This is a genomic window from Microbacterium sp. CFSPD4_SD4 (genome assembly GCF_057364585.1).
This window is the reverse complement of record NZ_JBNFOC010000004.1, coordinates 1-54,937: the sequence shown is the minus strand read 5'-3', so window position 1 is coordinate 54,937 and position 54,937 is coordinate 1. Positions and strand designations below refer to the sequence as shown.

At 70.8% G+C, this 54,937-nt stretch carries 54 protein-coding genes, 1 rRNA gene and 1 pseudogene (1 of these 56 cut by a window edge); 31 read left to right on the top strand and 25 right to left on the bottom strand.

The genetic code is table 11. From position 1 onward, the window contains the following. On the bottom strand, positions 1-1,074 hold the 5' portion of the coding sequence (locus AC2W7E_RS08150; RefSeq protein WP_485988899.1) for a flavin monoamine oxidase family protein. The gene continues 252 nt to the left of window position 1, outside the view; the window shows 1,074 of its 1,326 coding nt (coding positions 1-1,074); the start codon lies at positions 1,072-1,074; its stop codon lies off the left edge, out of view. 107 nt (positions 1,075-1,181) lie between these two features. Continuing rightward, the gene (locus AC2W7E_RS08145; RefSeq protein WP_085605767.1) at positions 1,182-1,433 is read right to left on the bottom strand and encodes a VOC family protein; all 252 of its coding nucleotides are present in this window, start codon (positions 1,431-1,433) and stop codon (positions 1,182-1,184) included. Positions 1,434-1,529: 96 nt separating this feature from the next. On the opposite strand from AC2W7E_RS08145, the gene AC2W7E_RS08140 reads away from it, so the two are divergent. The 3 genes from AC2W7E_RS08140 (at position 1,530) to AC2W7E_RS08130 (ending at position 2,711) form a co-directional block, all read left to right on the top strand. After that, positions 1,530-1,736 (top strand): hypothetical protein, encoded by a 207-nt coding sequence (locus tag AC2W7E_RS08140; RefSeq protein ID WP_025102541.1) that lies wholly within the window; start codon positions 1,530-1,532, stop codon positions 1,734-1,736. A gap of 50 nt (positions 1,737-1,786) precedes the next feature. After that, the gene (soxR, locus tag AC2W7E_RS08135) at positions 1,787-2,221 is read left to right on the top strand and encodes a redox-sensitive transcriptional activator SoxR (protein ID WP_025102542.1); all 435 of its coding nucleotides are present in this window, start codon (positions 1,787-1,789) and stop codon (positions 2,219-2,221) included. 151 nt (positions 2,222-2,372) lie between these two features. Further along, a complete protein-coding gene (locus tag AC2W7E_RS08130; protein ID WP_025102543.1) occupies positions 2,373-2,711 on the top strand; it encodes a DUF7882 family protein in 339 nt (112 codons plus the stop codon). A gap of 39 nt (positions 2,712-2,750) precedes the next feature. On the opposite strand, the gene AC2W7E_RS08125 is transcribed toward AC2W7E_RS08130, so the two are convergent. Then, entirely contained in the window at positions 2,751-4,181 is a 1,431-nt protein-coding gene (locus tag AC2W7E_RS08125; RefSeq protein ID WP_485988898.1) for a serine/threonine-protein kinase, read from the bottom strand. A 135-nt stretch (positions 4,182-4,316) separates the two neighbouring features. On the opposite strand from AC2W7E_RS08125, the gene AC2W7E_RS08120 reads away from it, so the two are divergent. After that, positions 4,317-5,717, top strand: a complete 1,401-nt coding sequence (locus AC2W7E_RS08120) for a threonine/serine exporter family protein (protein ID WP_366215421.1) — start codon at positions 4,317-4,319, stop codon at positions 5,715-5,717. Between the two features lie 10 nt (positions 5,718-5,727). On the opposite strand, the gene AC2W7E_RS08115 is transcribed toward AC2W7E_RS08120, so the two are convergent. Beyond that, entirely contained in the window at positions 5,728-6,243 is a 516-nt protein-coding gene (locus AC2W7E_RS08115; RefSeq protein WP_485988897.1) for a GNAT family N-acetyltransferase, read from the bottom strand. An 85-nt stretch (positions 6,244-6,328) separates the two neighbouring features. Next, positions 6,329-6,820, bottom strand: coding sequence for a DUF1269 domain-containing protein (locus tag AC2W7E_RS08110; RefSeq protein WP_025102547.1), 492 nt, complete (start codon positions 6,818-6,820; stop codon positions 6,329-6,331). Between the two features lie 168 nt (positions 6,821-6,988). Between AC2W7E_RS08110 and AC2W7E_RS08105 the strand changes: the two genes are divergently transcribed. Together AC2W7E_RS08105 and AC2W7E_RS08100 are read left to right on the top strand one after the other, a co-directional pair. Beyond that, positions 6,989-7,819 (top strand): PDDEXK family nuclease, encoded by an 831-nt coding sequence (locus tag AC2W7E_RS08105; protein ID WP_085605829.1) that lies wholly within the window; start codon positions 6,989-6,991, stop codon positions 7,817-7,819. A gap of 109 nt (positions 7,820-7,928) precedes the next feature. Next, positions 7,929-8,273 (top strand): hypothetical protein, encoded by a 345-nt coding sequence (locus tag AC2W7E_RS08100; protein WP_025102549.1) that lies wholly within the window; start codon positions 7,929-7,931, stop codon positions 8,271-8,273. A 27-nt stretch (positions 8,274-8,300) separates the two neighbouring features. Here the strand turns inward: AC2W7E_RS08100 and AC2W7E_RS08095 are convergent, their stop codons facing one another. After that, positions 8,301-8,957 carry a metal ABC transporter ATP-binding protein gene (locus AC2W7E_RS08095; RefSeq protein ID WP_085605757.1) on the bottom strand — a complete coding sequence of 219 codons (657 nt, stop codon included), beginning with the start codon at positions 8,955-8,957 and terminating at the stop codon, positions 8,301-8,303. Between the two features lie 55 nt (positions 8,958-9,012). On the opposite strand from AC2W7E_RS08095, the gene aztB reads away from it, so the two are divergent. The 4 genes from aztB to aztD are packed head-to-tail and all read left to right on the top strand — an operon-like array spanning position 9,013 to position 13,268. Beyond that, positions 9,013-9,879, top strand: a complete 867-nt coding sequence (aztB, locus tag AC2W7E_RS08090) for a zinc ABC transporter permease AztB (protein WP_485988896.1) — start codon at positions 9,013-9,015, stop codon at positions 9,877-9,879. A gap of 20 nt (positions 9,880-9,899) precedes the next feature. Continuing rightward, positions 9,900-11,126, top strand: coding sequence for a hypothetical protein (locus AC2W7E_RS08085; protein WP_025102552.1), 1,227 nt, complete (start codon positions 9,900-9,902; stop codon positions 11,124-11,126). 1 nt (position 11,127) lies between these two features. Next, complete coding sequence (gene aztC / locus AC2W7E_RS08080) at positions 11,128-12,042, top strand: zinc ABC transporter substrate-binding protein AztC (protein ID WP_025102553.1); 915 nt, start codon at positions 11,128-11,130, stop codon at positions 12,040-12,042. Positions 12,043-12,071: 29 nt separating this feature from the next. Next, positions 12,072-13,268, top strand: a complete 1,197-nt coding sequence (aztD, locus tag AC2W7E_RS08075; protein WP_485988895.1) for a zinc metallochaperone AztD — start codon at positions 12,072-12,074, stop codon at positions 13,266-13,268. Positions 13,269-13,332: 64 nt separating this feature from the next. On the opposite strand, the gene AC2W7E_RS08070 is transcribed toward aztD, so the two are convergent. Further along, entirely contained in the window at positions 13,333-16,122 is a 2,790-nt protein-coding gene (locus AC2W7E_RS08070) for a hypothetical protein (RefSeq protein WP_485988894.1), read from the bottom strand. A 114-nt stretch (positions 16,123-16,236) separates the two neighbouring features. Here AC2W7E_RS08070 and AC2W7E_RS08065 point away from each other — a divergent pair, with 114 nt between their 5' ends. Both AC2W7E_RS08065 and AC2W7E_RS08060 read left to right on the top strand, forming a co-directional pair. Further along, positions 16,237-16,770, top strand: a complete 534-nt coding sequence (locus AC2W7E_RS08065) for a DUF488 domain-containing protein (protein ID WP_485988893.1) — start codon at positions 16,237-16,239, stop codon at positions 16,768-16,770. Between the two features lie 120 nt (positions 16,771-16,890). Beyond that, positions 16,891-17,982 carry a YihY/virulence factor BrkB family protein gene (locus AC2W7E_RS08060; RefSeq protein WP_485988892.1) on the top strand — a complete coding sequence of 364 codons (1,092 nt, stop codon included), beginning with the start codon at positions 16,891-16,893 and terminating at the stop codon, positions 17,980-17,982. A gap of 40 nt (positions 17,983-18,022) precedes the next feature. Here AC2W7E_RS08060 and AC2W7E_RS08055 read toward each other — a convergent pair whose 3' ends face one another. The 4 genes from AC2W7E_RS08055 to AC2W7E_RS08040 form a co-directional block, all read right to left on the bottom strand. Continuing rightward, entirely contained in the window at positions 18,023-19,522 is a 1,500-nt protein-coding gene (locus AC2W7E_RS08055; protein ID WP_485988891.1) for a DUF5979 domain-containing protein, read from the bottom strand. A gap of 304 nt (positions 19,523-19,826) precedes the next feature. Beyond that, positions 19,827-20,342: a hypothetical protein gene (locus AC2W7E_RS08050; protein ID WP_485988890.1), complete on the bottom strand. Its 516-nt coding sequence runs from the start codon at positions 20,340-20,342 to the stop codon at positions 19,827-19,829. A 54-nt stretch (positions 20,343-20,396) separates the two neighbouring features. Beyond that, positions 20,397-21,017 carry a cyclodeaminase/cyclohydrolase family protein gene (locus AC2W7E_RS08045; protein ID WP_485988889.1) on the bottom strand — a complete coding sequence of 207 codons (621 nt, stop codon included), beginning with the start codon at positions 21,015-21,017 and terminating at the stop codon, positions 20,397-20,399. Positions 21,018-21,027: 10 nt separating this feature from the next. Next, positions 21,028-21,534: an MmyB family transcriptional regulator gene (locus AC2W7E_RS08040; protein ID WP_485988888.1), complete on the bottom strand. Its 507-nt coding sequence runs from the start codon at positions 21,532-21,534 to the stop codon at positions 21,028-21,030. A gap of 95 nt (positions 21,535-21,629) precedes the next feature. Here AC2W7E_RS08040 and AC2W7E_RS08035 point away from each other — a divergent pair, with 95 nt between their 5' ends. Together AC2W7E_RS08035 and AC2W7E_RS08030 are read left to right on the top strand one after the other, a co-directional pair. Beyond that, the gene (locus AC2W7E_RS08035) at positions 21,630-21,974 is read left to right on the top strand and encodes a hypothetical protein (protein ID WP_485988887.1); all 345 of its coding nucleotides are present in this window, start codon (positions 21,630-21,632) and stop codon (positions 21,972-21,974) included. A gap of 34 nt (positions 21,975-22,008) precedes the next feature. Next, positions 22,009-22,398, top strand: a complete 390-nt coding sequence (locus AC2W7E_RS08030) for a hypothetical protein (protein WP_366215441.1) — start codon at positions 22,009-22,011, stop codon at positions 22,396-22,398. A 16-nt stretch (positions 22,399-22,414) separates the two neighbouring features. Here the strand turns inward: AC2W7E_RS08030 and AC2W7E_RS08025 are convergent, their stop codons facing one another. Both AC2W7E_RS08025 and AC2W7E_RS08020 read right to left on the bottom strand, forming a co-directional pair. After that, positions 22,415-23,068, bottom strand: a complete 654-nt coding sequence (locus AC2W7E_RS08025; protein ID WP_485988886.1) for a hypothetical protein — start codon at positions 23,066-23,068, stop codon at positions 22,415-22,417. Positions 23,069-23,088: 20 nt separating this feature from the next. After that, positions 23,089-24,897, bottom strand: coding sequence for an oleate hydratase (locus tag AC2W7E_RS08020; RefSeq protein ID WP_485988885.1), 1,809 nt, complete (start codon positions 24,895-24,897; stop codon positions 23,089-23,091). Positions 24,898-25,028: 131 nt separating this feature from the next. Here AC2W7E_RS08020 and AC2W7E_RS08015 point away from each other — a divergent pair, with 131 nt between their 5' ends. Continuing rightward, entirely contained in the window at positions 25,029-25,343 is a 315-nt protein-coding gene (locus tag AC2W7E_RS08015; RefSeq protein WP_249521662.1) for a hypothetical protein, read from the top strand. 34 nt (positions 25,344-25,377) lie between these two features. Continuing rightward, positions 25,378-25,989, top strand: coding sequence for a hypothetical protein (locus AC2W7E_RS08010; protein ID WP_249521663.1), 612 nt, complete (start codon positions 25,378-25,380; stop codon positions 25,987-25,989). A 190-nt stretch (positions 25,990-26,179) separates the two neighbouring features. Here the strand turns inward: AC2W7E_RS08010 and AC2W7E_RS08005 are convergent, their stop codons facing one another. Continuing rightward, positions 26,180-26,665: a hypothetical protein gene (locus AC2W7E_RS08005; RefSeq protein WP_485988884.1), complete on the bottom strand. Its 486-nt coding sequence runs from the start codon at positions 26,663-26,665 to the stop codon at positions 26,180-26,182. A 187-nt stretch (positions 26,666-26,852) separates the two neighbouring features. On the opposite strand from AC2W7E_RS08005, the gene AC2W7E_RS08000 reads away from it, so the two are divergent. Continuing rightward, complete coding sequence (locus AC2W7E_RS08000; RefSeq protein ID WP_485988883.1) at positions 26,853-27,281, top strand: hypothetical protein; 429 nt, start codon at positions 26,853-26,855, stop codon at positions 27,279-27,281. A 151-nt stretch (positions 27,282-27,432) separates the two neighbouring features. Here the strand turns inward: AC2W7E_RS08000 and nrdF are convergent, their stop codons facing one another. Genes nrdF through nrdH form a run of 4 tightly spaced genes read right to left on the bottom strand, consistent with a single transcriptional unit; the run spans position 27,433 to position 31,318 of the window. Continuing rightward, complete coding sequence (gene nrdF, locus AC2W7E_RS07995) at positions 27,433-28,413, bottom strand: class 1b ribonucleoside-diphosphate reductase subunit beta (RefSeq protein ID WP_025102609.1); 981 nt, start codon at positions 28,411-28,413, stop codon at positions 27,433-27,435. Between the two features lie 39 nt (positions 28,414-28,452). After that, on the bottom strand, positions 28,453-30,597 hold the full coding sequence (gene nrdE, locus AC2W7E_RS07990; RefSeq protein WP_029989124.1) for a class 1b ribonucleoside-diphosphate reductase subunit alpha: 2,145 nt from the start codon (positions 30,595-30,597) through the stop codon (positions 28,453-28,455). Beyond that, positions 30,594-31,028: a class Ib ribonucleoside-diphosphate reductase assembly flavoprotein NrdI gene (nrdI, locus tag AC2W7E_RS07985; RefSeq protein WP_071329095.1), complete on the bottom strand. Its 435-nt coding sequence runs from the start codon at positions 31,026-31,028 to the stop codon at positions 30,594-30,596. Before nrdI ends, nrdE begins: the two co-directional genes overlap by 4 nt. A 56-nt stretch (positions 31,029-31,084) precedes the next feature. Beyond that, on the bottom strand, positions 31,085-31,318 hold the full coding sequence (gene nrdH, locus AC2W7E_RS07980) for a glutaredoxin-like protein NrdH (protein ID WP_017202656.1): 234 nt from the start codon (positions 31,316-31,318) through the stop codon (positions 31,085-31,087). A gap of 422 nt (positions 31,319-31,740) precedes the next feature. Here nrdH and AC2W7E_RS07975 point away from each other — a divergent pair, with 422 nt between their 5' ends. The 5 genes and pseudogenes from AC2W7E_RS07975 (at position 31,741) to AC2W7E_RS07955 (ending at position 36,298) form a co-directional block, all read left to right on the top strand. Then, positions 31,741-32,904, top strand: a complete 1,164-nt coding sequence (locus AC2W7E_RS07975; RefSeq protein ID WP_485988882.1) for an MFS transporter — start codon at positions 31,741-31,743, stop codon at positions 32,902-32,904. Then, on the top strand, positions 32,901-33,818 hold the full coding sequence (locus AC2W7E_RS07970) for a sugar kinase (RefSeq protein ID WP_303708739.1): 918 nt from the start codon (positions 32,901-32,903) through the stop codon (positions 33,816-33,818). The genes AC2W7E_RS07975 and AC2W7E_RS07970 overlap by 4 nt, the downstream gene beginning before the upstream one ends. Positions 33,819-33,858: 40 nt before the next feature. Then, positions 33,859-34,293: pseudogene (locus AC2W7E_RS07965) on the top strand (alpha/beta hydrolase); the annotation flags it as partial. A gap of 321 nt (positions 34,294-34,614) precedes the next feature. Beyond that, positions 34,615-35,775 (top strand): acyl-CoA dehydrogenase family protein, encoded by a 1,161-nt coding sequence (locus AC2W7E_RS07960; protein WP_303708737.1) that lies wholly within the window; start codon positions 34,615-34,617, stop codon positions 35,773-35,775. A gap of 55 nt (positions 35,776-35,830) precedes the next feature. Beyond that, positions 35,831-36,298, top strand: coding sequence for an Lrp/AsnC family transcriptional regulator (locus AC2W7E_RS07955; RefSeq protein WP_025102615.1), 468 nt, complete (start codon positions 35,831-35,833; stop codon positions 36,296-36,298). A gap of 9 nt (positions 36,299-36,307) precedes the next feature. Here AC2W7E_RS07955 and AC2W7E_RS07950 read toward each other — a convergent pair whose 3' ends face one another. Beyond that, a complete protein-coding gene (locus AC2W7E_RS07950; RefSeq protein WP_485988881.1) occupies positions 36,308-37,768 on the bottom strand; it encodes a PucR family transcriptional regulator in 1,461 nt (486 codons plus the stop codon). 178 nt (positions 37,769-37,946) lie between these two features. On the opposite strand from AC2W7E_RS07950, the gene AC2W7E_RS07945 reads away from it, so the two are divergent. Then, positions 37,947-39,431 (top strand): CoA-acylating methylmalonate-semialdehyde dehydrogenase, encoded by a 1,485-nt coding sequence (locus AC2W7E_RS07945; RefSeq protein ID WP_485988880.1) that lies wholly within the window; start codon positions 37,947-37,949, stop codon positions 39,429-39,431. A 15-nt stretch (positions 39,432-39,446) separates the two neighbouring features. Beyond that, on the top strand, positions 39,447-40,835 hold the full coding sequence (locus AC2W7E_RS07940) for an aspartate aminotransferase family protein (RefSeq protein WP_315108685.1): 1,389 nt from the start codon (positions 39,447-39,449) through the stop codon (positions 40,833-40,835). A 20-nt stretch (positions 40,836-40,855) separates the two neighbouring features. On the opposite strand, the gene AC2W7E_RS07935 is transcribed toward AC2W7E_RS07940, so the two are convergent. After that, the gene (locus tag AC2W7E_RS07935) at positions 40,856-41,128 is read right to left on the bottom strand and encodes a metal-sensitive transcriptional regulator (RefSeq protein ID WP_025102619.1); all 273 of its coding nucleotides are present in this window, start codon (positions 41,126-41,128) and stop codon (positions 40,856-40,858) included. Positions 41,129-41,164: 36 nt separating this feature from the next. Here AC2W7E_RS07935 and AC2W7E_RS07930 point away from each other — a divergent pair, with 36 nt between their 5' ends. After that, entirely contained in the window at positions 41,165-42,442 is a 1,278-nt protein-coding gene (locus AC2W7E_RS07930; RefSeq protein ID WP_485988879.1) for a DUF445 domain-containing protein, read from the top strand. 1 nt (position 42,443) lies between these two features. After that, positions 42,444-43,358, top strand: coding sequence for an agmatinase family protein (locus tag AC2W7E_RS07925; RefSeq protein ID WP_315108680.1), 915 nt, complete (start codon positions 42,444-42,446; stop codon positions 43,356-43,358). 30 nt (positions 43,359-43,388) lie between these two features. Here AC2W7E_RS07925 and AC2W7E_RS07920 read toward each other — a convergent pair whose 3' ends face one another. Next, a complete protein-coding gene (locus tag AC2W7E_RS07920; RefSeq protein WP_485988878.1) occupies positions 43,389-44,393 on the bottom strand; it encodes a LacI family DNA-binding transcriptional regulator in 1,005 nt (334 codons plus the stop codon). 116 nt (positions 44,394-44,509) lie between these two features. On the opposite strand from AC2W7E_RS07920, the gene AC2W7E_RS07915 reads away from it, so the two are divergent. Genes AC2W7E_RS07915 through AC2W7E_RS07900 form a run of 4 tightly spaced genes read left to right on the top strand, consistent with a single transcriptional unit; the run spans position 44,510 to position 49,561 of the window. Further along, a complete protein-coding gene (locus tag AC2W7E_RS07915) occupies positions 44,510-45,760 on the top strand; it encodes a sugar ABC transporter substrate-binding protein (RefSeq protein ID WP_485988877.1) in 1,251 nt (416 codons plus the stop codon). A gap of 2 nt (positions 45,761-45,762) precedes the next feature. After that, entirely contained in the window at positions 45,763-46,860 is a 1,098-nt protein-coding gene (locus AC2W7E_RS07910) for a carbohydrate ABC transporter permease (protein WP_485988876.1), read from the top strand. After that, the gene (locus AC2W7E_RS07905; RefSeq protein WP_485988875.1) at positions 46,857-47,696 is read left to right on the top strand and encodes a carbohydrate ABC transporter permease; all 840 of its coding nucleotides are present in this window, start codon (positions 46,857-46,859) and stop codon (positions 47,694-47,696) included. The genes AC2W7E_RS07910 and AC2W7E_RS07905 overlap by 4 nt, the downstream gene beginning before the upstream one ends. Then, positions 47,693-49,561, top strand: coding sequence for a glycogen debranching N-terminal domain-containing protein (locus AC2W7E_RS07900; protein WP_485988874.1), 1,869 nt, complete (start codon positions 47,693-47,695; stop codon positions 49,559-49,561). Before AC2W7E_RS07905 ends, AC2W7E_RS07900 begins: the two co-directional genes overlap by 4 nt. Before the next feature lie 12 nt (positions 49,562-49,573). On the opposite strand, the gene hutI is transcribed toward AC2W7E_RS07900, so the two are convergent. Genes hutI through hutH form a run of 3 tightly spaced genes read right to left on the bottom strand, consistent with a single transcriptional unit; the run spans position 49,574 to position 53,929 of the window. Continuing rightward, a complete protein-coding gene (gene hutI / locus AC2W7E_RS07895) occupies positions 49,574-50,740 on the bottom strand; it encodes an imidazolonepropionase (RefSeq protein WP_485988873.1) in 1,167 nt (388 codons plus the stop codon). Next, positions 50,737-52,395, bottom strand: coding sequence for a urocanate hydratase (gene hutU, locus AC2W7E_RS07890; RefSeq protein WP_085605458.1), 1,659 nt, complete (start codon positions 52,393-52,395; stop codon positions 50,737-50,739). Before hutU ends, hutI begins: the two co-directional genes overlap by 4 nt. Then, complete coding sequence (gene hutH, locus AC2W7E_RS07885) at positions 52,388-53,929, bottom strand: histidine ammonia-lyase (RefSeq protein WP_025102624.1); 1,542 nt, start codon at positions 53,927-53,929, stop codon at positions 52,388-52,390. The genes hutU and hutH overlap by 8 nt, the downstream gene beginning before the upstream one ends. Positions 53,930-54,023: 94 nt before the next feature. Between hutH and AC2W7E_RS07880 the strand changes: the two genes are divergently transcribed. Further along, a complete protein-coding gene (locus AC2W7E_RS07880; protein WP_315109555.1) occupies positions 54,024-54,761 on the top strand; it encodes an IclR family transcriptional regulator in 738 nt (245 codons plus the stop codon). Positions 54,762-54,827: 66 nt separating this feature from the next. On the opposite strand, the gene rrf is transcribed toward AC2W7E_RS07880, so the two are convergent. Next, a 5S ribosomal RNA gene (gene rrf / locus AC2W7E_RS07875) occupies positions 54,828-54,937 on the bottom strand; the annotation flags it as partial.

Sequence of the window (54,937 nt, the reverse complement as noted above, 5' to 3'; positions counted from 1 at the left end):
GATCGGATCGGGGATTCCGTCGCCGTAGAGCCGGCGGAGCTGCGCCATGATCGAGGCCTGCACCTCCGCATCGCTCCAGTCCCGCGTGGCTGCCGCGGCGGGCCCGGCGGCGAAGGTGAGCAGGAGCGGCTCGTCGTGCAGCGCGGTGAAGTCGTACCAGGAGTGCCACCATAGCGCCTCGGGGCCCTGCTGCCGGAGGGCGTACACCCCGTCCTCCCAGAACCGCGTCGGGAACCGCAGGAAGACCTTCTCGAAGGCGTTCATGCGCAGCCGCCCCAGCGCCTCGGCGTTCACCGGCGGCAGCGGAGGGACGATCTCCATGGTTCCGGCCTGCAGCACGCCGACGGGAACCGTGATGACGGTCGTGTCCCCGGAGAAGTCGCCGTGCGAGGTCCGCACCCAGACGCCGTCGTCGCTCCAGTCGACACGGGTGACGAGGTGCTCCAGCCGGATGTCGAGGCCTTCGGCCAGGCGCTCCGGGAGCACGCCGTACCCGTCGGGGAACACGACCTCGTCGCCCTCGATCGCGTCGTCGTCGAGGCCGTGCGCGGCGAGGTCCTCGATCCACGCCCCGTACTGCTCCTCGGCGCGATGCTCCAGGTACTCCCGCACCCGCTGCGTACGCTCGGCGCTCCATCCCTGGCGCGAGAGGGCCTCGTCCGTGACGTCGCGGTAGGAGGCCGTGGGGCGGGAGGCGGCGATGATGTCCGGGAGCACGGCGTCCACCGCGTGGACATCGGCGGCGAAGGCGCGCGTCTCCTCGGCGGAGAGCGGGCGCCCGTCGGGGCCGTGATAAGCGATCGGCCGGCTGTCCACCTGGAAACCGCCGACGGTGAACTCCACGGTCCGCATGCCGAAGGCCTCGGCAGCCGCCGCTACCGGGCTGCCGTCGACACCGTGGATCCACGAGGCGCCGAGATCGACGATGCCGTCGGTCCGATCCGTGTGCACCCGGCCGCCGATCCGGTCGCGCGCTTCGAGCACCACGACCGTCCGCCCGGCATCCTGCAGCAGCCGCGCCGCCGTCAATCCCGCCACGCCCGCGCCCACGATCACCGTGTCGACCTGCTCCATGCGCCCCTCCTCGCAGCCCCTCCGCGCGGAGCCGTGCCCCGACGATAGCCCAGCCCGGCACCCACCGACAGGGCCGCGGAGCCCGACGACCCGCTCGCGACGCCGGCTCAGGCGGCGTGCTGGATGAGTCCGAGCAGGGTGCCGTCCGGGTCGAAGAACTTCAGGAAGAGGGCGAAGCCGCCGTCGTCGAAGCTCACCACCTCGACGCCCTCTGCCGCGAACCGCTCGGCGAGCGCGTGGATCTCGGTCGTGCGCAGGAAGAAGAGCGGCCGCTCCTCCCCCGACACCGTGAGCTTCATCGGCGCGTGCCCCGGCGCCTCCCAGAGCATGAGATCCGGACCGCCTTCGGCGCGGAGCATGGCGCTCGACCCGTAGTAGCGCCACCCACCGACCACACGGCGGGCCGGATGACAACCCCCTTGGGTGCCGCACGCGGCACAGCGCACCCTGGGGCCATGAGCCACCACCCCGATGACATCAAGCAGCCCTTGGACCACCTGCCCCCGGCGGACGAGAGGGACAAGGCCGTCGAGATCGACGAGCCGCACTATCCGACGTCGGGCGCGCCGGCGGACAGCCCGGACGTGACGCCGGAGACCGCGGCCGAGCCGGACAAGCCGAACCGCCACGGCGTCGACAAGCTTCCGCCGACCTCGCGCTGACCGTTCCGCCCGTTCCTCAACTATTGTTGAGGTCTACGGAAGGGCGGCGGATGGAACCGGACGATCTCCTCCCGATCGGGGAGGTCACCCGACGCACGGGCGTCGCGCCCTCCGCGCTGCACTTCTACGAGCAGCTCGGCCTCATCGCGTCGACGCGCACGCCGGGTAATCAGCGACGCTATCGCCGCCACATGCTGCGACGGATCTCGATCATCGTGGTGGCCAAGCGCATCGGCATCCCGCTCAGCGAGGTCCAAGAGCTCTTCCAGACCCTGCCCGTCGACGCCCCGCCCTCGCACGGCGATTGGCGCCGCGTGGCCAAGCGCTGGCGCGCCGAGCTCGAGGAGCGGCGGACCCAGCTCGAGCATCTGCAGCGCGAGCTCGCGGGCTGCATCGGCTGCGGCTGCCTGTCCCTCAAGGCCTGCCGCCTGCTCAATCCGGAGGACGCCCTCGGCGAGAGCGGCCCCGGCCCCCGCCGCATCTGAGAACCGGGACGTCCGCCGCGACCGGATGGACGAAGGAGGGGTGGTACAAAGCCCGGATCGGTGAGAGCGTGGAGACATCCCCACCAGCGATCGGCATGGTTGCGCCTCTTGGCAACGGGTTCCTGTGGAGATGGAACGAAGGATCCATCGAATGGGCAAGTTCATCTATGAGGGCGGTCCGAAGATCGAGATCGAGGACCGCGCTCTCACACATATCCAGCTCGTCATGACGACGAAGCTCCGGCGCGGCGAACCGATGCCGTTCTCGTGGAAGGAAGACGCCTCCGTCGGGGGCGGCCGGACGACGGTCTGGGTGCATGCGCACTCGAACATCGTGTTCAAGTTCTTCGGCAGCAGGCCTCCGGCCATCAACCGGCGGTGGGTGGACGCGCTGGCGTTCACCGCGAACACGCCGAACGGCCTGTATCTGGTGCCGGAGCCGACGGAGACGAGCACCGCCTCCCGGCAGCTCGCGGATCTCGCCGTCTGACACCGGCTCCGCCGTAGAGGAGCGCACAGGCCCGAGCACTCAATCCTCGAGGTCGGTGTCCTCCTCCCCCTTCGCCTTCTCGGCCTTCTCCTGGGCCTTCTCCGCTTCCTTCTCGGCGCGCTCCTGAGCCTTCTCGGCCTTCTTCTGCGCGTCCTCCTCGGCCTTCCGCTGCTCGTCTGCGGCCTTCTGAGCTGCCTCCTGAGCCTTCTCCGCCTTCTTGTCGTCCGGCACGTCGGGCGCCGGTTCCGGAGCCGGGGCCTCGACCGGGGTCGCCGGCGTGTCCGCCTCTTCCGGCACGGTCGCGGGCACGACGACCGCCGGCGTGGGCGACGAGCGCGGGGTCGGTTCGGTGTCGACAGGGGTCACCACAGGGTTCGGGTTGAGCGCTCCGGCCGCCCAGAGCGTTCCGGCGACGGTGAGGGCGACCGCGACCGCCACGGCTCCGGTCAGGAGTCCGCGGCGTCGCCGCGCCCGCTGCACGCGAGGAGTCCGGGAGCGGAGCATCCCGCCCTCGGGAGACGGAGGAGCGGGCAGCACGAGGGTTCGTGTCGGAGCAGACGGACCGGCCGGCTCCCGCTCCGCGAGCGCTGCGGCGGCGATCGGAGCCGGAACCGGGGGCCGCGGCGGAATCGAGGGGTCGTGCGCAAGGGCGGACACCGCTGCGAAGACGCCGGCGGCGGTCGGCCGGTCCTCCGGATCCGTCGCTGTCATCCGCTGCAGCAGCGCGGACCACGCCGGGCCCACGGATTCCGGGATGACCGGCGCTTCGATCAAGCGGGCCAGGGTGGCACCGATCCCCTCCGCCTCGGCGAAGGCGCGCTCTCCGGTGAGCGCTTCGCGCAGGACCAGCCCCAGCGCGTAGATGTCGGCGGGCGGCGCGGGCGCGGCGCCGTTCAACTGCTCCGGCGCCAGGTATGCCGCGGTGCCGATCACGGTTCCGGGAGACGTCAGCCGGGCCGCGTCCACGAGCACCGAGATCCCGAAGTCGGCAAGCTTGGCACCCGACCGGCTCCCGGTGAGAGGGCGCCCGGTGAGCAGGACATTGGAGGGTTTGATGTCGCGGTGGACGATCCCTGCGCCGTGCACGACATGGAGGGCCTCCGCCAGATCGGCCGCGAGCGCCGCCACCTCGTCCGAGGGCAGCGGCCCCTGGGCGATCCGCTCGGCGAGTGTCGGCCCGTCGACGAACTCCATGACCAGGTACTCGGCCCGCCCCGGATGCAGCTGTGCGTCATACAGCGTGACCAGAGCCGGATGATTCAGGGAGGCGAGCACGGTCATCTCGCCGCGGGCGCGCTCGGAGGCGGCACCCTGCTCGGTCTCCGCGCGGAGCATCTTGATGGCGACCGTGCGCCCGAGGAGCGAGTCCTCCGCGCGGTACACGCGCGCCATCCCGCCCTGCCCGACGCACTCCCGGAGGTGGTAGCGACCATCGAGCAGCGCCTCCGTGGGAAGCGAGTCATCCGTCATCGTCGAATCCTCCTGCCACGGCGTCGGGAGCGGCGCGGCGAGACCCCACTGTAGAAGCAGGGCCGGGGGGCCGTCTCGGGCCTTGACAGACGGGCCGTCGATCGGGTGGCCCTCGTCCGCGGGAGAATGGGAGATATGCCCGCGCGTTCCCCCCAGCGACTGCTCCTGTCCGTCCGCCGGCTGCTGCACACGGATCCGTCCTCCGTCGCCCACACCGAGGCGATGCCCGTGATCGACGAGCACACGGTGCCGCGGGTCCTCGATCTGGCGACGCGCATCGGGGAGTCGATGTTCGCGGTCGGCGCCTCCGCTCACGAGGTCACGCTCGCCATCACGCGCGTCTGCGAGGCGTACGGCCTCAAGGGCGTCCAGGTCGATGTGACCTACAACTCGATCACGGTGTCCTTCCACCTCAGCGGGGAGGTGTGGCCCGAGACGCTCGTCCGCGTGGTCCGCGTGGCCGCCCCCGACCACGCCAAGCTGCAGCGCGTGCAGGCGCTCGTGGCCGACATCGACGGCGGCCTGGATCTGGAATCCGCACGCACCGCGTTCCGGGTCATCCGTCGCGTGCCCTTCCGCTATCAGCAGTCCGTGGTGATCGTCGCACGGGCGCTCCTCGCGGTCGGCGTGAGCATCATGCTCGGCGCCTCCCCGCTCATCGTGGGCCTCACCTTCGTCGCCGCGCTGGGGGCGGCGCTCACCCAGGCGGGCCTGGCCCGGCTGCGAGTGCCGCTGTTCTTCAGCCAGATCGCGGGAGGCCTCGTCACCACGGTCGTCGCGGTCGCCGTGTCGGCGCTCGGCAGCGCGGGGATCGAACCGTTCGTCGGCATCCGCCCCTCGATCATCGTCGCCTCGGGCATCGTGCTCATGCTCGCCGGGCTCACGGTGGTGGGCGCCGCGCAGGACGCCATCGACGGCTTCGCCCTCACCGCCGGTGGCCGCATCCTCGACCTGACGATGCAGACGCTCGGGGTGGTGATCGGCATCCTCGTCGGGCTGGAGCTCGGCGGCGTGCTGGGCTTCACGATGGAGCTGCCGGACGACCCCGCGCCCTTCGGGCCCCTGCTCAACCAATTCGCGGGGGCCATCATCATCGCGGTCGCCGTGGCCGTGTTCAACGGCGCCGGCATCCGCATCATCCTCGTCAGCGCGTTGCTCAGCGCCGTCACCCTCGCCGGCTACGCCGGCACCATCGCCCTCCAGCTCCACCCGGCCGCGGCGAGCGCGGTGGGAGCGCTGCTGGCGAGCTTCGTCGGCATGCTCATCGCGCACAATCTGCACGTGCCCTCGGTCGCGGTGACGACCGCCGCGATCGTCCCGCTCGTGCCCGGTGTCGCGGTGTTCCAGGGCCTCCTCGAAGTCGTGCACGCAGCGGGCACCTCCTCCGGGATGCTCACCGTCGGCGGATCGCTGATCGACGCCGCCGTGATCGGCATCGCGCTCGCCTCCGGCGCCTCCCTCGGCCTCTACCTCGGAACGCCGGTGCGAGCGACCCTCGCCGGCGTCGCGAAGACCAGGGCGCGCGTGCGCCGCTGACCCGACGAGGTCATCGCGCCGAGGAGTCGGCGGCGAGGTCGAGCACCCACGCGTTGACCGTGAGCTCGGCCCCGCGGAACTGCTCCGTGAGGGTTCCCTGACGGGTGAATCCGCCCCGCTGACACACCGCGTTCGACGCCGGGTTGTCGACCGCGGGGAACGCGAGCAGCGAACGCCCCTCCCCTGCGCGATCGCGGAGGACATCGACGAGCAGAGCCAGAGCCCGGGCGGCCACTCGCCGGCAGTGTGCAGCAGGCAGCACGAACCAGCCGGTCTCCCACGCCGGCTCGTCGTGCCACGTGATCCGCCACGCGCCGATCGAGCCGAGAGGCTGCCCCTCGTCGTCGATGATCGCGAACATCAGGGCCTCGTCCCCCGCGACGAGACGCAGGTACCGCTCGTGACGCGCCTGCACCTCCGCCGCACTCTCCGGCCCGTTGAGGTGCACCGTCATCTCCGGGGCGTTCGCCGCGTGCAGGAGAGGGAGATCGTCGGCCGACCAGGGCCGGAGGCTCAGCGTGTCCACGTTCGCAGCCTGTCACGCCCCTCCGACACCCGACACCCGATGCGCCCGCCGCGGACGGATCCACGACGGGCGCATCGGTCGGCGGTCAGTGGCCGCCGAGGTCCTTGACCAGCTCGGCCTCGTCCTCCTTCGACAGCGAGGTCTGCACGACGGTGCCGTTGTACGGGGCCAGCGCCTCGGCGAACTTGTCCTCCGTGAGCTTGAGCGCGTAGATGACGACGGCGGACTTGCCTGCCGTCACGGTGGCCTTCACGCGGTCGCGGAACTCGGCGTCGATGCCGGTCTTGTCGAGGCCGGAGAACAGGGCCCCGAGGAGGCCGCCGAACACCAGGCCGGCGACCGGGATGAAGAACAGGATGCCGATCAGCGCACCGAACAGAGCGCCGGAGGCGACGCCGAGGCCGATCCTGCTCCCGGCGCCCGGGTACTCCACCTTCGTCTTGCCCTCGCCGTCCACCTTCACGAGCGCGAGGCCGGCGAGCTCGACGACGAGGTCGTCCTGCAGGGCCTGGACGCGGTTGTAAGCACCCTCCGCGTCGCTCTCGGTGTCATAGGAGATGACGATCAGTTCAGCCATGGTTTCCTGCTTTCGGTTGCGATCGGAGATGCTCTCCACGCGCGCAGAGGCACCGGTCTTCGCCACCGACCCTAGGCGCGCCCCTGCGGACACGACAGAGCAGCCGTCGATGTTCACCCTGGTGACTCCGCAGCGGCGATGTCCGTGGCCTCGCCTACCGTCGCTGTCGTGCCCGAGCCCGTGCAGCAGTGGTGGGCGAGACGCCAGTTCTCGCGCGGACTCGACGTGCCCTACGCGGTCGGCACCTACCGGGCGGCGTGGGCGGCCTACCCCGAGCTCATCCGGCAGTATCACCCGGAGCTCAACCACGGCATCACGCTCTCGCAGATCCCGTTGGCGGCCGATGTGCTGCTCTGCTGGGAATGCGCCGTCGGCCATCTGTTCGCGGCGACGCCGACCGAGCAGCGCGAACGCCCGGGGCGGGTGCGACGGCGCTCGTCCTGGTGCCCCGAATGCGCGGCGCTGGCGCGTCCGCAGCCCGTGATCCTCGGAGAGGCGCGGGCACTCCCCGCTCGCCCGAAGAAGCCCGCGCCGGCGCTGTGCACGAAGACTCCCGCGCTGCCGACGGGCACGGCGTTCCTGAGCGCGTGCGCTCCGAAGCCGGCTTCGGCGGCGGAGGGGAAGCTGCGGGAGGCACTGGCGGCGCGACTGGTGTTCCCCGACGACGTCAACGCGATCAAGGTCGCGCGGCCGTTCTTCCGGCATACGGAGGTGTGGCCCGACATCCTGCTCCCGGAACTGCGGATCGCGATCGAGTACGACACGGTCGGCCGACACGGGCTGGAGCACGTCGGGAAGAGGGAGGAGACCGATCGCCGGAAGGATCGCGCGGTGCGCGGCGCCGGCTGGGAGGTCGTGCGGGTGCGGATGGGGAAGCTCGAGCCCCTCGGGCCCTTCGACCTCCCGCTCACCTCCCTCGGTGCGAGCGGCATCACCCGGCTGGTCGACCGGCTCCGCGACATCCGTGGCGCCCTCCTCGTCGATGCCTACCTGCGCTGACGTGCGGTACCTCACCCAGTTAGATACTCGAAGGCGGAGCGACCTAACGGTTCTCGCCCGCGAGCGCAACCCCCGTGCGCGACGGCGGCGGGCAGGCGATGATGCCCGCATGAAACTCGTCTCCTACGCCGGCCAGCAGCTCATCACCTCTGACGACGTCGCGGAGACGCTGCTCGCCCTGGCCGCCGCCATCGCCAGGGAGGGCGAGTCCGAAGCGGTCGAGATCCCGATCCTCCTGGAGGGCGAGAAGGACTGGGCCGACCTCCTCGTCGGCGTCGGCAACGACGTGCTCGTCAGCCCCCACCACACCGGGGAACCCGATCCCGACTTCTCCGCCGAGGTCGACGAACTGCAGGCCCACCGCCTGTTCCCGAAGCCGCGGAGCGACTCGTCGTCTCCCGGCGACATCGAGGTCCCCGCGCTCTCCGACTTCGACATGGGCCACGGCCTCTGATCGCGCTCCGCTGAGCGGCTGGTCCCCTCAGCGCGACGCAGAGAGCCTCATGCCGTCGCGGAGCGCGACCTCGCGGTCGGCATCGGCGATCAGGGTCGCATCGTGTGTGACGCAGAGGACGACCGCCCCGCGATCCGCCTCCTCCCGCAGCACTGCCCGGATGCGACGGACCGATGCGGCGTCCAGGGCCGTCGTCGGCTCGTCCACGAGCAGGACGCCTGCTTCCCCCGCGAGCCCGTGAGCCAGGAGCACACGCTGCTGCTGGCCGCCGGACAGCGTCGCGAACGGCAGGCGCTGCAGAGCCGACACAGCGGTGCGCTCCATCGCCGCCGCCACCGCCGCACGCGCCCGCCGATCCCGCCGGCGGAAGGCCCCGAGCCGACGCCACGTCCCGACCGTCACGACGTCTCGCGCGGTGAGCGGAAGGCCCGGGGGCACTGCGGCGCGCTGCGGCACGAAGGCGATCGGCCCGGTCGCACTCCGCCGCCCCCTGGTCGGTGAGCGCACCCCGGCGGCCACCTCCAGGAGCGTCGACTTCCCCGCGCCGTTCGGACCGGTGACGACGACGAACTCACCCGCCTCCACCTCCAAGGTGACGCCGCGCAGGGCCTCGTGGTCGCCGAGCCGGACGGAGACGCCGTCGAGACGCAGGGCGCCGTCGGCAGCACGGAGGGTTCTCGTCATGTCTCCAGTTTATGAATTTGATAATCATTCTCAACTACGAATAGGCTCGCGTTCCGTGACCCCCTCGCTCGCCGCCCTGCTCACCCCGTTCACGCTCGAGTTCTTCCAGCGCGGACTCATCGGCGGCGCTCTCGTCGCGGTCCTCTGCGGGGTCGTCGGCACCTGGGTCGTCGTCCGCGGGATGGCCTTCCTCGGTGAGGCCCTGGCGCACGGAATGCTGCCCGGCGTCGCGCTGGCCACGGTGCTCGGGGCACCCGTGCTCGTCGGCGGGGCGGTCAGCGCCGTCGCGATGAGCATCGGAATCGGCGCCCTGCAACGACGCGCCCGGCTCTCCTACGACACGAGCATCGGACTGCTCTTCGTCGCGATGCTGGCCCTGGGGGTGATCGTCATCTCCCACTCCGGGAGCTTCGCCACGGATGCCACGGCGATCCTCTTCGGCGACATCCTCGCGATCACCCGCGCCGACCTCCTCCTGCTCGCCGCGGCCGCGGTCGTGGGAGTGACGGTCGCCGCCCTCTGCCATCGGCCGTTCGTCGCGCTCGCCCTCGACGCCCGTATCGCGACGGTGCTCGGGCTCCGCCCCCGGTGGGCTCAGGAGGCCCTGGTCGGACTGGTGACCCTCGCGGTGGTGGCGTCGTACCAGGCGGTCGGCTCGCTGCTCGTCGTCGGTCTGCTCCTCGCCCCGGCGGTCGCCGCCGGACAGTGGACGTCGCGCCTGCCCACGCGGATGGCCCTCGCGTGCGCCTTCGGCGTGGCTGCCGTCCTCGCCGGTCTCCTCGCGTCCTGGTATGCGGCCACCGCCGCGGGAGCGTCCGTCGCCGCAGCCGCGATCAGCCTCGCCGGTCTGTCCTGGGCGGCGCGGGTCGCCGTGCGAACCCGACGGCCGATCGCCCCTCCCGTCCCTGTCGCCGCCTCCTGACTCGTCCCGAAAGGCTCTTCGTGCATTCCCGCCTCCTTCCCCTCATCACCGTCGCCGCCCTGACTCTCCCCCTCGCGTCCTGCGCCGGACCCGCGGCGCAGAGCCCCGCCGCCTCCTCCTCCGCCGGAGACGGCCACGGCGCGATCGCCGGGGCGGAAGAGGTCGCGGAACCGCAGCTCGGACTCACGACCATCGACGCGCAGGGTCGGGTCACCCACCTCGACCTCCTTGACGAGAGCGTCACCGACATCGGCACGGTGGCCGCCCCGGAGGGCCTGACGACCGACGGCCGGTACCTCTTCGCAGACACCGGCGACGGCGTCGAGGTCGTCGACAGCGGCGTCTGGACGTGGGACCACGTCGACCATTTCCACTACTACCGCGCCGATCCCGCCCTGCTCGGCACGGTGGAGGGCGACGGCGCGGCGACGGTCGCGACGACGAACAGCTCGACCACCGGCGGCACCGGCATCTCCTTCTCCGGATCCGGAGAAGCTGTCCTCCTCGACACGGAGGCCCTGTCGAAGGGGGAGATCCGTGAGCTGTTCCGCATCGAGCGCTCCCCGCACGAGGGGCTGGTGGTGCCGGCCGGGTCGTTCGCGCTGGTGACCGAGGCCGACGGGGAGACGGGCGGAGTCGTCGTCGGCTACACGGCGGACGGCGAGCGCACCGGCCTCCGGGAGGACTGCGCCGCACCGACCGGCACGATCACGACCAGGGTCGGCGCGGTCATCGGCTGCGCCGACGGTGCGCTGCTCGCCCGTGTCGAAGCCGGGGCGCTCACCGTGGACCGCATCCCGTACCCGGACGGAGCGCCGGCCGGAGCCGTGTCCGCGTTCCACAACCGCGAAGGGCGCCCCACGGTCGCCGGCCTCGCCGGACCGACCGACATCCGGGTCCTCGACACCCGCGCGCAGGCCTGGACGCTGCTCACCGCCCCCACTCCCCTCGCGCAGGTCACCGCGGTCGGCGATGAGGACGACACCCTTCTGGCGCTGACGCAGGACGGACGCGTGCTCGTGCTCAGCGCGCTCGACGGGACGGTGCGGGCGGAGACCACCCCGCTGGTGGCGGCATCGCTGGCGGCGGGCGAGGCTCCGGCCCTCATCGCCGATCAGCACCGCGCCTATCTGAGCGGCCCGGCGGAGCACCGGCTGTTCGAGATCGACTACGCCGACGACGCCCGCCTCGCGCGGACCTTCGATACCGCCGACGCCCCGGCGTTCGTCGCCGAGACGGGACGCTGACATGCGCCTCCTTCGCCCCCTCGCCGCCGTTCTCGCCGCGCTCACCGCCGCCGCTCTGACCGCCTGCGCCCCTCCCGCCGATACGCGACCGGTGGTCGTCGTCTCGACGAACATCCTGGGCGATGTGGTCGGCGAGCTCATCGGCGCTCAGGCTCGCGTCGTCACCCTCATGAAGCCGAACGCCGACCCGCACTCGTTCGAGATCTCGGCGCAGGAGGCCGCCACGCTGCGGGACGCCGACCTGCTCGTCTCCAACGGGCTCGGGCTCGAGGAGGGCCTGCAGCAGCATCTCGACGCGGCCGTCGCGGCCGAGGTGCCGTCCTTCGTCGCGGGCGACGCGATCGAGGTCCTGGACTACCGCGACGGCGACGCCGCGGGTATGCCGGACTCCCACTTCTGGACCGATCCGGCGCGGATGATCGACGTCGTCGACGCCCTGCAGCCCGCCCTGGCCGCGCTCGACGGAGTCGACGCCGACACCCTCGCGGCGGACGTCGCCGGCTACCGCGAGGAGCTGACGGCGCTCGACGACGAGATGACGAGCGCGTTCGCCCGGATCCCCGACGACCGTCGGGCGCTCGTGACCAACCACCACGTCTTCGGCTACCTCGCCGACCGCTTCGACTTCGAGGTCGTCGGTGCCGTCATCCCGGGCGGCACCACGCTCGCGGCCCCCTCGGCCTCCGACCTCGCCGATCTCGTGGGTGCCGTGGAGGAGACGGGCGTGCCCGCCGTCTTCGCGGAGTCCTCCTCCCCCGACCGGCTCGTCCAGGCGCTCGCCGACGAGGCCGACGTCCACATCGAAGTGATCGAGCTCTTCACCGAGTCGCTCACCGCCGAAGACGGCGGCGCACCGGACTACCTGACCATGATGCGCGTCAACACCGAGCGCATCGCCTCCGGTCTCACCCGTTGAGACCACCCCTCACAAGAAAGAAGCACCGCATGAAGACACTCCCCCTGCGCCGGGCGCTGGTCGGGGCCGTCGCCCTCGGCGCCGCCGTGACGCTCGCCTCCTGCTCGACCACGGCCGGAGCCGGCTCCGCGAGCGACGCCCCGGAACCGGACGCCGGTCCCCGGGTGGCCGTCTCGTATGAGGGCGGCATCCTCGTCCTCGACGGCGAGACCCTCGACACCGTCGCCGATTTCGACTCCGAGCCGTTCACGCGCCTGAACCCGGCCGGCGACGGTCGCCATGTCATGGTGACGATGAGCGAAGGCTTCCAGGTGCTCGACACCGGGGCCGGGTCAGCCGACGAGGCGGTCCTGACCGACACGGTGTTCGCGGCCGACACCCCCGGCCATGTCGTCCGCCACGGTGGCAAGACGATCCTCTACGCCGACGGCACGAGCGACACCACGATCTTCGACACCGCCGACCTCGGCGACGGCGGTCTCCCGGCGGTGGAGACCGTCGACGGCGTCGAGGCGCACCACGGCGTCTCGGTGCTGTTGGAGGACGGCACGTTCCTCACCACGGCGGGCGATGCGGACGGTCGCACCGGCATCGTCGTGCGCGATGCGGACGGTACGGAGATCGCCTCGTCCGACCAGTGCCCCGGCGTCCACGGCGAAGGGACCGCGGCCGACGAGGTGGTCGTCTTCGGGTGCGAGGACGGCGCGCTCGTGTACAAGGACGGCGAGATCACCAAGCTCGCCGCTCCCGACCAGCCGTACGGCCGCATGGGCAACGCGTACGTGAGCGAGACGAGCCCGATCATCGTCGGGGACTACAAGAACGACCCCGACGCCGAGGGCTACCTGCTGAGCGCCGTCACGCTCATCGACACCGCGGCGATGACGTCCGAGGTCGTGTCCCTGCCCGAAGGGGCCGAGTACACCTTCCGGGACGTCGCGCGCGGCCCGGGCGACCTGGCCTACATCCTCGGCGCCGACGGCGCGATCCACGTGCTCGACCCGGAGACCGGCGAGATCACCGACTCCTACCCGGTGATCGAGGCGTGGGAAGGGCCCGCCGAGTGGCAGGACCCGCACCCCGCCATCGTCGTCGCGGGCGACATCGCGTACGTGACCGAGCCGGCCGCGGACAGCGTGCACGCGGTCGACCTCACCACCGGCGAGGTGCTCGCGAGCACCGAACTGGAGGTCACGCCGAACGAGATCGCACCGGCCGCCGGCTGAGCCTCGGCACGGCGGGTCCGTCCTCTCGAGGGCGGACCCGCCGTGCGTGGGCGGAGGGGTCGGATCAGCGCGATCCGGGATGCCCGTGCCGCGCGCGCCGAAGCCGCCGCGCCGCGAGGAGTCCGGCACCGAGGAGCACGAGCAGACCACCGGCGCCTGCCGCCGCGGCCGCGCCCGGCGCGAGACCCGTCGTGGCCAGGTCGGAGGCCGCCCCACCGTCCGCCCCGGTCGCCGTCCCGGGGTCGACATCCGTGCCCGGATCCGGATTCTCGGGTTCGGGTTCGGGTTCCGGCTCGGGCTCGGGGTCGGGACCGGAGCGGGGGTCGTAGACGTTCGTCACCGTGCACACGGTGTCGACCCCTGCGGTCACCTGGACGATGTCGCCCTCCAGCACGCCCCCGGTGCACTCCCAACCGTCGCTGCGGTAGTCCGCTGTGGGCGCGCCCGCGACCGCCCGCTCCGAGAGACGGAACGCACCGGCCCCGAGCGGAGCCAGGGTCACCGCCGTCTCGCCGGACGCTCCTTCGATGCGCGGGCGCGGGAACTCCCCGCCACCGATTGCACGCAGCGTCCAGTCCGTGGCGTCGGCGGGCCCGGCCGGGGCTCCCGGGCCATCCCCGACGACGGTCTTCCGGAGCGTCAGAGTGCCGCCGACGAAGGTGTTCGTGGCGGTGCAGATCGCGTCCTCTCCGAATCCCAGCGTCGCCGTGGTCCCGTCCCAGGTCGTGCCGGTGCAGGACCACTCACCCTCATAGCCGCTCGGGCCGTCCTCGGAGAAGATGTACTCCCCCGGCGGAAGCTGCATATCGGTGACGAACTCCGAGCCGCTGGGGCCGGAGAGCGCCGCGTTGCCCGGACCACGGGCCTTCAACTCGAAGTCGCCGGGCACCGCGCGTCCGCGCTCGCCGTTCACGACCTGCTTGACGAGAGTCAGGCTCGGCGTGATCGATGCATTGGTGAGGATGCACACGACGTCTGCGGACGGCGGCACCTGGACCACGTCGCCGGTCACCGTCCCGCCCGAGCAGTTCCAGCCGAGCGGATCGTAGCCGGTGGGGCCGTCCTGCTCGCTCAGCGTCCATGCGCCGGGGGCGACGGCCGCCTGCGTGACGGCGGGGGAATTGGCGGGTCCCGACACCGTGGCGGCACCGTCGGTTGCGGTCAGGGTCCACGCCGAGGGCAGCGCCGGCGTGCCGAAGGCGGAGGCGACCTGCTTGCGCAGCGTCAGAGTCGACTGGGTCCACCGGTTCGTGACGGTGCAGATCACACTCTCCAGCGGCACGACCTCGACGGTGTCGCCGGAGCCGACGGGAGTGCCCTCGTCATCGACGCACGACCAGCCCTCGCTCACATAGGAGCCCGCCTCCGGAGCGGAGCTCGCCTCCGACAGGGTGAAGGTCCCCGGAGCCACCGCCGCGAAGCTCACCTTGCCGGAGCCGGAGACGCCGCTGATGACGGTGTCGGCCGATGTCGCGGTGAGCTCCCAGTCCTGCGCGGTGAGGGGACCGCCGCCGGCGTTCACGACGTTCTTCACGAGCGTGAGCTGGCCGACCTCGAGGGTGTTCGTGACCGTGCAGGTCACGTCCGCTCCGGCGCCGACGGTCACGGTGTCGGTCGCCAGGGCGCCGCCCGTGCACGACCATGGCCCGGCCGCGTATCCGGCGGGTCCGTCCGCCTCGGCGAGCGCGTAGTCGCCGACCGGCACCGGGACGCGGGTGACCGCAGCGGATCCGGAGGCACCAGTCACCGTCTCCGGTCCGGCGGCCGTCAGGGTCCAGTCGGACGGCGGCTGGTCGCTGCCCACCACGTTCTTGACGAGGGTGAGCCAACCGCCCGCGAAGGTGTTGGTGATGCGGCAGGTGATGTCGGAGCCCTCCCGCACGTAGAGGAGCGCCCCGTCGATCCCGCCGTCGCTCGTGGCGTCGACGCAGGTCCACGCGCCACCGCTGTATCCGGCGGGACCGCTCTCGGCGAGCGTGTAGGCACCGGGGTCGATGGAGGCGTGGTCGACGGCGTCCGACCCGGAAGGGCCGGAGATCCGCTCGGGTCCGCTCGCGGTCAGGACGAAGTCGGATGGGGCGGCCAGCGGGTATCCGGTCGCCGCCGGATCGACGACCTCCTTGACGAGCGTCAGGTGGGGCAGATCCCCGGTGTTCGTGATCTGGCAGGTCACCGCGCCGCCGAGGGTCATCTCGAACTGATCACCGGCCACGGGGACGGCGGCGGTCGCGCCGGTCGTCAGATCCCGCCGCTCGCACGTCCACGGTCCTGCCACATAGCTCCCCGGTCCGCCGGACTCGCTCAGCGTGTACGTGCCGATCCGTGCCGGCTGGTTCTGCACCGCAGCGGAGCCTCCCGCCCCCTCGATGGTCGACGGTCCCTGGGCCCGCAGCGTCCACTCCGACGGGGCCGCGCCCCCGCCCTGCACGTTCTTGACGAGCGTGAGGCTGCTCCGGATCGCGTTGTTCTGCACCGTGCACGTCATCGACTGGTTCGCGGTGATCGTGATCGTACGCTCCGGCTGCGTCGTCACGTCGCCGTCGCAGTTCCAGGAGAAGAAGGCGTACCCGGCCACGCCGCCGGTCTCGAAGATGCGGTAGGTGCCGGGCGGGATGAGGCGCGACTGCATGCCGTTGAGGCCGTCGCCGGTGAAGGTCTCCCCCGTGGCCACGTTGACCGCGTGCATCGTCCACAGGGTGCGGTCTCCGAGACTGGCCCCCGTGTCGAGGTTCTCGATCGCCTTGAAGAGCGAGAGCCGAGCAGTGGGTTCGGCGGCGACGGCGGGAAGAGCACCACCGATGCCGACGACCGCGGCCAGCAGCACGCCCAGAACTCCGAATCGGACTTTTCTCATCGAACGGCCCCCGCCCCGGGTGCGGATTCCCACCCGTCACCTCACCGTAGGGGCGGGGACCGCGGCAGGGCAAGGGTCGTCCGTGGATGGGGACGAGTGGGCTACGGTCGCCTCATGTCTGAGCCGTTCTTCACCATCGGGCACTCCACCCGCACGATCGACGAGTTCCTCGGGCTCGTGCAGGAGAGCCGCGTGGAGAGTGTCGTCGACGTGCGGCGTCTCCCCGGCTCGAAGCTGTACCCGCAGTTCGACCAGGACGCGCTGGCTTCTTCCTTGCAGGACGCGGGGATCGCCTACCGTCGCGAAGAGGCGCTGACGGGTAGACGCCCGGTGAGCAGGGACGTGCCCTTCGAGACCAACGCGTGGTGGCAGAACCGCAGCTTCCACAACTACGCCGATCACGCCCTGTCCGCGGATTTCGGACGCGCCCTCGATGAGCTCCGCGCCGAGGGTCGCGCGCGGCGCGTCACGGTCATGTGCTCGGAGAGCGTGTGGTGGCGATGCCATCGACGGATCATCGCCGACCACCTCCTCGCGCGGGACGAGGTCGTCCGCCATATCCTCGGTCCGGGGCACGTCGATAGGGCGGAGCTCAGCGGCGGCGCCGTCGTCCGCGCGGACGCGGTGGTCACGTACCCGGCCGCATGACCCTCCGCCGGCAGAGGATCCCCCTCGACTCGGGTTCGCGCAACCCCCGTGCCGGAACACCTCCTCTCCTCATAGGACTGGATCGCGGGAGCAGCGCTCGCGCCGACGCGAGGAGGAACCATGTCGAAGGCAGCCACAGCACGAAGCGGATCCGCGTCCGCTCCACCGCCCGAGCACGACGAGAAGCCGGACAGCCCGACCGATCTGCAGAAGCGGTCGTGGAAGTACGTCCTCGTCAAGAGCGTCCGGGAGTTCTCCGCCGACCAGTGCATGGACGGCGCGGCGGCCCTCACGTACTACGCGGTGCTCTCGATCTTCCCCGCCATGATCGCCGTCTTCTCGCTGCTCGGTGTGTTCGGCCAGGGCGGGGCCGCCGCCGACGCGGTGCTGGGCATCATCGGCGACGTGGCCCCGCCGGAGACCGCGAAAGCCCTCCGCGGGCCCATCGAGCAGATCTCCCAGGCGCCAGGCGCCGGGATCGCGCTCGTGTTCGGAATACTCCTCGCTCTCTGGTCGGCGTCGGGGTACGTCGGAGCGTTCAGCCGGGTGATGAACCGCATCTACGAGATCGAGGAGGGGCGGCCGTTCTGGAAGCTGCGCCCCATGCAGCTGCTCGTCACGCTCATCACCGTCGTCTCCCTGACGATCGTCGCCATCGTGCTCGTGCTCTCCGGGGGTGTGGTGTCGGCGCTGGGCGACGCGATCGGCGCGGGCGCGGGCGTGCAGCTCGCGTGGAACATCGCCAAGTGGCCCCTGCTGCTGTTCGTCGTCGTCTTCCTCGTGGCGATGCTGTACTACGCGACCCCGAATGCCAAGCAGCCGAAGTTCCGGTGGATCAGCATGGGCGCCCTCGTGGCGATCGTGGTGCTGGCCATCGCCACTTTCGGCTTCGTGCTCTACGTCACCACCTTCTCCAACTACGAGCGCACCTACGGATCGATGGCGGGGGTCATCGTGTTCCTGCTCTGGCTGTGGATCGCGAACCTCGCCCTCCTGTTCGGCGCCGAGTTCGACGCCGAACTGGAACGCGGCCGCCAGCTCCAGGCCGGGATCGCCGCCGAACGCGACATCCAGCTTCCCGCGCGCGACACCCGCCAGAGCGACAAGCGGGCGGAGAAGGAGCGGAAGGACATCGAAGAGGGTCGGCGCATCCGCATCGCGAACGAGGACGACGGAGGGGAACCGCGGCGAGACGAAGCCCCGCGGTCCTGATCCCCAGGTGGGGGCGCGGCCAGGCCGCGCCCCCACCTGCTCAGCGGAGGTTCGCCCGACGACGGATCCGGACGAGGGCACCTGCGATCACCAGCCCGAGGCCGGCGACCGTCAGCGGACCGGTCATCAGTGTCGGCCCGGAGGCGGCGAGTCCCTCGCCCTCGCCGGCGCTTCCGCCGGAGCCGCCCTCACCGCCGCCGCCACCGTTGCTCGGCGTCTCGACGGGGTCGTACGTGTTGGTCACGGTCACGACGACGGGCTCCGTCGCGGCCGCGTCGACCGTCACCGTCTCCGGTTCGATGGTCTGCGCCGCGAGAGTGACCGCATCGTTGGCGCCGTCCGCGGATTCGCTGACCGTACACGTCGCCCCGTCCGGCAGGCCGGTGAAGACCACCGGATCCGCGCTCGTGGCCCCCGCGGGAATCGTGGCGGAGACGACGACGCCTTCAGCCGGGGCGGGAGTGCAGGCGAGGTCGATGGTGATGGCGTCCTGCAGCCCCGCGCCGTCTCCGGTGATGATCTTCTGCACGCTGACCTCCCCGGACGCATACGGGGTCGCGCGGACGCCGGTGCGGAGCGGGAGCGTAGTCGTCTGCGCCAGGACGAGCTTCTGCGCCGCGGGCCTGTCCGACGACTCCGTGTCGTAGAGATAGACCGTGCCCTGGGTGAGCGAGGCCTGGGCCGTGATCCGGAATCCGTTCACCGGCGCAGCCGGCCCGCTCCACCGCGCCCAGAGCTGCGTGCCGGCAGCGACCGCGGTACCGACGGGAACGGGCTGGGTTCCCGCCTGGTCCAGGAAGACCTCCACGCCCACGGCCGCGTCGAGCGTGCCGCTGGTGGTGCCGGAGACCGTGAAGGGTCCCACGATCGATCCGTCCTCCGGCACCGTGGTGGTGTCGGGGTCGATCGCGAGCGTCGGCAGAGCCGGCTCCGGGAGGCCGCCGCTGTCGAGGGCGGCCTGCACGACGGCGGCCGTCGCATTCCGGATGGTCGCGTTGGTCCCCGTCGCCAGCACGAAACCGTCGCTGAAGTACCAGATCGCGCTCTGCACCGCGGCGACCTGCTGCGAGAGCGGGAGACCGGAGAGCGGGTTCGCGGTGTTGAAGGGGAAGTAGTTGTTCAGGATGTAGTTGATGTAGTCGAGGTTGGGCACGTTCGACGCGTCCCACTCCCCGATGTTGTAGCCGGCGCCGATGCCGGTCTCCGTGCTGAAGTCGATGCAGTAGGCCGACGCGGTCGCTCCGGAGACGGGGTCGGCGATGGTGATGAGCTGCGGACTCACGGCCTCCACCGAGGCGCCGGTCGCCGGGTACGCGCCGGGAGTCGGCGCCAGGGTCGTGAGCTCACCCGTCACGTTCGTCGGGTACTGCGAGCCGGTGATGGTGACCTGCGTGAAGAAGCCCGCCCGCGGCAGAACGGGGTCGGGATCCCACAGCGCGGACGCCGGCGTCGCGCCGAAGAGCACCATCGCCGCCGCGATGGCCGTCGCCAGAAGTGCCCCTGCTGTCCGCGAGCGTGCGCGCGTGGTCTCCGTGTGCATGGTGTCCCTCGATCTCGCCGATGATCCGAGTGACGGGTTCTCCGACTGCGACAGCCCGCCGTTGGTCACCGACGATAAGCCTGAGGGCCGCACGATCACAGGGGCGGGGATGATGATCACCCGGGTGAGTCGAACGGCGTCGGTACGGCGGCAGATCGCTCTCGCAGCGGAGCGCCCGCCGGGGGAGGGAGGTGAGTGGCAGGCGCTCCGTCGGCCGCAGCTTGACCGTCGAGGCCCCCCAAGCCGGCCCGTGCAGCACGTTCAGGATGAACCATGCGCACGGTCCGCGCAACGGGTGTGTCCGTCAGTGTCCGTGCGCGAGCTGCTGCACGAGCACGACGACGCCGCCGAGCCCGACGAGGATGCCCAGTGCGATGAGCTGCTGCCACCAGCTCACCCCGGTCCGGCGGACGGCGACGTACCCGATGAGCCCGAGGATCGCGACGTAGACGATCGACGCGATGGTGAGAGCCGTCCGCAGCTCAATCCACCCCAGCACGGCGGCAAGCAGGACGAGCAGCGGCACCGCCGCCGATCCGAGCGCCGTGCCTGTGAGCCCCAGGACCTCGCGCAGGTCCGCTCCCCGGGGGAAGCTGCCATGCGTCGCGAGGTGTGCGACAAGATCGGCGGCGAAGCCCGCCAGCGCGATCGCGACGATGCCGATGAGCAGGGTCACGGTGGCCTGCGGGGCGCTGGTGTGCTCGACGTTGGAGTTCTGCACGAGCACGATGGCGAGGCCCGTGAAGGTCGCGTACACGCGCTCCTTGATCGCGGCGCGGTCGTGCTCGGGCCGGGTGGCATCGGAGTCCGGCGTGCTCATGGGCGGGATGCTATCAAGAGCCACCCGGGCAGCGCCCTCTCGGGCACCACGGCGTCAGTCCAGGCGCGCGGACAGCGCCGCCGTGATGCGGGCGACTTGGGTGTGCGCCTCCGCCAGCCGCCCGACCTCCTCATCGAGCCCCGTCCGCATCGACGCCGACGCGCCATGCGCGCGAGCGAGCTGCAGGTTCGCGCGGAGGTTCAGGGACGCGCCCGACAGGCCCGCTTCCAGGGCGGTCGTGGCGACGGCGAGATCCACCGCGAGGTGCCGGTTCCCGCGGTCGGCGAGCGTGCGCGCCTCGGCGACCACGGTGATGCCGAGGCGACCGAGCCGCGCGACGGACGCCGCGGCATCGAGTGCGGCGCCTCGCACCGCCTCCTCCCGCCCGGGGTCCTCCGGCGCCCGTGCGAGCGCGGCGCCGAGATCCGCCGAGACCACGCCGTCGGCTTCGACCGCCTGCAGGAGCTCCGCACGAGTGCCGTCGAGACGGCCGGAGATCTCGGTGACGGCCTCGTCGTCGCGGGTGTAGCCGGCGACCATGCCCATCAGACCGGTCGCCAGGCCGAGCATCACCCCCGCCGCGGCGCCGCCACCCGGCGACCCGGTGGGCTGGCTGAGCGCTTCGAGCCAGGCGTCCAACGGGCGTGACGTGGGGATGTCTGCGGAGTCCGTCATGCCGGTCAGACTATCCCCGGGACGTCGCGGGGTCGGCCCCTGCGCGGGGAGAGTAGATGACCAGCGCGAGCCCGTCCGTCCCGTTCAGGCGGAGCTGCTCGCGGGTGAAGATCTGCTCGCCCCGTTCCGCGTGGGTGAGGCGGACGACGGCGCCGCGCTGCGCACGGACGTCGTGTCGCGCCCAGATCCGTCGGAACGTCGCGCTGGCCCCGGAGAGCTCCGCGGCCAGCGCGTGGAGCCGCGCGTCGTCCCCTGCGCCCATCGCGTACCGGAGGCCGGCAGTCATGCACGCGGCGACTCCCTCCCAAGCCGGGTGCATGGCGCGCCCCTGAGGATCGAGGTACAGGTCGCGGAGCTGATTGCGGCCCGGCCGCAGGCGCGGGTTGAGGTCGCGGGCCGCGGCATTCGCGGCGAGGACGGTGAGACCGGCGTCTTCGAGGAAGGCGGGCTGGTCCAGAGCCTCGATGAGGTCGAGCGCCGTCTGCGGCAGCACGTCGTCCGACGACGAGGCCCCCACGGCGGGCGGCTCTGCGGCGAGCGCTCTCAGGTGAGCGACGAGGTCGGCGTCCAGGCGCAGCGCCCGCGCCAGGGCGTGCTCCCGCGGGGTCGGGTGTGCCCCGAGCCCAGGAGTTCAGCCACATCCAGTTCCACAGCCGTGTTCCCGCGCGGACGCCGGGGGACTCCGTGCCGGCCCTGGTGAGGCTCGCGCGGCCGAGGGGAGCCGCTGATCGGACGGCTCTGGTCGTCTCGAGCGATCACGCCGACGCCGTCGCATTCGTCACGAAGCTCTACGACGAGCTCGGCTTCGACACCGTCGACGACAGCCCGCTCGCCGCGTCCTGGCGCAGCGCCCCCGGAACCCCGATGTGGGCGATGTCCGTCGACGGACAGAGCCGCGACCGGCTTCGGAGGAACCTGGAGCAGGCCCACCGCCCGCGATCCCGTCCGACGGCGTGACTCTCCCACCGGTTCCTCTCTCTACGATGGAGTCGTGCAGCTCGTGGACACCCTCTCCGTCGTCGGTGAGGTGCTGTCCTGGATCGGCCTCGGCGTCGGAATCCCGTTCCTCATCGTGGCCCTGCTGATCCGGCTCGTCGAGGGGCAGTGGATCCCCGTCGAGATCGCCGTGATCGATCGGGACGGCCGCCCCACCGCTCGCTGGTTCGCCGGCGGCGACTTCCACGAGCGACCGCTGCGCCGCCGCGAGCCCACGGCCACCACCGATGGATGGCTCGACGGGTTCCACAGCTCGAACGACCCGGCTCGCATCCGGATCGGTGAGCCGCCGCATCTGCGCCGGGTCCTGCGGACTGTCGGGGTCGTCTTCGCCGCGGTCGGTGCCCTCGGCCTGATCGTGTCGTTCCTCCCGCTCGTCCTCTGACTCGACCCGCGGGGCGTCACGCCCTCGACGGGCGCTCCGAGGGACCTCGACCGAACGACTCCAGCGCCGCGCGGTACGCGGCGGCGTCGCTCCGCACCTCATCGGTGACCAGGAGCGCGTGCGGTCCGATCTGCCGGACGTACGTCCCCCGGCAGGGCAGCGTCACCACCCTGGCGAGGCCGCGACGCCACGCGTCGGCCAGGGTGGCGACGTCACGGCGTTCGGGGCTGTCCGCGATCGTCGTGAGGTGCGTCGCGAGATGTGCCTCGGAACCGCGCCGCTCCCACGCGCGGTACGCCGCATCATCGGACACCTCCACCCCGAACTCGTCCCGCGCTGTGGGCCCGACGAGCCGAGTGAGCACCGCCTCCCGCTCATCCGGACTCAGCGTCGTGGCGACGGCGCGGTCGAGCAGCGCCTGGTCTGGTTCGGTCGCGGCGTGCGCGACCGCGTCGCCCCAGATGCGGGGCCAGACCTCCGTCCAGCGCGCCCGGGTCTCCTCGTCCACGCGCCGCGCGGCCGCCGCCGGTCGATCGACCAGCGGCGGCGGGAGCGCGTCATCGGCGGGATCCAGCCCGTGCGCCTCGCGGATCCAGAGGAGCTCCAGCAGCGTGTGCGGACGGTCCTCGACGGTGAGGGTCATGTCGTGCGGCCACGGGTTCCCGGGCATCGGTCTCGTCGAGCGCATGCTCACGCGATCGCATCGTCGTCCCGCGGGCGCGGCACCGTGGCGCCGTGCGCGGGGATGAGCCCGAAGTCCGTCAGCAGCTCTCCCATCTGCGTGTTGTCGAGCTTGTCCAGGAGGCGACCCTGGAGGAAGTTCGGGCCGGGGATGTGGACGGCCTCGCCGTCGCGCAGCCGCGCGGTCGCCTTGAGGAGGTAGCGGATGTCGTAGGTCGAGTTGAAGACCTCCGGCACGCCGCGTTCCACGTCGAGCAGCTGATACGTGGCCTCCATCGCCGTGCGCACGGAGTACTCGGTGGTGAAGATCGTGTCGCGCGTCGTCTCGGCGAACTGACCGAGGAAGGCGAAGTTGACGCTTCCCTCCGGGACCACCTGCGGACGGTCGCCGGCCCGGCGCGGCATGAAGAAGGAGGTCACGTACGGCATCATCACCGGGACCGTCTTGGCCGCCGACGCGGCGAGCTCGGCGATGTCCTCCACCGGGACACCGAGGTGGTAGAGCCACTCCTGCGCGATCTCCTCGCCCGTGCACTCCTGCATCGGCTTCTTGACGTAATCGCCGGGCGTCTCGACGAACAGCCCGTACACCCAGACCACGATCTCGTTCGGCTTCTGCGCCTTGAAGTGCGGCTGCCGGTTCACCGTCCAGCTCATCAGCCAGGCCGAGTCCTTCGCGGTGACGATCCCGCCGGTGACGACCTTGCCGCTGAACGGGTCGCGCTTGCAGATCTTCTCGATGTACTTCGGGATGCGCTCGTCGACGGTGGTGACCGTGGCGGATTCCCACTTCGTCTTGTCGATGTCGCTGCAGAACACCTCCGGTCGCCCGAACACCGGCGACCTCGCGGCGATCCGCTTCCAGAGGTCCCAGGCCGGGGCCGGGCCGGTCTTGAGCTCCGGAGCGGTGTGCTGGTCGCCGTTGCCGGAGTTCTCCGTCAGCGACCCGATCGTCGCCAGACACAGGTCGTCCGGACCGAGGTCGACGCCGCCGGGCTCGCCGTCGGCGATCCAGTCGATGCGCGTCGCCTGGATGCGATCGTCCTCGATGTCGAACTGGATGTCGGTCACGGTGTGATGGAACCGGAACTGCACGCCGTGGTCGTCGAGGAACTTCCGCATCGGCAGCACGAGCGACTCGTACTGGTTGTACTTCGTGAACTTCAACGCGGACAGGTCGGGCAGCCCGCCGATGTGGTGCATGAAGCGGTGCAGATACAGCTTCATCTCCAGCGCCGAGTGCCACTCCTCGAACGCGAACATGGTCCGCCAGTACAGCCAGAAGTTGCTGCCGAGGAAGTCGTCGCCGAACACCTCGTCGATCCGCTTGCCCTCCATCTCCTCACGGGTGGCGAGGATGACGGCGACGATCTCCTTCTGCGCCTTCTCCGAGAGAGTGAAGAGCTTGTCCGTATGCGCGTCCTGCCCCTGCTTCTCGGTCACCCGGCACAGGGAGACGTTGGGGTCGTCCTTGTTGAGCCAGTAGAACTCGTCGAGCACGCTGGCACCCTCGATCTCCAACGACGGGATGGAGCGGAACATGTCCCACAGGCACTCCATGTGATCTTCCAGCTCCCGGCCGCCGCGGATGACGAACCCCTTCTCGGGGTACTTGATCCCGTCCAGCGCGCCGCCGGGCAGCCCCAGCTCCTCGAGGATCGTGATCCGCTCCCCCGCGACCTGCCCGTCGCGGATCATGAAGATCGCGGCCGCCATCGCGGCGAGACCGCCGCCGACCAGCCAGACCGTCTTGTCGTCGGCCCCCTCCGGCTTCCGGGGTCGTGCGAATGCTTCGTAGTTCCCATTGCTGCGGTACATCTGTCCCACCCTCCGATTGGTTCGACACCGATGCGCACAGTCCAGCCGAAACCGATGCGGAAAGGAAGGGCTTCCTCCGCGAGCGGCCGGGGCTCGCCCTCGCCGAGTCGCGTGATCGCTAGGATCGCGGGGTGACTCAGATCCCTCCGTTGCCCCGTCGCCGCGCTTTCGGATGCGGAGTCGCCTCCGCCGCCACGGCGGTCGTCGGGATCCTGCCGACCGCGATCGTCTTCGTCCTGGCGGGGACGGCGGACCCGAACTACGGATGGCTGGTGTTCCTCACGCTGCCGCTCGCGGTCCTCTTCGGCGGCATCGCCCTCATCCTCGGCGTGATCGGGCTCGTCTTCGCCCGCGCCGACGGCGGAGGGTATGCGTGGCCCGTCGTCGGAGCCGTGCTCGGCGTCCTGGCGCTCCTTCCCGCCGCCGCGTTCCTGTGGGGCGGCTGATCTCGTGCGCCGGAACCCGCCCGCCAACAGACTGATGCTCGCGATAGCTGCCGCACTGGCGGCGTTCTTCGTCTGGGGGGCGCTCGTGCGCCCCCTGTTGGACGGCGAGCCGCCCGTCGCGACCTCGCTCGTGTTCGGCGCTGGCGTGGCACTCGCCGGTCTGATCATCTGGATCGTGCTCGGGCGCATCCAACGAGTGCAGCGCGCCCAGCGGCGAGCACTGCGGGAGCGTGAGCCGCAGGCACGGATCTTCGGCTCCTACGCCCTCAACGGCGTGGCCGCGTACCTCTCGCGCACGATCCCCCTTCTCGGACTCGGCGCCGCACCCCGCGGCCTGCTCACGGCGAGCCCCACCGGGGTCATCGAGCCCTCGGGCTTTCGGCTGGTCCGCGGCGGAGCGCGTCTCCTCACGGCCTACAGCATTCCCCGGGACCGGATCCAGGGCGTGACGAGGGGCGGCATCCAGGAGGGCGCCTTCCTCTATCCGACCCTGGTGATCGTGGTCTCGCAGGAAGCGGGACAGGTCGCGATCCCGGTCCCGGTGACCAGGGACGACGCGCCGCTTCGCCGGGAGTCGCCGGATGGCATGGATCGCCTCATCTCCGATGCGGCACGGATCTGGGGCGTCCCGGTACTCGGCGATTGATCGACGCGAGTCGGCGGTCTACCGACTCCCCGTCACTCCACGGCTCGCGATCACGGGCCGGAACCAGAACGTCAGAGCCTGGCGGTCAGGTCGGCCGGGGTCGGACGCCCCCAGGCACGACCATCCCCGTCACGATCATCGAAACCGGTGCACTGTCTGCTTGCGACTCTGCCTTCGTGAGACGACCGCGCTACTTCGCGGAACGCGCAACATGCCCTTTGATGATGCCGATCACACTCGTCGCAACCGCCGCTGCGGCGAGGATGAGGACGACGGCGAAAGAGAAGGGGTTCACGGGAACGCCCTGATACTCGGCGAGGATGACCGCGCCCGCAGCACCGGCACCGGGTACCCAGAGCCACCGGCGGGTTCCGAACTGCCCATACAGCACCGCCCCCGCGATGAGACAGGCGAGGGCGAGGATCGTGGCACCACTGCAGGGGCCCCATAGGTTCCCGGCCCACACATGTACTGAAAATCGGGTGATGTGCCGAAGCGGACCCCGACAACGATCAGGATCGCGCCCGCAGCCGCGCCCAGCAGATGAAGCACACGTCGGAGCAAGCCTCGCGGGGGGTTCTGCGATGAGCGACTCGTCGGCATCTTCATCCAGAACCTCTCTCTGATAGCCGAAGGTCCGCACCACCATGCGCCTGAGAACCTTCGGCACGGCCACTCTCCATCCTCCAATACCGCACGCCGACTCCCGTACATCCTCAGCGCTGGGGCGTCGTTGCGTATCCGATGCCGCGGGTGCGGAGACTCTCGCCGCAGTCGGCGCGGAGCGAAGGCCGCCGCCCTGTGAACGTCATGCTCGTTCTGCGGCGGATGGATCTTCCGGGTGCGATGGGTATGCTCACGCCATGGAACCCGCTCCGCTAGCCGACCACGGTCCGCAGGAGAAGGGTGCGACCCGGCGCCGCAGGATCCGGGTCGGCCTGATCGTCGCCGCAGCTCTCCTCATCGTGTTCTACCTCGCACGGCTGGGCTGGCTGTTCATGATGGCGGACGAGGGCGACACTCCTCCCCTGTCAGCCGTGCCCCTCCCTGCCGGCGCGCAGGTGGTCGGCCAGAGCGAAGGCTGCGGAAGCGGCGGCTGCTCGGTGACGTTCACCGTTCGCCCACCCGACGGCATGACCCCGGAACAACTCGCCGCGGAGATGGGGGCGACGCCGCAACTGTCGGTGCCTGGGAACCTGTGGGATCCGCGCACCGTGTGGGTGTCCGCGCGGCCGTCAGCGGGCACCTTGAAGCTCGTCGCCGACTACACATCGGGCGAGTACGTGCCGTAGCCCGACCGTTCCGTCTGAGCGCTGACAGCGGACGACCGGACCGCGATCGTCAGGCTCACGGTGGGTCACCCGACGGCGCCTCCGGCCAGCCCGAGGGTCGGGTCGGCCGGAGTCGGACGCATTACTCTGCTTGCGTCCCACCGCGCAGGACTCAGAAGTCCCAGTCGTCGTCTTCCGTGGCCTCGGCCTTGCCGATGACGTAGGAGGAGCCCGAGCCGGAGAAGAAGTCGTGGTTCTCGTCCGCGTTCGGGGAGAGCGCCGACAGGATCGCCGGGTTCACGTTCGTGACGCTGGAGGGGAACATCGCCTCGTAGCCCAGGTTCATGAGGGCCTTGTTGGCGTTGTAGTGCAGGAACTTCTTGACGTCCTCGGTGAGCCCCACGCCGTCGTAGAGGTCCTGCGTGTACTGCACCTCGTTGTCGTAGAGCTCGTAGAGCAGCGAGAACGTGTAGTCCTTGAGCTCGTCCTTGCGCGCCTGGTCGGCCGTCTCGAGTCCGCGCTGGAACTTGTAGCCGATGTAGTACCCGTGCACGGCCTCGTCGCGGATGATGAGGCGGATGAGGTCGGCCGTGTTCGTCAGCTTCGCCTTCGACGACCAGTAGATCGGCAGGTAGAAGCCCGAGTAGAACAGGAACGACTCCAGCAGCGTCGAGGCGACCTTGCGCTTGAGCGGGTCGTCTCCCTGGTAGTAGTCCATGATGATCTGCGCCTTCTTCTGAAGGTTCACATTCTCCGTGGACCAGCGGAACGCCTCGTCGATCTCCTTCGTCGACGCGAGCGTCGAGAAGATCGAGGAGTAGCTCTTCGCGTGCACCGACTCCATGAACGCGATGTTCGTGTAGACGGCCTCCTCGTGAGGCGTGATCGCGTCGGGGATCAGCGACACCGCGCCGACGGTGCCCTGGATCGTGTCGAGGAGCGTGAGCCCGGTGAACACCCGCATGGTGAGCAGCTGCTCGTCGGGGGTGAGCGTGTTCCACGACTGCACGTCGTTCGACAGCGGCACCTTCTCCGGCAGCCAGAAGTTGTTCACCAGACGGTTCCAGACCTCGAGGTCCTTGTCGTCCTGGATGCGGTTCCAGTTGATCGCCTGCACGCTGGAGACCAGCTTGAGCGGGGAGTGAGGAGTCATTCTTGTCCTAGTTCCTGGGTCACTGAGCCTGTCGAAGTGTCAGAGCATGCACGAGACGCACTCGGTCATGTCGGTGCCCTCGAGCGCCAGCTGACGCAGACGGATGTAGTAGATCGTCTTGATGCCCTTGCGCCATGCGTAGATCTGCGCCTTGTTGATGTCACGCGTGGTGGCGGTGTCCTTGAAGAACAGCGTCAGCGACAGGCCCTGGTCGACGTGCTGCGTGGCCGCGGCGTAGGTGTCGATGACCTTCTCGTAGCCGATCTCGTACGCGTCCTGGTAGTACTCCAGGTTGTCGTTCGTCATGAACGCCGCCGGGTAGTAGACGCGACCGAGCTTGCCTTCCTTGCGGATCTCGATCTTCGAGGCGATCGGGTGGATCGAGGAGGTCGAGTTGTTGATGTAGGAGATCGAGCCCGTCGGCGGCACGGCCTGCAGGTTCTGGTTGTAGATGCCGTGCTCCTGGATCGACGCCTTGAGCTGGACCCAGTCCTCCTGCGTCGGGATGTGCTTGCCGGCGAAGAGCTCCTTGACCTTCTCGGTCTCCGGGACCCAGGCGCGGTCGATGTACTTGTCGAAGAACTCGCCGGACGCGTAGGTCGAGTCGGCGAATCCGTCGAACGCCGTGCCGCGCTCGATCGCGAGCTGGTTCGAGGCGCGCAGCGCGTGGAACAGCACGGTGTAGAAGTAGATGTTCGTGAAGTCGACACCCTCCTCCGAGCCGTAGAAGACGTGCTCGCGGGCGAGGTAGCCGTGCAGGTTCATCTGCCCCAGGCCGATCGCGTGCGACCGGTCGTTGCCGTCCTCGATCGAGCGGACCGAGCGGATGTGGCTCTGGTCGCTGACCGCGGTGAGCGCACGGATCGCGGTCTCGACCGTCTGGCCGAGGTCGTCGGCGTCCATCGACAGCGCGATGTTCATCGAGCCGAGGTTGCAGGAGATGTCCTTGCCGATCTCCTTGTACGACAGGTCGTCGTTGTAGGTGGTCGGCGTGTTCACCTGCAGGATCTCGCTGCAGAGGTTCGACATGTTGATGCGCCCCTTGATGGGGTTGGCCTTGTTGACCGTGTCCTCGAACATGACGTACGGGTAGCCGGACTCGAACTGGATCTCGGCGACGGTCTGGAAGAACTCGCGGGCGTTGATCTTGGTCTTCTTGATGCGCGGGTCGTCGACCATCTCGCGGTACTTCTCGGTGACCGAGATGTCGCCGAACGGGACGCCGTAGACCTTCTCCACGTCGTACGGCGAGAACAGGTACATGTCCTCGTCGTTCTTGGCGAGCTCGAACGTGATGTCCGGCACCACGACACCGAGCGACAGCGTCTTGATGCGGATCTTCTCGTCCGCGTTCTCGCGCTTCGTGTCGAGGAAGCGCATGATGTCGGGGTGGTGGGCGTTGAGGTACACCGCACCGGCACCCTGACGCGCGCCGAGCTGGTTGGCGTAGCTGAAGCTGTCTTCGAGGAGCTTCATGACGGGGATGATGCCCGAGGACTGGTTCTCGATCTGCTTGATCGGGGCGCCCGCCTCGCGGATGTTCGACAGCAGCAGGGCCACGCCGCCGCCGCGCTTCGAGAGCTGCAGGGCGGAGTTGATGCCGCGGGCGATCGACTCCATGTTGTCCTCGATGCGCAGCAGGAAGCAGCTGACGAGCTCGCCGCGCTGGGCCTTGCCCGCGTTGAGGAAGGTCGGGGTGGCCGGCTGGAACCGACCGGAGATGATCTCCTCGACGAGGTTCACGGCGAGCTTCTCGTCGCCGTCCGCCAGGGCGAGCGCGGTCATCACGACGCGGTCCTCGAAGCGCTCGAGGTAGCGCTTGCCGTCGAACGTCTTCAGCGTGTAGCTCGTGTAGTACTTGAAGGCACCCAGGAACGTCTCGAAGCGGAACTTCTTCGAGTAGGCGAGGTCGTTGAGCTTCTGCACGAAGTCGAACGAGTACTTCTCGATGACGGCGCCCTCGTAGTACTCCTTCTCCACGAGGTAGTCCAGGCGCTCCTTGAGCGAGTGGAAGAACACCGTGTTCTGGTTCACGTGCTGCAGGAAGTACTCCCGCGCGGCGCGCTTGTCGGCGTCGAACTGGATCTTCCCGTTCGCGTCGTACAGGTTCAGCATCGCGTTGAGCGCGTGGTAGTCCAGGCCCTCGTACGCGGGGTTCACCTTGAATGCCACTGTCTCGGTCACTGAAGATTCCACCGTCGTTCCAATCCGTCGCTCACGCGATCCACGTCGTCCTGTGTGCCGAAGATCTCGAGCCGATACAAGTGAGGCACGTGGCACTTGCGGCTGATGATGTCGCCGGCGAGGCAGAACGCGTCGCCGAAGTTGGTGTTGCCCGCGGAGATGACCCCGCGGATGTGGCGCCGGTTGCGCTCGTCGTTGAGGAACCGGATCACCTGCTTGGGCACGGCCCCCTTCTCGACCCCGCGCCCGACGCCCCCGCCGTAGGTGGGGGTGACCAGCACGAAGGGCTCGTCGACGACGAGGTCCTCTTCGTTCCGGTGGAGGGGGATGCGTCGGGCGGGAAGCCCGAGCTTCTCGATGAAGCGCGCGGTGTTACCCGACACGCTCGAGAAGTAGACCAGGAGCGGCGCTGCGGTCGCGACGGCGCTCATAGCTCTCTCCTTGGGTTCCTGAGCCTGTCGAAGGGCCGGGTGGCGAGCCTGTCGGACTACGCCAGGCGGGACGCGAGCTCGTCGATCTTGTCGGGACGGAAGCCCGACCAGTGGTCCTCGTCCGTGACGACGACCGGCGCCTGCATGTAGCCGAGCGCCTTGACCTGCTCCAGGGCCGTCGGGTCCTCCGACAGGTCGTGGATCTCGTACTCGATGCCCTTGGCATCCAGGGCACGGTAGGTCGCGTTGCACTGGACGCAGGAAGGCTTGGTGTACACCGTGATCGACATCTGAACCCCTCAAATCTCTGGTTTCTCCGGCAGACCTCCGCCGGGATCTCAATACTACATATAGGGACGGACATTCGGTGCGACCACAAGGGGTAGTAGTTACATCCGTGTAGTTTTTCCACCGCTCTCTACAGATACAACACAGGTTGTCCACCGTTTCTTCCACAGGCGGACCCCCTCTCCCGGGGTCGTCGACCCGCGGGAAATCGCGGCTGGGAGGAGCCTGTGAGAGATCCATCCACAGGGGGCACCCTAGGAGGGGCTTCCGACATCCCCAGGCCTGTGGAATTCGACCGTCGGCGTGTCCACGGCGTGTCGCGGCGTGTCGGTCACCGGCCCGTCCCTCCGACGTCGCCGCCGCCCGGTACCGTTGTCGAGTGGCGGGCTATCGGGATCTTCTTCGCACGCCGGGAGTGGGCCGCATGATCGCCGCCCAGCTCACCGCGCGCTTCCCCAACGGGATGATGTCCTTGGCGATCCTGCTGCACGTCGAGCAGCAGACCGGATCGTACGGATCGGCGGGCCTCGTGCTCGCCGCGACCAGCGTCGGCCAGGCGGTCGCCGGCCCCATCACCAGCCGGTGGATGGGCGCCTGGGGCATGCGGCGGGTGCTGACCCTCACCCTGTCCGTCTGCGTGATCGCCGTGCTCGGTCTCGGGCTGCTGCCGCTCTCCGTCCCCGGCTACATGGCTCTCGGCATGATCGCCGGCCTGTCGACGCCGCCCGTGCAGGCGGCCGTCCGCACGATCTACCCCAAGCTCGTCAACGCCGGCCAGCTCACGCCCCTGTTCTCCCTCGACGCCTCCCTGCAGGAGATCATCTGGGTGCTGGCCCCGGTGGTCATCACCCTCGTCTCCACCCAGGTCGGCACCATGGAGGGTCTGCTCCTGGTGGCGATCGTCCTCGTCGCCGGCGGCGCGTGGTTCATCCTCTCCCCCGAGGTCGGCCGCGTGCGCATCCCACGCAGCCGCAATGCGCTGGGCAAGGTCGTCCTCAAGCCGCCCGTGCTCCTCGCGACGGTCATCGGCTTCCTCCTCATCGGCGCCTGCTCGGCGGTCGAGGTCGGCGTGGTCGCGACGTTCGAGCACGGCAGCCTCGCCGCGGGCCTCATCCTCGCCGTCTTCTCCGCCGGCAGCCTGGCCGGCGGTCTTGCCTTCGGCCACATCCCGATCGGCCCGTGGGCCATGGCGCGCCGCCTGCTCATCGTCACCGTGGGCCTGGCCCTCACGATGGTGATGCTCAACGTCTTCTGGCTGGGCGGCACGCTCATCCTCGCCGGCGTCGGCATCGCTCCCGCCCTCGCGGTGCTGTTCGCCATCACCACGGCCAGCGTGAAGTTCAGCGAGACCGCCGAGGCCTTCGGCTGGGCGGGCACCGGCCAGCTCATCGGCGCCGCAGCCGGATCGGCGGTCGCCGGCTTCCTCGTCGACGTCGGCGACTGGCGCGGCGCCTACCTGGCCGCCACCATCTTCGCGGGCGTCGGACTGCTCGTCTCGATCGTGTTCGTGCGCTCCTTCCCCGATCTGCGTCACCGCGACGCGAGCCCCCATCCCGATACCGAGCCCCTGGCGGTCACCCCCTCATGAGCCCCTCCGTCCCGTCCTCCTCCCCCGCGATCGTGTGCGTCGGCGAGTCGATGGCGCTGATCACTCCCACCGGCGCCGACCTCGCGTCCGCCGACACGGCGTCGATCACGCACGCGGGCGCGGAGGCGAACGTCGCGGTCGGCGTGGCGGCCGCGGGCCACCGCGCCGCCTGGGCCTCCCGCCTCGGCGACGATCCCCTCGGCCGACGTCTCACCGCCGAGCTGGAACGGCGTCGCGTCGAGTTGTGGACCGAACTCGACGCCGAGGCACCGACCGGTGTGATGTTCAAGGATCCCGGCGTGGAGTCGTCGGCCGTCTACTACTACCGCCGCGGCTCGGCCGCCTCGCGCATGGCACCGGGGTTCCTGTCCCCCGCGCAGCTCGCCGGCGTGCGCATCGTGCACACCACGGGCATCACCCCGGCGCTGTCCGCGACGTGCCTGGCGATGGTCGACCAGCTCTTCGCCGACGCGCGCACCGCCGGAGCCGTCGTCTCGTTCGACGTCAACGACCGCCGGGCGCTGTGGAGCCCGGAAGAGGCGGCCGCCACCCTGGCTCGTCTGGCCGACGCCGCCGACATCGCCTTCGTCGGCCGCGACGAGGCCGAGCGCATCTGGGGCACCGCCACAGCAGCGGAGATCCGCGCCCACCTCCCGCACTGCCGCCTACTCGTCGTCAAGGACGGCGACGTCGGCGCGACGGCGTTCGCGGGCGACGCGGACCCGGTGTTCGTTCCCGCGCCGGTGGTCGACGTTGTCGAGCCCGTCGGTGCCGGCGACGCCTTCGCGTCCGGGTTCCTCGCCGCGACGCTCGACGGCGCCGACCTCGAGACCCGCCTGGCCGCCGGACACGAGGCCGCCGCGCGGGTACTCCGCATCGCGGCCGACCTGCCGCCTCTGGAGCCCGCGCGCTGACGCCGCCCGCCACGCCCCGGCGCGGTCGTAGGCTGGTGCCATGCCCGCTCCCGTCACCCTCCCCCGCCTGAGCTGGGGCGATGTCGCTGCGCCGCGACGCGCCCTCCTCGTGCACGGTCTGGGATCATCCGGCGCGCTCATGTGGCGGCTCGGCGACGCCCTCGCAGCGGCCGGCTGGCACGCGACGGCGGTGGACCTGCGCGGCCACGGAGACGCCCCGCGCACGCTCGACTACTCCGTCGCAGCGTACGCCGCGGACCTCGCCGCCACGAGCCCTCCCGGTGCGGGCGCCTGGGATGCCGTCGTCGGACACTCGCTCGGCGGCGCCGCCGGGACGGTGGCCGCCGCGGACGACGCGGACTGGACACGACGCCTCGTCCTCATCGATCCCGCGATCCCATGTCGTCCAGCAGGACGCGGCCGTCGTCCGCCGCAGCCAGGAACGCGCCTTCGCCGACAACCGCCTCGACGCGGTGCGGCAGGAGCACCCGCACTGGCATCCGCAGGACCAGGAGCTCAAGGTCGACGCCGTCCGGCGGGCGAGCGCGTGGGCGGTCGAGCAGACGAGCGCACAGAACCAGCCGTGGGACGTCCGTGCGCACGCGGCCCGTCTGACCGTGCCCACGCACGTGATCGGGGCCGATCCCGCTGTCTCCAGCATCTTCACCGGGGCCCTCGCCGACGAGGTGCTCGCGAGCAACCCCCGCATCTCCCTGTCGGTCGTGGCCGGCGCCGGCCACTCGGTGCATCGCGACCGCCCGGAGGAATCCATCCGACAGCTCCTGGAGGCTCTGGCATGACCGACTTCGACCCGTCGGCGTATCTCCCCGACGACCTGCTCGACCGCATCCGCGAGCGCGCCCCCCTCCACGACAGGGAGAACACCTTCCCCCAGGCCGACCTCGACGAGCTCCGCGCGGCCGGCTACCTGTCGATCCTCGTGCCGCGGGAGCGCGGCGGCGCGGGACTCGGCCTCGAGCAGGCCGCCCTCCTCCAGCAGCGGCTCGCGGGCGCCGCGCCCGCAACCGCCCTGGCGATCAACATGCACCTCGTCTGGACCGGCGTCGCCAAGGTCTTCTCGGACCGCGGGGTCCCCGGTCTCGAGTTCGTGCAGGACGGCGCCGTGGCCGGCGAGGTCTTCGCGTTCGGCATCAGCGAGGGCGGCAACGACCTCGTGCTGTTCGGGAGCGACACGGCCGCGGTGCCGGACGGCGCCGGGGGTTACGCCTTCACCGGCACCAAGATCTTCACCTCGCTCGCCCCGGTGTGGACGAAGCTCGGCCTGCACGGGCTCGACACCACGAGCCCGGACGCGCCGAAGCTCGTGTTCGCCTTCGTCGACCGCACGTCCGCGGTCACCACCGCCGACGACTGGGACACCCTCGGCATGCGCGGCACCCAGAGCCGGACCACGCGCCTCAACGGGGCCGTCGCGGAGGCGGCGCACGTCGTGCGGCGGATCGACCCCGGCCCGAGCCCCGACCCGATCGTCTTCGGCATCTTCGCGGTCTTCGAGATCCTCCTCGCCTCCGTCTACACCGGAATCGCCCGGCGGGCCCTCGAGCTGGCCGTGGCGACGGCCCATCGGCGTCGCTCCAAGAAGAGCGGCGCCGCGTACAGCCAGGATCCGGACATCCGCTGGCGGATCGCCGACATGGCCCTCGCCTACGACGCCCTCCCTCCGCAGATCGCCGTACTCGCCCGCGATGTCGACGAGCGCGCGGACCGCGGCGCGGGCTGGTTCCCCGCGCTCTCGGGCGTCAAGCATCGCGCGGTGACGATGGCCAAGCACGTCGTCGACGAGGCCATGCTGGTGGCCGGCGGCGGCTCGTACTTCAGCGCCAACGAGCTCTCCCGGCTGTATCGCGACGTCCTCGCCGGCGCGTTCCATCCCTCCGACCCGGAGTCGGCGCACGCCACCGCGGCGAGCGCCTGGCTGGGCCCGATCGAGGCCTGAGCGGGCGCACGCACACCCCGTTGTCCACGACCGTCCGCGGTGCCAAGATCACACCATGGCACCGTCGAAGAAGGACCATACCCTCGACGCGATCTCCAAGACCATCGTCGAGATGCTGCAGGAGGACGGGCGGCGCTCGTACTCCGAGATCGGCCGGATCGTCGGCCTGAGCGAGGCCGCCGTCCGGCAGCGCGTGCAGCGGCTCACCGAGTCCGGAGTGATGCAGATCGTCGCGGTGACCGATCCCATGCAGCTCGGCTTCCACCGGCAGGCGATGGTCGGCGTCAAGGTCGCCGGGGACGCCCGAGGCGTGGCCGAGGCGATCGCCGACATCGACGAGGTCGACTACGTCGTGATCACGGTCGGATCGTTCGACGTGCTCGTCGAGGCGGTGTGCGAGGACGACGACCATCTGCTGGCCCTCGTCAACGATCGCATCCGGCCGATCCCGGGCGTGGTGTCGACCGAGACCTTCATCTACGCGAAGCTCCAGAAGCAGCAGTTCGCCTGGGGCACGCGCTGACGGTCGGTCTCAGCGCGGCCGCGTCTCCTCGCGACGGCGGGCGAGGAGGGCGAGGTGCAGGGCGGCGAGGGTCTCCCCGTCGTCCAGATCCGCGCCGAGCAGGTCGCCGATGAGCGCGAGGCGCTGATAGAACACCGAGCGCGAGAGATGGCTCGCGGCCGCCGCCGCGGAGCGGTTGCCGGGGTGCGCGACGAGGGCGGCGAGGACCGCGAGCAGGTCTCCGCGGCGATCCCGGTCGTGACGGACGAGCGGCTCCAGCATCTGCTCGCTGTGCGCCTGGAGCCGCCGGTCGTCGCGCAGAGCGGATACGAGGCGTTCGAGGGGCCGGTCGGCGACGCGGCGGACCGCCGGCACGTCGCCCCCGGACGGCCGTGCGGCGAGGTCGAGCGCGGCGCGGATCGAGGCCAGGAGGCCGCGGACGCCTTCGGCGCTCGGCCCGACGGTCACGGGCGCACCGTCGGAGAGGTGCGCGAGGACGGCATCGGTCAGCGCGTCGGCTCCGGCGGCCACGAGCAGGACCAGGTCCGCTCCCCGCCGGGCCCCCACCGCGGACAGCCCCGCCGCACGCGCGCGGGCGACGAGCGTCTCGGCGTCCTCGTCCGTGCGGAAGACGAGGCCGGAGACGGTCCCTCCCGAGAGGTCGAGCCCGAGTCTTCGGAGCCGGACCTCGACGTCTTCCTCGCGGGCGAACCGTGCGCCGAGAAGGTCCTCGACGAGGCTGCGATGGGCGAGCACGGTCCACGCCCCCTCCCCATCGGCGAGGCAGCCGAAGGCGAGCGCCGTCGCTCCCAGCTCCAGGACCGTGGACCGACCGGCGGGATGCGGCGGACCCTCCGCCGCGATGAGCCAGCCCCAGCGCACACCGCGCGCCTGCACGGGCACCCGATCGCCGCCCCGCTCCGCCTGGCGGAGGGCCTCGCCGACCGGGGCGCGGAGCGCTTCGACCGCGACGACCTCCCCCGCCGGATTCTCGAGGTGGACCGGGGCATCGAGCGCGCGGGCGACCTCGGACACGATGAGGTCGGCCGGCGCGCCGCGGAGGCTGAGGGTCGTGAAGAGGTCGTGCAGGCGCTGACGCTCGCGGAGCGCCGCGGTCTGGGCCTCGATCAGCGCGCGGTGCACGGCCTCGGTCACCGCGACGAACTTGACCTCCACCCCGAGCGCGATCAGGGCGAGGCTGGAGGCGGCACAGGCCTCGACGACCGCGGCCGGGACGCGGGGCATCCGCGGGCCGAGTTCGATGACGATGCCGGACACCCCCACCGCCGCCAGCTCCGCCACGAGCACGCGCAGCGCTACGGGGTTCGTCGGCCAGGCCGCGCCGGTCGTGAGCAGCAGCTCGCCGCCGTCGAGCAGGCGGGCGACGGCGGCGCTGTCCGAGGCGTGGACCCACCGCACCCCGGCGTCGAGCGCCGGGCCCCCGACGAGGACGGTCGGCGCCCCCGCCTGCACCACGGGGAGCGCGAGCACGTCCCCGACGCACAGCGCCGAGGATGGTCGTTCCGGACGATGTGTCCGATCCACCGAGAAGTCCTGACGCTCTGCCACTCCGCACCCGCTCCGTTTCCTGTCAGCATGGGCCGAGCCCCAGCGTAGCGACCCTCGGTCAGAGTGTGCGAGACGCGATCCCCTCTGCGAAGGAGCACCCGTGGACATCGTCCGTCACGTCATCAACGGCACCGAGACCGCCGAGGCGGCGCGCCGCGGCCCCGTCTTCGACCCGGCGACAGGTGCCGTCACGAAAGAGGTCGCACTGGCCTCGGCCACCGAGGTCGACGCCGCGGTGGCCGCCGCTGCTGCCGCCCTGCCGGCGTGGCGGGAGACGAGCCTCATCAAACGCGCCGACGTCTTCTTCCGGCTCCGTCAGCTCCTCAAGGAACGGACGGACGAGCTCGCCGCCATCGTCACATCCGAGCACGGCAAGGTCCTGTCCGACGCGGCCGGCGAGGTGTCCCGCGGCATCGAGAACGTCGAGTTCGCCGCGGGGCTCGTGCACCTGCTCAAGGGCGAGCGCAGCGAGCAGGTCGCCCGCGGGGTCGACGTGCACTCCGTGAAGCAGCCCGTCGGCGTGGTCGCGGCCATCACCCCGTTCAACTTCCCGGTCATGGTGCCGCTGTGGATGGTCGCCTCCGCGATCGCGTGCGGCAACACCGTCGTCCTCAAGCCCAGCGAGAAGGATCCGTCCGCCGCGGTCTGGCTCGTACGGCTGTTCCGCGAAGCCGGTCTCCCGGACGGCGTCCTCAACGTCGTGCACGGCGACCGGGAGGCCGTCGACGCGCTCCTCGAGTCCCCGCAGGTGCAGGCGGTGAGCTTCGTCGGGTCGACCCCGATCGCCCGGTCGATCTACGGACGGGCGTCCGCCGCCGGGAAGCGTGTGCAGGCGCTCGGCGGCGCGAAGAACCACATGGTCGTGATGCCCGACGCCGACATCGACGCGGCCGCCGATGCCGCCGTCTCCGCGGCCTACGGCTCCGCGGGCGAACGCTGCATGGCGGTGTCCGTACTCGTCGCCGTGGGCGACATCGCCGACGACCTCGTCGCCGCGATCGCCCGCCGCATCGACGGCCTCTCGATCGGCCCCGGCACGGACCCGGCGAGCGAGATGGGGCCCCTCATCACCGCGGAGCACCGTGACCGGGTCGCCTCCTACGTCACGGAAGCTCCCGGCGAGGGCGCCACGGTCGTCGTCGACGGCACCACCAAGCCGTTCGACGGGGAGGGCTTCTTCCTCGGGGTGAGCCTGATCGACGACGTCACGCCCGGCATGCGCGTCTACGACGACGAGATCTTCGGCCCGGTCCTGTCCGTCGTGCGCGTGGGCTCCTACGCGGAGGCGGTCGCGCTCGTCAACACGAACGCCTACGGCAACGGGACCGCGATCTTCACGCGCGACGGCGGGACGGCGCGGCAATACGAGTTCGACATCGAGGTCGGCATGGTCGGCGTCAACGTCCCGATCCCGGTGCCCATCGGCGCGTACTCGTTCGGCGGGTGGAAGGACTCGCTCTTCGGCGACGCGCACATCTACGGCCCGGAGTCCGTGCACTTCTACACGCGGTCGAAGGTCGTGACGACGCGGTGGCCCGACCACACCCCGTCGCAGATCGACCTCGGCTTCCCGAGCAACCACTGACGAGGAGCGATCACGATGACGACCTTCACCGACCGCCACGGACTCTCCTTCCCGCTCCCCGCCCCGGACGCCGAGGCGCAGGTGCGCGCCGACGACCGCGCCCACGTCTTCCACTCCTGGAGCGCGCAGGCGCTGATCGACCCGCTGCCGGTCGCCACCGGTCGGGGCTCGACGTTCTGGGACTACGAGGGCAGCGCCTACCTCGACTTCTCCAGCCAGCTCGTGAACCTCAACCTCGGCCACCAGCACCCGGACCTCGTCGCAGCGATCCAGCAGCAGGCCGGGCGGCTCGCCACCATCCAGCCGTCGATGGCCAACGATGTGCGCGGGGAGCTCGCCCGTCTCATCGCCGAGGTCGCTCCCGACGGGTTCGAGAAGGTGTTCTTCACGAACGGCGGCGCGGAGGCGAACGAGTACGCGGTGCGAATGGCCCGGCAGGCCACGGGCCGCCGGAAGGTGCTCTCGATGTACCGCAGCTACCACGGCTCCACCGCGACCGCGATCTCCCTCACCGGCGACCCCCGCCGCTGGGCGAACGACGTCACGGACACCGGGGCCGTGCGGTTCTTCGGACCGTACCTCTACCGCTCCCCGTTCCACAGCGAGACGACCGAGCAGGAGACGGAGCGCGCCCTCGCGCATCTGGAGCAGACCATCCAGCTCGAGGGACCGCAGACCATCGCCGCGATCATCGTCGAGACGGTCGTCGGCACCAACGGCGTGCTGCTTCCTCCGCCCGGCTATCTGCCCGGGGTACGCGCGCTCTGCGATCGCTACGGGATCGTCTTCATCGCGGACGAGGTGATGGTGGGGTTCGGCCGGCTCGGCGAGTGGTTCGGGATCGATGCCTTCGACGCCCGCCCCGACCTGATCACCTTCGCGAAGGGCGTGAACTCGGGCTACGTCCCCCTCGGCGGCGTCGTGATCTCCGACCGCATCGCCGCGGCCTTCGACACCGTCCCGTTCGCGGGCGGACTGACGTACTCCGGGCACCCTCTCGCCTGCGCCGCCGGTGTGGCCACGTTCGAGGTGTTCCGCCGCGACGGCATCCTGGAACGGGTGCGCGACCTCGGCGAGCGGGTCGTCGGTCCGACCCTGCGCTCGTGGGCGCAGTCGCATCCGAGCGTGGGCGAGGTGCGCGGTCGCGGGCTGTTCTGGGCGGTGGAGCTCGTGCGGGATCAGCAGACCAGGGAGCCGCTGGTGCCGTTCAACGCGAGCGGTGCCGACGCCGCCCCGATGACGGCGTTCGCCGCCGCCGCGAAGCGGGCAGGGGTCTGGCCCTTCACGCACTTCCACCGCGTGCACATCGCTCCGCCGCTGGTGATCGAGGAGGCGGAGCTGGTGCGGGGTCTGGGGGCGATCGAGGAGGCGCTGGCGGTCGCCGACGGGTACGCGGTCGGCTGAGAGGCGTCCCCCGCCGGCCGCTACTTGCGGTCGAAGTCGAACGCCTTGAGGAGCTCGCCGACGGCCTTGTCGCGCTCCTCGCCGCCGTCCTCGAACATGTGGGTGACGTGCGTGCGCAGGTGGTTCTCCAGCAGCAAACGGTTGAGCGACTCGAGGGAGCGCTGGATCGCGCGGGACTGCGTGATGATGTCCATGCAGTACTCCTCGTTCTCGATCATCCGCGCGACGCCGCGCATCTGACCCTCGAGGATGCTGGTGCGGTGCAGGGCGCGCTTCTTGATGTCTTCGATCACGTATCGAGGCTACTCGCCCCGTGAAAGGATGACGTCATGCCGCGAACACCCACGACGCTGCTCTCCGTCGCCGACCAGGAGCGCCGGCGCGCGCTGCGGCGGATGAAGGCCGTCGCGCTCGGGGCGCTGATCTTCATGGCCCTCGCCTTCGTCGTCGCGTTCGCGTTCCAGGAGCGGGTCGGCGGGCTCGCGTACGTCCGCGCCGCGGCGGAGGGCGGCATGGTCGGCGCGCTGGCGGACTGGTTCGCGGTGACCGCGCTGTTCCGCCGTCCGCTCGGCCTGCCCATCCCGCACACTGCGATCATCCCGAACCGCAAGGACGAGATCGGCCGCACGCTGGGCGAGTTCGTGGAGACGAACTTCCTCGCCGCCGACGTCGTGCGCACCAAGCTGACCAGCACCGCGATCGCCCTCCGCGCCGGGGAGTGGCTCCGGGAGACCCCGCATGCCGAGCGCGTGGCGGCCGAGGGGGCGACGGTCGCGACGGCCGTGCTGAACGCCCTGAGCGACGACGACGTGCGCGATCTCCTCGCCGACCTCGCGCGCGAGCATCTCGTCGCGCCGGAGTGGGGGCCGCCCGCCGGAGCGTGGCTGGAGAAGATCGTGGAGGCGGAGGCGCACCACGGTGCCGTCGACCTCGCGGTGGACAGCATCGGGCGATGGCTCGACGCCAACGCGGCCTCCTTCACCGGACTCGTCTCCCGGCGTCTCCCCGGATGGATGCCGAAGATCGCGCACCGCCTCATCGACGACACGGTGTACAACGAGGCGGTCAAGTTCGTCCGCGCCGTGCAGGCCGACCCGCGGCATCCGGCCCGCCTCGCGATCGACGGGTACCTGTCCCGCCTCGCGGACGCCCTGCAGAACGATCCCGCGACGCGCGAGAAGCTGGAGAACGCCAAGGCCGCGCTCTTCGACAGCCCGCGCGTCGGCGCCCTCGCCGCGGAGGCGTGGAACACCGCCAAGAACGGACTCCTCACCTCCCTCGCCGACCCGGAGAGCGGGCTGCGGCGCCGCGCCGTGCAGGCGCTGCAGGAGGTCGGCGGGCGGCTCACGACCGACGCCGCCCTGCAGCGCCGCGTCGACACGTGGGTCTCCGATGCGGCTGTCTTCCTCGTCGACCGGTACCGGCACGACATCGCCTCGATCATCACCGACACCGTGGAGCGCTGGGATCCCGCCGAGACCACCGAGAAGATCGAGCTCATGGTCGGCCGCGACCTGCAGTACATCCGCCTCAACGGCACCGTCGTCGGCGCCCTCGCCGGCCTCGCGATCTTCACCGTCGCCCACGCCCTGATCCCGGGAGTCTGACATGGCACTGTCCCACGATCCGCTCTGGCCGCGTGCCGGCGCCTGGCCCGCGTTCGAGGGCACGGCCGATGCGGTGCTGCTCGGCGTCCCGACCTGGCGCACCTCCCTGTCCCCGACCGGGGCGCACGCGACCCCGGCCGCGATCCGCGAGGCGCTCCCCCGCTACGGCACGACGGTCCTCGGCCCACCGACGATCGATCTGGACGAGGTGCTCCGCATCGCAGACGCCGGGGACGTGCCGGAGCCGGACGGCGATGCGGGAGAGGCGCGGACGATCGAGCGGGTCCGGGAACTCGCGGGAGCGTCAGACCTCGTCATCGCCCTCGGCGGCGACAACTCCCTCACCTACCCGGTCGCGCTCGGCGCCCGGGCGACGGGCCTGATCACGTTCGACGCCCACTTCGACCTGCGCGACGGCGTCTCCAACGGCACCCCGGTGCGGCGGCTCGTCGAGGACGTCCCCACCGCGGCAGGCGTCCCGACGGCCCGCATCGACCCCACCCGGATCGTGCAGATCGGCCTCGCCGACTTCGCGAACTCCGCCGCCTACGCCCGCCGCGCGGCGGACTGGGGCATCCGGGTCATCACCCTCGACGACGTGCGCCGTCGCGGCATCGCCGACGTCGTGGCCGAGGCGGTCGAGGTCGCGGGCGCGGGCGACGCCGCCCGGGTACACCTCGACATCGACGTGGACGTCTGCGACCGCGCGGTCGCACCGGGGTGCCCGGCCAGCGTCCCCGGAGGCCTGGCGGCGTGGGAGCTGCGCGCCCTCACCCGTGGTGTCGCCGCCGATCCGCGGGTCGCGAGCGCCGACATCGCCGAGGTCGACGCGACCGCGGACGCCGAGGACGGTCGCACCGTGCGACTCGCTGCCCTCTGCGTGCTCGAGCTGCTCGCGGGCCTCGCGGCACGCTGAGCAGAGGAGCGGCTCAGGCGACGTGCCTGATCAGCGCACGACCAGCTCAGGCGTGATGAGTGCGTGCGCCGAGCCGGACTCGACCCGGCGCGGTGCGACCACATCCCCCGTCGGCCCCATGAGCATATGCAGGATCGCCTCCGCGACATCCTCCGGTCGCTGTTCGACGCTGGAGAATCCCAGTGCTTCGGCGGTGGGGGTGTTGTCGAACCCGATGACCGGGACGGCCTTCCCGGCATCGGCGAGGCCGAGCAGGGCCCCCACGGCGAGAGAGTCGCTGGCGCAGACGACGGCGTCCGCCCGGACGCCGTCTTCCAGCGCGCGGGTGATCGCCCGACGCGCCTCGGGAACCGAGTCCTCGGCGACGACCCGGGCGCCGTACGCCCCCGCCTCCGTGAGGGCCTCGCGCCACCCGCGTTCTCGATCGTCCCCCGTGCCCGACCCCGACGGCCAGCCCAGGAAGGTCACCGCGCTCCCGTGCTCGAGCGCATACGTCGTCGCCGCCCTGGTGCCCGCCGCGCCGTCCACGTCGACCCAGAGATGGGTCGGATCGGAGATGTCGTCGTCCCCCCACGGCCGGCCGAAGGAGATGAACGGCAGACCGAGCGCGTCCAGCCGCGTGACACGGGGATCGTCACGCACGGTGCCGGTGAGGATCGCCGCATCGATCTCGGATCCGTCCCATAGTTCGGCGAGCCGACTGAGTTCCTCCTCCGGGGTCCGTGCCGCGTACACGAGCATGCGCATGCCGCGATCACTCGACCGCTCTGTGATGGCGTGCACGAAGCGATCCAGCACCACCCCCGAGATGCCGCCCAGATACGGGTCGAGCCGGATGCCGATCGTCGAGCTCCGACGCAGGCGCAGCCGGCGAGCCGCCGCGTGCCGACGGTAGCCGAGCTCGTCGATGGAGGCGAGCACGCGCTCCCGGGTGGCCGGCCGGACGATGTCCGGGGTGTTCAGGACGTTGGACACCGTCTGGCGGGAGACGCCGGCGTGCGCCGCCACATCCTCCACCGTGGGGGCCTTGGCCATCGCACTCCTCGATCCCGGCGGCTTGACACGTCCGCACTGCCGCACCTAGCGTATTCCATGCAGAGTTTGATCGTTCAAATTCCTGCCCGCCGGCCCTCATCAAAGGAGAGAGAGACATGACACGGCAGACCACACGCGCCTGGCTCGGCGCCGGAGCGGTCCTGATCACCACCACCCTCGTGCTCACCGGGTGCGGGTCCGGGTTCTCGGGCGAGGGGCAGAGCGAGGGCGACACGGACCTCACCTCCTCCGACGACGGCCTCACGATCCTCATCGGCTCGTCGGGCGACGCCGAGACCGCCGCAGTGCAGTCGGCGCTCGACGCCTGGTCCGAGGAGTCCGGCACCGAGGTCGACCTCCAGGTGGCGAGCGACCTGGCGCAGGAGCTCTCTCAGGGCTTCGCCGCCGGAAACCCCGCCGACCTCTTCTACCTCGCACCCGAGCAGATGGCCGGGTACGCCTCGAACGGCTCCCTCCAGGCGTACGGCGACGAACTCTCGAACAAGGACGACTTCTACCCCTCCCTCGTCGAGAATTTCACCCTCGACGGCACGTTCTACTGCGCGCCCAAGGACTTCTCCACGCTCGCGCTCGTGATCAACACGCGCATGTGGGCGGAGGCCGGTCTCACCGATGCCGACCTCCCGAAGAGCTGGGACGATCTCGCGGCCGTCGCGCAGAAGCTCACCACCGCCGACCACGTGGGTCTGGCCTTCGGCGCCGAGTACCAGCGCGTCGGTACGTTCATGGCACAGGCCGGCGGCGGGCTCGTGAAAGACGGCACGGCGATCGCGGATGATCCCGCGAACCTCGAGGCGCTGGAGTACGTGCAGACCCACCTCGTCGACGGCACCTTCGCCTACGCGAAGGACGTCGGGGCCGGCTGGGGCGGTGAGGCACTCGGGAAGGAGCTCGCCGCGATGGTGATCGAAGGCAACTGGATCACCGGTGCGATGGCGAACGACTTCGGCTCCGTGGACTACACCGTCGCCGAGCTTCCCGAAGGACCGGGCGGCCCGGGCACCCTGCAGTTCACGAACTGCTGGGGCATGGCCGCCGACAGCCCCAACCAGCAGGCGGCCCTCGACCTCGTCGAGTACCTCACCAGCGCCGACAGCCAGCTCGCCTTCTCGAAGGCGTTCGGCCCGATGCCGTCGATCACCTCCGCCGCCGACCAGTGGACCGCTGATAACCCGGACCTCGCGCCCTTCCTCGCGGGAGCGGACTACGCGCAGTTCCCGCCCAACCAGGACGGCGCTGCGGACGTGATCGCCGACTTCAACGCGCAGCTCGAGTCGCTGAAGACGGGAGACCCCGCACAGATCCTCGGCACCGTGCAGTCGAACCTCGAAGCGATCGTCGAGTAGCGATGGCGGGACACGCCCTGTCTCGCCGCGGGGGAGCCTCCGGACTCCGCCGCGGCGAGGCCGCAGCGGGGTGGCTCTTCACGGCGCCAGTCATCCTCATTCTCGGGGTCTTCTTGCTGGTCCCCGTGCTCATGGCCCTGTGGGTCAGCATGTCGGACTGGGCGGGGCGCGGCAGCCCCCTCTCGCCGTCGGTCTCGTTCGTGGGCACGGAGAACTACTCGGCCGTGCTGGCCGACGGCGACCTCGCGACCAAGGACTTCGGGACCGCGCTGCGCAACAACTCCTGGTACGTGCTGCTCGTCGTGCCCCTGCAGACGGCCATCGCCCTGTTCCTCGCCGTCCTGGTGAACAGAGCGGTGCTGCGCGGCCGCGGGTTCTTCCGGACCGCGTACTACTTCCCCTCCGTCACGAGCTCGGTGGCGATCACGGTGCTCTGGCTCTTCCTGTTCTCCGCGAGCGGAGCGGTCAACAGCGTGCTCGCCTGGTTCGGCTTGAACGGTCCGAATTGGTTCAACGACCCCCGCGGCATCGTGCATCTCGCGCTCAGCGGCGTCGGCATCGACACAGGGCCCGCAGCGCTCACCAGCGGCGGGATGCTGGGCATCTCCTGGTGGGAGTGGCTCGCCGGTCCGTCGATCGCCATGAGCGCGTACATCCTGATGGCCATCTTCACGACCTCCGGCACCTTCATGCTGCTCTTCCTCGCCGGTCTGCAGAATCTCGGCGCGGACGTAGACGAGGCGGCCATGATGGACGGGGCGAACGGGTGGCAGCGGTTCTGGCGAGTGACCCTGCCGCAGCTGCGGCCGACGCTGTTCACGGTGCTCACCCTCGGGCTCATCGGCTGCTGGCAGGTGTTCGATCAGATCTACACCGGCACCCGTGGCGCCCCCAGCAAGACGACCCTCACCCCGGCGTATCTGTCGTACAAGACGGCGTTCACGGACCAGGAGTGGGGTCAGGGCGCCGCGATCGCCTTCATCCTCTTCGTCATCATCGTGATCTTCACGCTGCTGCAGCGCTGGGTGCTGCGCGACCGGCCGGTATCGCGGCGCCGCATCCGCGCGTACGAGGTCGCGCGCGAGGGAGGGACATCATGAGGCTCTCCCGCACGCAGCTGACCTGGCAGATCGTGCTGTACACCGTGCTGATCGCGCTCGCCGTCATCTACATCTACCCGTTCCTGATCCAGGTGTTCACGAGTTTCAAGACGGACGAGGATGCCGCGAGCTCCGGCGTGAACCTGCTCCCGGAGTCGTGGACCTTCGCCGCCTACGAACGGCTCTTCGCCAACTCCGACTTCCCGTCGTGGTTCGTCAACAGCGCCATCGTGACGATCTTCGTCACCGCGGGGCGGGTGTTCTTCAACTCCCTCGCCGGATACGCGCTCGCACGTCTGCGCTTCCGCGGTCGAGGAGTCGTGTTCGCGGCTCTCGTCGCCGTGATGTCGGTGCCGACCGTCGTCCTCCTCATTCCGAAGTTCCTCGTCATCAACCAGCTCGGCATCTTCAACTCCTACGCAGGCATGATCCTGCCGCTGCTGGTCGACGCCGCTGGCGTCTTCATCATGAAGAACTTCTTCGAATCGATCCCCGTCTCGGTCGAGGAGCAGGCGCGGATCGACGGAGCCGGGGCGTTCCGGACCTTCTGGTCGGTCGTGCTCCCGATGGCGACGCCCGCTCTCATCACGATCGTCATCCTGTCGTTCCAGGGGTCGTGGAACGAGCTCAGCCACTTCATCGTGTCCACGAACGACCCCGCACTGACGACCCTCACGAAGGGTGTCGCCTCGCTCGCCAGCGGGCAGCTCAGCCAGGGCACCCAGTACCCGCTCAAGCTCGCGGCGGCGCTCATCATGACGATCCCCGTCGCCGTGATGTTCTTCATCTTCCAGCGCCGCATCATGAATTCCACCGAAGGAGCCGTCAAGGAATGACCGACCGCCCCCACCTCCAGCCGCTGCTCGACGACGCCGTGGTCGTGCTCGATGCCCCCACCCAGGTCTGGTCCGACCGCGACGGCGACGTCGGCGGCGCCCCGATCCACGGCGTCTACCATGGCGACGTCCGTCATATCGCCGCGATCGGACTCGAGGTGCGGGACACCGCCCTGGAAGCCATCGCCTGCTCGTCACCGGTCCCGCAGCGTGCGCTGTTCACCGGCCTGCTGCGCGGACTCGACGATGCCGCCGCCGATCCGAAGGTGCGCCTCGATCGGGATCGCGCCGTCGAGCCCGGGAGACTGACCGAGACCCTGCGGGTGTCCTCGCACCTCGAGCACGAGGTGACGGCCGAGCTCGCGGTGCGCATCCGCCCAGATTTCACCCCCATGCAACTCGTCAAAGCGGGGGTGACCGGGGGCGAGGAGTGGTCGTGGGACGGCGAGCGCTGCCGCGCAGGGCAGGCCTCGTTCACGCTGCGCGCTGTGGACGCCGCCGTGTCGATCGACGGTCGGGAGATGCTGCTCGCCTGGCGAGTGACCGTCCCTCCGCGCGGCGAGGCTGAGGTGACGTGGTCGGTCGACCTCGACGATCCGACCCTGGTCGTGACGTCGTCGCCCCGGACAGCCGGCGTCCGTCCCGTCCCCACCGGAGCGGACCCTCGCACCGCGCGCTGGCTGGAGCGCGCCTGCGCCGACCTCGACGCCCTGCGACTGGCCCTGCCGGACCAGCCGGACGAGGCGTTCTACGCCGCGGGTGCTCCCTGGTTCTTCACCCTGTTCGGACGGGACTCGCTCTGGGCAGCCCGTCTCGCCCTCGCCGCCGACCGCGACATCGCCGCCTCCACCCTGCGGGTGCTCGCGCGTCTCCAGGGCACGGCGCACGACCCCGGCACCGCGGAGGCCCCGGGCAAGATCGCGCACGAGCTCCGTAGCGCGGAGCTCGCCCTCCCCGGCGAGGGCGTGCTGCTGCCTCCGCTCTACTACGGCACGGTCGATGCAACACCGCTGTGGATCTGCCTCCTCGCCGACGCGCGCGAGGCCGGCCTGACGATCACGGAGCTGAGGGACCTGGAGCCCGCGTTGCGCGGCGCATTGACGTGGATGATCGAGCACGGCGACGCCTCCGGCAGCGGCTTCATCGATTATGCGGATGAGTCGGGCCACGGCTTGGCGAATCAGGGTTGGAAGGACTCCGGCGACTCGATCCAGTGGCGCGACGGTCGTCTGGCGGAAGGCCCCATCGCGCTCAGCGAAGTGCAGGGATACGCCTACGAGGCCGCGGTGCGCGGAGCAGCGCTCCTCGACGAGCTGGGCGCGGCCGGCGGCGACCACCTGCGTTCGTGGGCGGCGGACCTGCGGCGACGCTTTCGGGACGCCTACTGGGTCACCACGCCGGAGGGGCGGTACCCCGCCATCGCCCTCGACGCCCACGGCGCCGCGGTCGACACGCTCACCAGCAACATCGGCCACCTCATCGGCACCGGGCTGCTCGATCCGGACGAGGAGCGCGCCTGCGCGGAACTGCTCGTCGGTGAGACGATGTCGAGCGGCTACGGCGTCCGCACGATGTCCACGGAGGCCTCGGGGTACTGGCCGCTGAGCTACCACGGCGGCAGCGTGTGGACGCACGACACCGCGATCGCCGTGCACGGGATGCTCCGCGCCGGCCTCACGGATCATGCCGGACGCATCGCCGCCCAGCTGCTCGATCTCGCCGAGGGTTTCGACTACCGCGTGCCGGAGCTGCACTCGGGCGAACCCCGCATCGTCGGCGGCAGACCGGTCCCCTACCCGGCCGCCTGCCGTCCACAGGCGTGGTCCGCCGCTGCCGCCGTGGTCTGCGCCGAAGCCCTGCGGTAACGGGCGGGACGGTCAGACGACGGCCGTCCCGTCCTTCCAGACGCGCTGCACCAGCGGCACACCCGGGCGATACGCCAGATGCACGCGGGAGGGGGCGTCGAGCAGCACGAGGTCGGCGCGCGCCCCGGGGGTGATCCGGCCGATGTCGTCCCGCCGGAGTGCCCGCGCCCCGCCGGCGGTGGCGGCCCAGACCGCCTCCGCCGTGGTCATGCCCATGTCCCGCACGGCGATGGCGATGCAGAAGGCCATGGACGACGTGAAGCTGGACCCCGGGTTCGTGTCGCACGCCAGCGCAACTGTCACACCCGCGTCGAGGAGTCTGCGCGCATCCGGATAGGGCTGGCGCGTGGAGAACTCCACGCCGGGTAGCAGCGTGAGCACCGTGTCCGACGCGGCGAGCGCGGCGATGTCCGCGTCGGTGAGGTAGGTGCCGTGATCCACCGATGCCGCCCCCAGCTCGACCGCCATCCGCACGCCGTCGCCCGGACCGAGCTGGCTCGCATGCACCCGAGGAGCAAGGCCCCGGGCCCTGCCCGCCTCCAGGATCCGTCGCGACTGCGCCACCGTGAAGGCGCCGGTCTCGCAGAAGACATCGATCCACCGGGAGTGCGGGGCGCAGGCGTCGAGCATCGGCCCCACGACGAGGTCGACATAGGCATCGGGATCGTCGGCGTACTCGACCGGGACCACGTGCGCGCCGAGGAACGTGACCTCCGGCGTCACCTCGGCGGCGAGGCGCACGAGGCGCTCCTCCTCCGCGACGGCGAGACCGTAGCCGCTCTTGATCTCGACCGTGGTGGTCCCCTGCGTCCGCAGCTCCTCGATGAACCCGTGCAGTCGGGCACGCAGCTCGTCGTCGGTCGCCGCCCGCGTCGCCTGGACCGTCGACCGGATGCCGCCCGCCGCGTAGGGCTGTCCCGCCATGCGCGCCTCGAACTCCGCCGCCCGATCGCCGCCGAAGACGAGGTGACTGTGACTGTCGACGAATCCGGGGATCACGGCCCGACCTCCGGCGTCGACGATCTCGTCGGCCGCGGGAGCCGCAGCGGACGAACCCACCCACGCGATCCGCGCGCCGTCGATCAGCACGGCCGCCTCGCGGAGCGTGCCGGCCGGGTCGCCCCCCGCGGCGACGTTGGTCGTCAGCTCCCCGATCCCGGAGATGAGCGTCGTCGTCACAGCATCGGCACCTTCAGTCCGCGGTCGCGGGCGACCTCCTTGGCGTGGTCGTACCCGGCGTCCACGTGTCGCATGACACCGGTGCCGGGGTCGTTCGTCAGCACCCGGGCGAGCTTCTCCGCCGCGAGGGCCGAACCGTCCGCCACCGTGACCTGCCCGGCGTGGATCGAGCGTCCGATCCCCACGCCGCCGCCGTGGTGCAGCGACACCCACGACGCCCCGGAGGCGGTGTTGAGGAGGGCGTTGAGCAGCGGCCAGTCGGCGATCGCGTCGGAGCCGTCCTTCATGGCCTCGGTCTCCCGGTACGGCGACGCGACGGAGCCGGAGTCGAGGTGGTCACGGCCGATGACGATCGGCGCGGACAGCTCTCCCGAGGCGACCATCTCGTTGAACTTCAGTCCGGCGAGGTGCCGCTCCTGGTAGCCGAGCCAGCAGATGCGCGCCGGCAGACCCTCGAAGTGGACGGCCGACCCCGCCTTGTCGAGCCAACGGTGCAGGGCCGTGTCCTCGGGGAAGAGCTCGGCGATCGCGCGGTCCGTCTTGAAGATGTCCTCCGGGTCTCCGGACAGCGCCACCCAGCGGAACGGTCCTCGCCCTTCCTCGAACTGCGGGCGGATGTAGGCGGGGACGAATCCGGGGAACGCGAACGCCCGGTCGAAGCCGCCGAGCTGCGCCTCCGCGCGGATCGAGTTGCCGTAGTCGAACACGGCCGCCCCCGCGTCCTGGAAGCCGACCATCGCGGCGACGTGGGCGGCCATCGACTCCCTCGACCGCCGGGTGAACTCCTCGGGATCGCGCGCCGCCTCCTCCTTCCACCGGGCCACGTCGACACCGATCGGCAGGTACGCGAGGGGGTCGTGGGCGCTGGTCTGGTCGGTGACCACGTCGATGGGCACGCCCCGCCGCAGGAGCTCAGGGAAGATCTCCGCGGCATTGCCCACGACGCCGACCGAGAGGGCGTGACCGGCGTCCTTCGCCGCGACGACCCGGGCCACCGCCGCATCGAGGTCGGTGGAGTACTCGTCGAGGTACCGATGCTCCACACGGCGGGCCAGCCGCGTCTCGTCGACGTCCACGATCAGGACCGCGCCCTCGTTGAGGGTCACGGCGAGGGGCTGCGCCCCGCCCATCCCGCCCGCACCGGCCGTCAGCGTCAGCGTCCCCCGCAGGGAATCGCGCCCGAGCGAGCGGGCGACCGCGGCGAACGTCTCGTACGTCCCCTGCAGGATGCCCTGCGTGCCGATGTAGATCCAGGAGCCGGCGGTCATCTGGCCGTACATGGTCAGCCCCAGCTCCTCCAGACGGCGGAACTCCGGCCAGGTCGCCCAGTCGCCGACGAGGTTCGAGTTGGCGATGAGCACGCGCGGCGCCCACTCGTGGGTGCGGAACACGCCCACCGGCTTGCCGGACTGGACGAGCAGCGTCTCATCCGGCTCCAGCTCGTCGAGCGTGCGGACGATCGCCTCGTACGCCGCCCAGCTGCGTGCCGCCTTGCCCGTCCCGCCGTAGACCACCAGGTCTTCCGGGTGCTCGGCGACCTCGGGATCGAGGTTGTTCATGAGCATGCGCTTGGCCGCCTCGGCGCCCCAGCTCTTGGCGGTGCGCTCGGCACCGCGGGCTGCGCGTACCGTGCGCGCTGCGTTCTCCTCAGTCATGCATGTGCTCCTTTGCGACACGGGCGATGGCACCCGACTGGACGAGGGCGGTCACGGCCTCCATCTCGGGCGAGAGGTGGCGGTCAGGGCCGGGGCCGGCGGCGACCGTGCGGATGAGATCGCGCACGGCGCCGGTCGCCGGGCCCGCCTCGAGCGGCGCGCGGAGATCCAGCGCGCGGGCGGCGGTGAGGATCTCGATCGCGAGGACGCGGGAGAGGCCGTCGATCGCCCGACGCAGCTTCCGTGCTGCGGCCCAGCCCATCGAGACGTGGTCCTCCTGCATCGCCGAGGAGGGGATGGAGTCGACCGAGGCGGGAACCGCGAGACGCTTGAGCTCCGAGACGATGCCGGCCGCCGCGTACTGGGCGATCATCAGCCCGGAATCGACCCCGACCTCCGCCGCGAGGAACGGCGGGAGCCCGTGGCTGCGGGCCGGATCCAGCGCGCGGTCGGTGCGCCGCTCGGACACGGAGGCGACGTCGGCGATCGAGATCGCCAGGAAGTCGAGGACCGCCGCGACGGGCGCCCCGTGGAAGTTGCCGTTCGACTCGATGCGGCCGTCGAGGGTGATGATCGGGTTGTCGATGACGCTGGAGAGCTCGCGCTCCGCGATCATTTCGGCATACCCGAGCGTGTCGCGCGCGGCGCCGTGCACCTGCGGCGAGCAGCGCAGGGAGTACGCGTCCTGGACACGGCCGTCTTCCGGGCCCTTGTGGCTCGCGACCATCGGCGACCCGGCGAGCAGCGCCCGGAGGTGACCGGCGGATACCGCCTGCCCCGCCTGCGGACGCAGCGCCATGAGATCGGCGGCGAACACCGCATCGGTGCCGAGCTGCGACTCCACCGACATCGCCGCCGCCACATCCGCGGTCAGGAGCAGCGTCTCCAGATCATGGAGCGCGAGCACCAGCGTGCCGAGCATCCCGTCGGTGCCGTTGATGAGGGCGAGGCCCTCCTTCTCCACGAGCGTGAGCGGTGCGATGCCGGCGTCCGCGAGGGCGTCGGCCGCCGGGATGAGCCGGCCCGCGCTGTCACGCACATCGCCCTCGCCCATGGCCGCGAGGGCGATGTGGGCAAGGGGCGCGAGATCCCCGGAACACCCCAGCGAGCCGTACTCGCGGACCACCGGCACGATGCCCGCGTTGAGCAGCGCGGCGTACGTCTCGACCACGACGGGGCGAACCCCAGTGCGGCCGGACGCGAGCGTCTGCAGGCGCAGCAGCTGGAGCCCGCGTACGACCTCCCGCTCGACCTCGGCGCCGGTTCCCGCGGCGTGGGAGCGGATGAGACTCGCCTGCAACTGCAGTCGCCGTTCCGGAGCGATGAACGTCGTCGCCAACGCGCCGAAGCCCGTGGACACCCCGTAGTGCGGGTGCGGGTCCGCGGCGAGGCCGTCGATCACTCGCCGGGTCTCGGCGACCCTGGCCAGCGCCGCAGGGTCGACGACGACGGGCGCATCGTGACGGACGACGCGGACGACCTCCGCCGGGGAGAGAGGGGCGGCGCCGACGAGGACAGGGGCTGGATCGCTCATGTCTCGATTCCACACCCGCGGGGTCGACGTGCACACGGCTTCGTGGCAACCTGTGTCTGTGATCCCAGACATCTCCGAGACCGCTGACGCCCAGGTGCCGGCCGCGGCGCAGACCCTGCGCATCCTGAGCTACTTGGCGGGCCGGCCGGCGCCGGTGGCCGCGTCCGCGATCGCCCGCGAGCTGGCTCTTCCGCGATCGACGGTCTATCACCTGCTGCGCACGCTCGCTGCCCACGGCTTCGTGCTCCACCTCCGGGAGGAGCGCCGGTGGGGGCTCGGGACATCGGCGTTCGAACTGGCGGGGGGCTATGCACGGCAGCAGCCGTTGGCGCGACTCGGCCGGCCGCTCATCGCCGCTCTCTCCGACCAGCTCGGGGAGAGCGCGCACCTGGCGGTCATGAGCGGCGGGGATGTGCTCTACATCGTCGAGGAGCGTGCGCCCCGGCGGCCGGCGCTGGTGACCGACGTGGGCGTGCGCCTCCCCGCGCACCTGACCGCGACCGGGCGGGCGATGCTCGCCGCCCTCCCCCGCGAACAGGTCCGGGCGCTGTACCCGGAGGCGTCGGCGTTCTCCGACCGCACCGGGCGAGGGCCCCGCCGCCCCGGGGAGCTGCGCGAACTCCTCCGGGACGTACGCTCTCGGGGCTATGCGACGGAGGACGGCGAGGTCGCGGAAGGTCTGCGTTCGGTGGGCGCCGTCGTGCGCGACGTCGCCGGCTGGCCGGTCGCCGCGGTCGCGGTCACCTGGGCCGGCGACGACGGTGCAGAGGTCGTGCTGGCGAACGCGGTGCGCGAGACAGCGGCGACGCTCGAGGCGCGCCTGGCCCGCTGAGGCGACGCCTCACGCGTTAACGCAAGAAGGCCACCCAGCATTGGGTGGCCTTCTTGACTAAAAGGAGTCCGGCGGTGTCCTACTCTCCCACAGGGTCCCCCCTGCAGTACCATCGGCGCTGTGAGGCTTAGCTTCCGGGTTCGGAATGTGACCGGGCGTTTCCCTCACGCTATGGC

Excerpts from the sequence above, each read along its gene's own strand:
- AC2W7E_RS08145 (WP_085605767.1), bottom strand. The coding sequence starts at position 1,433 with ATGCTCCGCGCCGAAGGCGGTCCGGATCTCATGCTCTGGGAGGCGCCG.
- AC2W7E_RS08140 (WP_025102541.1), top strand. The coding sequence starts at position 1,530 with ATGAGCCACCACCCCGATGACATCAAGCAGCCCTTGGACCACCTGCCC.
- soxR (WP_025102542.1), top strand. The coding sequence starts at position 1,787 with ATGGAACCGGACGATCTCCTCCCGATCGGGGAGGTCACCCGACGCACG.
- AC2W7E_RS08130 (WP_025102543.1), top strand. The coding sequence starts at position 2,373 with ATGGGCAAGTTCATCTATGAGGGCGGTCCGAAGATCGAGATCGAGGAC.
- AC2W7E_RS08125 (WP_485988898.1), bottom strand. The coding sequence starts at position 4,181 with ATGACGGATGACTCGCTTCCCACGGAGGCGCTGCTCGATGGTCGCTAC.
- AC2W7E_RS08120 (WP_366215421.1), top strand. The coding sequence starts at position 4,317 with ATGCCCGCGCGTTCCCCCCAGCGACTGCTCCTGTCCGTCCGCCGGCTG.
- AC2W7E_RS08110 (WP_025102547.1), bottom strand. The coding sequence starts at position 6,820 with ATGGCTGAACTGATCGTCATCTCCTATGACACCGAGAGCGACGCGGAG.
- AC2W7E_RS08100 (WP_025102549.1), top strand. The coding sequence starts at position 7,929 with ATGAAACTCGTCTCCTACGCCGGCCAGCAGCTCATCACCTCTGACGAC.
- AC2W7E_RS08095 (WP_085605757.1), bottom strand. The coding sequence starts at position 8,957 with ATGACGAGAACCCTCCGTGCTGCCGACGGCGCCCTGCGTCTCGACGGC.
- aztC (WP_025102553.1), top strand. The coding sequence starts at position 11,128 with ATGCGCCTCCTTCGCCCCCTCGCCGCCGTTCTCGCCGCGCTCACCGCC.
- aztD (WP_485988895.1), top strand. The coding sequence starts at position 12,072 with ATGAAGACACTCCCCCTGCGCCGGGCGCTGGTCGGGGCCGTCGCCCTC.
- AC2W7E_RS08070 (WP_485988894.1), bottom strand. The coding sequence starts at position 16,122 with ATGAGAAAAGTCCGATTCGGAGTTCTGGGCGTGCTGCTGGCCGCGGTC.
- AC2W7E_RS08065 (WP_485988893.1), top strand. The coding sequence starts at position 16,237 with ATGTCTGAGCCGTTCTTCACCATCGGGCACTCCACCCGCACGATCGAC.
- AC2W7E_RS08060 (WP_485988892.1), top strand. The coding sequence starts at position 16,891 with ATGTCGAAGGCAGCCACAGCACGAAGCGGATCCGCGTCCGCTCCACCG.
- AC2W7E_RS08055 (WP_485988891.1), bottom strand. The coding sequence starts at position 19,522 with ATGCACACGGAGACCACGCGCGCACGCTCGCGGACAGCAGGGGCACTT.
- AC2W7E_RS08050 (WP_485988890.1), bottom strand. The coding sequence starts at position 20,342 with ATGAGCACGCCGGACTCCGATGCCACCCGGCCCGAGCACGACCGCGCC.
- AC2W7E_RS08045 (WP_485988889.1), bottom strand. The coding sequence starts at position 21,017 with ATGACGGACTCCGCAGACATCCCCACGTCACGCCCGTTGGACGCCTGG.
- AC2W7E_RS08025 (WP_485988886.1), bottom strand. The coding sequence starts at position 23,068 with ATGCCCGGGAACCCGTGGCCGCACGACATGACCCTCACCGTCGAGGAC.
- AC2W7E_RS08020 (WP_485988885.1), bottom strand. The coding sequence starts at position 24,897 with ATGTACCGCAGCAATGGGAACTACGAAGCATTCGCACGACCCCGGAAG.
- AC2W7E_RS08010 (WP_249521663.1), top strand. The coding sequence starts at position 25,378 with ATGCTCGCGATAGCTGCCGCACTGGCGGCGTTCTTCGTCTGGGGGGCG.
- AC2W7E_RS08000 (WP_485988883.1), top strand. The coding sequence starts at position 26,853 with ATGGAACCCGCTCCGCTAGCCGACCACGGTCCGCAGGAGAAGGGTGCG.
- nrdF (WP_025102609.1), bottom strand. The coding sequence starts at position 28,413 with ATGACTCCTCACTCCCCGCTCAAGCTGGTCTCCAGCGTGCAGGCGATC.
- nrdI (WP_071329095.1), bottom strand. The coding sequence starts at position 31,028 with ATGAGCGCCGTCGCGACCGCAGCGCCGCTCCTGGTCTACTTCTCGAGC.
- nrdH (WP_017202656.1), bottom strand. The coding sequence starts at position 31,318 with ATGTCGATCACGGTGTACACCAAGCCTTCCTGCGTCCAGTGCAACGCG.
- AC2W7E_RS07975 (WP_485988882.1), top strand. The coding sequence starts at position 31,741 with ATGATCGCCGCCCAGCTCACCGCGCGCTTCCCCAACGGGATGATGTCC.
- AC2W7E_RS07970 (WP_303708739.1), top strand. The coding sequence starts at position 32,901 with ATGAGCCCCTCCGTCCCGTCCTCCTCCCCCGCGATCGTGTGCGTCGGC.
- AC2W7E_RS07960 (WP_303708737.1), top strand. The coding sequence starts at position 34,615 with ATGACCGACTTCGACCCGTCGGCGTATCTCCCCGACGACCTGCTCGAC.
- AC2W7E_RS07955 (WP_025102615.1), top strand. The coding sequence starts at position 35,831 with ATGGCACCGTCGAAGAAGGACCATACCCTCGACGCGATCTCCAAGACC.
- AC2W7E_RS07940 (WP_315108685.1), top strand. The coding sequence starts at position 39,447 with ATGACGACCTTCACCGACCGCCACGGACTCTCCTTCCCGCTCCCCGCC.
- AC2W7E_RS07930 (WP_485988879.1), top strand. The coding sequence starts at position 41,165 with ATGCCGCGAACACCCACGACGCTGCTCTCCGTCGCCGACCAGGAGCGC.
- AC2W7E_RS07925 (WP_315108680.1), top strand. The coding sequence starts at position 42,444 with ATGGCACTGTCCCACGATCCGCTCTGGCCGCGTGCCGGCGCCTGGCCC.
- AC2W7E_RS07920 (WP_485988878.1), bottom strand. The coding sequence starts at position 44,393 with ATGGCCAAGGCCCCCACGGTGGAGGATGTGGCGGCGCACGCCGGCGTC.
- AC2W7E_RS07915 (WP_485988877.1), top strand. The coding sequence starts at position 44,510 with ATGACACGGCAGACCACACGCGCCTGGCTCGGCGCCGGAGCGGTCCTG.
- AC2W7E_RS07910 (WP_485988876.1), top strand. The coding sequence starts at position 45,763 with ATGGCGGGACACGCCCTGTCTCGCCGCGGGGGAGCCTCCGGACTCCGC.
- AC2W7E_RS07905 (WP_485988875.1), top strand. The coding sequence starts at position 46,857 with ATGAGGCTCTCCCGCACGCAGCTGACCTGGCAGATCGTGCTGTACACC.
- AC2W7E_RS07900 (WP_485988874.1), top strand. The coding sequence starts at position 47,693 with ATGACCGACCGCCCCCACCTCCAGCCGCTGCTCGACGACGCCGTGGTC.
- hutU (WP_085605458.1), bottom strand. The coding sequence starts at position 52,395 with ATGACTGAGGAGAACGCAGCGCGCACGGTACGCGCAGCCCGCGGTGCC.
- hutH (WP_025102624.1), bottom strand. The coding sequence starts at position 53,929 with ATGAGCGATCCAGCCCCTGTCCTCGTCGGCGCCGCCCCTCTCTCCCCG.